General features: G+C 41.6%; 46 protein-coding genes, 2 pseudogenes and 1 riboswitch (1 of these 49 cut by a window edge). Of the genes and pseudogenes, 42 read left to right on the top strand and 6 right to left on the bottom strand.

The window, feature by feature from the left end:
* The 3 genes and pseudogenes from ODU50_RS05830 to ODU50_RS05820 form a co-directional block, all read left to right on the top strand.
* Positions 1–88 (top strand): annotated as a pseudogene (locus ODU50_RS05830) (IS200/IS605 family transposase); the annotation flags it as partial.
* Between the two features lie 210 nt (positions 89–298).
* A complete protein-coding gene (locus ODU50_RS05825; protein WP_024385011.1) occupies positions 299–682 on the top strand; it encodes a VOC family protein in 384 nt (127 codons plus the stop codon).
* 292 nt (positions 683–974) lie between these two features.
* A complete protein-coding gene (locus ODU50_RS05820) occupies positions 975–2372 on the top strand; it encodes a polysaccharide deacetylase family protein (RefSeq protein WP_398581355.1) in 1398 nt (465 codons plus the stop codon).
* Positions 2373–2438: 66 nt separating this feature from the next.
* Here the strand turns inward: ODU50_RS05820 and ODU50_RS05815 are convergent, their stop codons facing one another.
* Positions 2439–3521, bottom strand: a complete 1083-nt coding sequence (locus ODU50_RS05815; protein ID WP_105153327.1) for a DEAD/DEAH box helicase — start codon at positions 3519–3521, stop codon at positions 2439–2441.
* Positions 3511–4497: a Gfo/Idh/MocA family protein gene (locus ODU50_RS05810; RefSeq protein WP_105153326.1), complete on the bottom strand. Its 987-nt coding sequence runs from the start codon at positions 4495–4497 to the stop codon at positions 3511–3513. Before ODU50_RS05810 ends, ODU50_RS05815 begins: the two co-directional genes overlap by 11 nt.
* A gap of 82 nt (positions 4498–4579) precedes the next feature.
* On the opposite strand from ODU50_RS05810, the gene udk reads away from it, so the two are divergent.
* The 6 genes from udk (at position 4580) to ODU50_RS05780 (ending at position 8721) form a co-directional block, all read left to right on the top strand.
* Positions 4580–5209, top strand: a complete 630-nt coding sequence (gene udk, locus ODU50_RS05805) for a uridine kinase (RefSeq protein ID WP_002936217.1) — start codon at positions 4580–4582, stop codon at positions 5207–5209.
* Position 5210: 1 nt separating this feature from the next.
* Positions 5211–5750 (top strand): PadR family transcriptional regulator, encoded by a 540-nt coding sequence (locus ODU50_RS05800; RefSeq protein WP_105153325.1) that lies wholly within the window; start codon positions 5211–5213, stop codon positions 5748–5750.
* 87 nt (positions 5751–5837) lie between these two features.
* Positions 5838–6107, top strand: a complete 270-nt coding sequence (locus tag ODU50_RS05795) for a DUF1294 domain-containing protein (protein WP_002940218.1) — start codon at positions 5838–5840, stop codon at positions 6105–6107.
* A 63-nt stretch (positions 6108–6170) separates the two neighbouring features.
* Positions 6171–6668, top strand: a complete 498-nt coding sequence (locus ODU50_RS05790) for a GAF domain-containing protein (protein ID WP_105153324.1) — start codon at positions 6171–6173, stop codon at positions 6666–6668.
* Positions 6668–8335 carry a DNA polymerase III subunit gamma/tau gene (gene dnaX, locus ODU50_RS05785; protein WP_044758507.1) on the top strand — a complete coding sequence of 556 codons (1668 nt, stop codon included), beginning with the start codon at positions 6668–6670 and terminating at the stop codon, positions 8333–8335. Before ODU50_RS05790 ends, dnaX begins: the two co-directional genes overlap by 1 nt.
* A 197-nt stretch (positions 8336–8532) precedes the next feature.
* Positions 8533–8721 carry a DUF3272 domain-containing protein gene (locus tag ODU50_RS05780; protein WP_002936839.1) on the top strand — a complete coding sequence of 63 codons (189 nt, stop codon included), beginning with the start codon at positions 8533–8535 and terminating at the stop codon, positions 8719–8721.
* Here ODU50_RS05780 and birA read toward each other — a convergent pair.
* Positions 8687–9643: a bifunctional biotin--[acetyl-CoA-carboxylase] ligase/biotin operon repressor BirA gene (gene birA, locus ODU50_RS05775; protein WP_002936838.1), complete on the bottom strand. Its 957-nt coding sequence runs from the start codon at positions 9641–9643 to the stop codon at positions 8687–8689. The two genes, ODU50_RS05780 and birA, sit on opposite strands and share 35 nt — an antisense overlap.
* Positions 9644–9707: 64 nt before the next feature.
* Between birA and ODU50_RS05770 the strand changes: the two genes are divergently transcribed.
* The 10 genes and pseudogenes from ODU50_RS05770 (at position 9708) to ODU50_RS05725 (ending at position 18646) form a co-directional block, all read left to right on the top strand.
* Complete coding sequence (locus tag ODU50_RS05770) at positions 9708–10742, top strand: M42 family metallopeptidase (protein WP_044672042.1); 1035 nt, start codon at positions 9708–9710, stop codon at positions 10740–10742.
* 1 nt (position 10743) lies between these two features.
* A complete protein-coding gene (locus ODU50_RS05765) occupies positions 10744–11481 on the top strand; it encodes a hypothetical protein (RefSeq protein WP_044672040.1) in 738 nt (245 codons plus the stop codon).
* Positions 11482–11499: 18 nt separating this feature from the next.
* On the top strand, positions 11500–11967 hold the full coding sequence (locus ODU50_RS05760) for a cytidine/deoxycytidylate deaminase family protein (RefSeq protein ID WP_044672038.1): 468 nt from the start codon (positions 11500–11502) through the stop codon (positions 11965–11967).
* 149 nt (positions 11968–12116) lie between these two features.
* A complete protein-coding gene (locus ODU50_RS05755; RefSeq protein WP_044672035.1) occupies positions 12117–12959 on the top strand; it encodes a carbon-nitrogen hydrolase family protein in 843 nt (280 codons plus the stop codon).
* 350 nt (positions 12960–13309) lie between these two features.
* Complete coding sequence (gene metK, locus ODU50_RS05750) at positions 13310–14500, top strand: methionine adenosyltransferase (RefSeq protein WP_044672032.1); 1191 nt, start codon at positions 13310–13312, stop codon at positions 14498–14500.
* A gap of 67 nt (positions 14501–14567) precedes the next feature.
* Positions 14568–14735 (top strand): annotated as a pseudogene (locus tag ODU50_RS05745) (flavodoxin family protein); the annotation flags it as partial.
* A 150-nt stretch (positions 14736–14885) separates the two neighbouring features.
* Positions 14886–16145 carry a UDP-N-acetylglucosamine 1-carboxyvinyltransferase gene (locus tag ODU50_RS05740; protein WP_012775282.1) on the top strand — a complete coding sequence of 420 codons (1260 nt, stop codon included), beginning with the start codon at positions 14886–14888 and terminating at the stop codon, positions 16143–16145.
* A gap of 94 nt (positions 16146–16239) precedes the next feature.
* Positions 16240–16812 (top strand): GNAT family N-acetyltransferase, encoded by a 573-nt coding sequence (locus ODU50_RS05735; RefSeq protein WP_105153322.1) that lies wholly within the window; start codon positions 16240–16242, stop codon positions 16810–16812.
* Positions 16809–17669 carry a methionyl aminopeptidase gene (locus ODU50_RS05730; protein ID WP_105153321.1) on the top strand — a complete coding sequence of 287 codons (861 nt, stop codon included), beginning with the start codon at positions 16809–16811 and terminating at the stop codon, positions 17667–17669. Before ODU50_RS05735 ends, ODU50_RS05730 begins: the two co-directional genes overlap by 4 nt.
* Before the next feature lie 47 nt (positions 17670–17716).
* A complete protein-coding gene (locus ODU50_RS05725; protein ID WP_013730481.1) occupies positions 17717–18646 on the top strand; it encodes a YihY/virulence factor BrkB family protein in 930 nt (309 codons plus the stop codon).
* A 162-nt stretch (positions 18647–18808) separates the two neighbouring features.
* On the opposite strand, the gene ODU50_RS05720 is transcribed toward ODU50_RS05725, so the two are convergent.
* Positions 18809–19246, bottom strand: coding sequence for a GtrA family protein (locus tag ODU50_RS05720; RefSeq protein ID WP_398581354.1), 438 nt, complete (start codon positions 19244–19246; stop codon positions 18809–18811).
* A 28-nt stretch (positions 19247–19274) separates the two neighbouring features.
* A riboswitch (PreQ1 riboswitch) is annotated at positions 19275–19377 on the top strand.
* Here ODU50_RS05720 and ODU50_RS05715 point away from each other — a divergent pair.
* The 6 genes from ODU50_RS05715 (at position 19375) to ODU50_RS05690 (ending at position 24600) form a co-directional block, all read left to right on the top strand.
* Positions 19375–19890 (top strand): QueT transporter family protein, encoded by a 516-nt coding sequence (locus ODU50_RS05715; RefSeq protein ID WP_012027540.1) that lies wholly within the window; start codon positions 19375–19377, stop codon positions 19888–19890. (Overlaps the previous riboswitch by 3 nt.)
* A 115-nt stretch (positions 19891–20005) precedes the next feature.
* A complete protein-coding gene (locus tag ODU50_RS05710) occupies positions 20006–20848 on the top strand; it encodes an aldo/keto reductase (RefSeq protein ID WP_105184170.1) in 843 nt (280 codons plus the stop codon).
* 81 nt (positions 20849–20929) lie between these two features.
* Complete coding sequence (locus ODU50_RS05705; protein ID WP_257384427.1) at positions 20930–23086, top strand: Tex family protein; 2157 nt, start codon at positions 20930–20932, stop codon at positions 23084–23086.
* Positions 23073–23507 (top strand): SprT family protein, encoded by a 435-nt coding sequence (locus tag ODU50_RS05700; protein ID WP_398581353.1) that lies wholly within the window; start codon positions 23073–23075, stop codon positions 23505–23507. Before ODU50_RS05705 ends, ODU50_RS05700 begins: the two co-directional genes overlap by 14 nt.
* A gap of 69 nt (positions 23508–23576) precedes the next feature.
* Positions 23577–24338 carry a hypothetical protein gene (locus ODU50_RS05695; protein ID WP_015647182.1) on the top strand — a complete coding sequence of 254 codons (762 nt, stop codon included), beginning with the start codon at positions 23577–23579 and terminating at the stop codon, positions 24336–24338.
* Positions 24328–24600, top strand: a complete 273-nt coding sequence (locus tag ODU50_RS05690; RefSeq protein WP_002936774.1) for a PspC domain-containing protein — start codon at positions 24328–24330, stop codon at positions 24598–24600. Before ODU50_RS05695 ends, ODU50_RS05690 begins: the two co-directional genes overlap by 11 nt.
* Before the next feature lie 147 nt (positions 24601–24747).
* Here the strand turns inward: ODU50_RS05690 and manA are convergent, their stop codons facing one another.
* Positions 24748–25692, bottom strand: coding sequence for a mannose-6-phosphate isomerase, class I (gene manA, locus ODU50_RS05685; RefSeq protein ID WP_321166578.1), 945 nt, complete (start codon positions 25690–25692; stop codon positions 24748–24750).
* 214 nt (positions 25693–25906) lie between these two features.
* Here manA and hprK point away from each other — a divergent pair, with 214 nt between their 5' ends.
* The 12 genes from hprK (at position 25907) to ODU50_RS05625 (ending at position 45814) form a co-directional block, all read left to right on the top strand.
* Positions 25907–26839, top strand: coding sequence for an HPr(Ser) kinase/phosphatase (gene hprK, locus ODU50_RS05680; protein WP_002936769.1), 933 nt, complete (start codon positions 25907–25909; stop codon positions 26837–26839).
* A gap of 1 nt (position 26840) precedes the next feature.
* A complete protein-coding gene (lgt, locus tag ODU50_RS05675) occupies positions 26841–27617 on the top strand; it encodes a prolipoprotein diacylglyceryl transferase (RefSeq protein WP_023371045.1) in 777 nt (258 codons plus the stop codon).
* A gap of 13 nt (positions 27618–27630) precedes the next feature.
* Positions 27631–28041 (top strand): DUF948 domain-containing protein, encoded by a 411-nt coding sequence (locus ODU50_RS05670; RefSeq protein WP_024376744.1) that lies wholly within the window; start codon positions 27631–27633, stop codon positions 28039–28041.
* On the top strand, positions 28025–28561 hold the full coding sequence (locus tag ODU50_RS05665; RefSeq protein WP_105153316.1) for a YtxH domain-containing protein: 537 nt from the start codon (positions 28025–28027) through the stop codon (positions 28559–28561). Before ODU50_RS05670 ends, ODU50_RS05665 begins: the two co-directional genes overlap by 17 nt.
* Before the next feature lie 466 nt (positions 28562–29027).
* The gene (locus ODU50_RS05660; protein WP_002936751.1) at positions 29028–29477 is read left to right on the top strand and encodes a MarR family winged helix-turn-helix transcriptional regulator; all 450 of its coding nucleotides are present in this window, start codon (positions 29028–29030) and stop codon (positions 29475–29477) included.
* Positions 29470–30201: an ABC transporter ATP-binding protein gene (locus tag ODU50_RS05655; protein WP_002936747.1), complete on the top strand. Its 732-nt coding sequence runs from the start codon at positions 29470–29472 to the stop codon at positions 30199–30201. The genes ODU50_RS05660 and ODU50_RS05655 overlap by 8 nt, the downstream gene beginning before the upstream one ends.
* Positions 30201–31712 carry an ABC transporter permease/substrate-binding protein gene (locus ODU50_RS05650; protein WP_105153315.1) on the top strand — a complete coding sequence of 504 codons (1512 nt, stop codon included), beginning with the start codon at positions 30201–30203 and terminating at the stop codon, positions 31710–31712. Before ODU50_RS05655 ends, ODU50_RS05650 begins: the two co-directional genes overlap by 1 nt.
* A gap of 9 nt (positions 31713–31721) precedes the next feature.
* The gene (locus tag ODU50_RS05645) at positions 31722–32483 is read left to right on the top strand and encodes a nuclear transport factor 2 family protein (RefSeq protein ID WP_105153314.1); all 762 of its coding nucleotides are present in this window, start codon (positions 31722–31724) and stop codon (positions 32481–32483) included.
* A 421-nt stretch (positions 32484–32904) separates the two neighbouring features.
* Positions 32905–33768 (top strand): IS982 family transposase, encoded by an 864-nt coding sequence (locus ODU50_RS05640; protein WP_105153313.1) that lies wholly within the window; start codon positions 32905–32907, stop codon positions 33766–33768.
* A 475-nt stretch (positions 33769–34243) separates the two neighbouring features.
* Complete coding sequence (locus tag ODU50_RS05635; RefSeq protein ID WP_203181274.1) at positions 34244–40720, top strand: YPDG domain-containing protein; 6477 nt, start codon at positions 34244–34246, stop codon at positions 40718–40720.
* Positions 40721–41292: 572 nt separating this feature from the next.
* Positions 41293–44055, top strand: a complete 2763-nt coding sequence (locus ODU50_RS05630; RefSeq protein ID WP_105153311.1) for a G5 domain-containing protein — start codon at positions 41293–41295, stop codon at positions 44053–44055.
* Between the two features lie 634 nt (positions 44056–44689).
* Entirely contained in the window at positions 44690–45814 is a 1125-nt protein-coding gene (locus ODU50_RS05625; RefSeq protein ID WP_105148148.1) for an aminotransferase, read from the top strand.
* Positions 45815–45828: 14 nt separating this feature from the next.
* Here ODU50_RS05625 and ODU50_RS05620 read toward each other — a convergent pair whose 3' ends face one another.
* Positions 45829–47010, bottom strand: coding sequence for a DUF2974 domain-containing protein (locus tag ODU50_RS05620; protein ID WP_105159243.1), 1182 nt, complete (start codon positions 47008–47010; stop codon positions 45829–45831).
* A 169-nt stretch (positions 47011–47179) separates the two neighbouring features.
* On the opposite strand from ODU50_RS05620, the gene ODU50_RS05615 reads away from it, so the two are divergent.
* The 5 genes from ODU50_RS05615 to ODU50_RS05595 form a co-directional block, all read left to right on the top strand.
* The gene (locus tag ODU50_RS05615) at positions 47180–47863 is read left to right on the top strand and encodes a response regulator transcription factor (protein ID WP_002936735.1); all 684 of its coding nucleotides are present in this window, start codon (positions 47180–47182) and stop codon (positions 47861–47863) included.
* Complete coding sequence (locus tag ODU50_RS05610) at positions 47856–48848, top strand: HAMP domain-containing sensor histidine kinase (protein ID WP_053867381.1); 993 nt, start codon at positions 47856–47858, stop codon at positions 48846–48848. The genes ODU50_RS05615 and ODU50_RS05610 overlap by 8 nt, the downstream gene beginning before the upstream one ends.
* Positions 48849–48943: 95 nt before the next feature.
* Positions 48944–49702: an ABC transporter ATP-binding protein gene (locus ODU50_RS05605; protein ID WP_105105153.1), complete on the top strand. Its 759-nt coding sequence runs from the start codon at positions 48944–48946 to the stop codon at positions 49700–49702.
* A gap of 1 nt (position 49703) precedes the next feature.
* Positions 49704–51704, top strand: coding sequence for an ABC transporter permease (locus ODU50_RS05600; protein ID WP_105152894.1), 2001 nt, complete (start codon positions 49704–49706; stop codon positions 51702–51704).
* Between the two features lie 177 nt (positions 51705–51881).
* Positions 51882–51998: the beginning of a PadR family transcriptional regulator gene (locus ODU50_RS05595; RefSeq protein ID WP_024418782.1), read on the top strand. Its footprint extends 201 nt past the window's final position; 117 of the gene's 318 nt are visible here — the first part of the coding sequence; the start codon lies at positions 51882–51884; its stop codon lies off the right edge, out of view.

Genomic DNA, 51998 nt, shown 5'->3' with positions numbered 1-51998 from the left:
TATTCAAGAGCAGGAAAAGCATGATATAGCACTTGATAAATTGAGTGTAAAAGAGTATGAAGATCCCTTTAGGGATAATGGCAAGTAGTACGAATGCCTCTTTAAGAGGCTAGTGACGAGTCAAAAGCAGTGAGGCTTGAACAAAGTGAAAGCCAGCGTCTTTAGGCGCTGGCTGGTGATGTGGGCTTACAGCCCTTGTTCAAACCACCCGTTTGACGGGTGGTCATGATTTTGAATATCGGATTTTTCATAGAGAGTATGGTATACTGGTGGTATTAAAAGGTAGGAGGAGTTTATTATGGCAAGTAAAAAAATGCTACATGCATGTTTGCGTGTTGAGAACTTAGAAGCATCTCAAAAATTTTATGAAGAAGCATTTGGATTTAAGGAAACCCGTCGCAAGGATTATCCAGAGCACAAGTTTACCTTGGTTTACTTAGCACTTGAAGGGGATGACTTTGAGATTGAATTGACCTACAATTATGATCATGGTCCCTATATCGTAGGGGATGGCTTCTCGCATCTAGCTCTTTCTTCGGATGACTTAGAAGGGGACAATGCGAAACACAAAGCATTGGGCTATCCAACGACAGATATAAAAGGCTTGCCAGGAAGTCCAGGTCGTTATTATTTTGTGACAGATCCAGATGGCTACCGTGTGGAAGTCATTCGTGCAGATTAATTTAGAAAAGATTGCCTAGGCAGTCTTTTTCTTTTTAGAAAAAAATCAGAAAATGGCAGAAGGGAGGGCATTAGGAAGTAAATCAATTATTTATACTCAATGAAAATCAAAAGTAGCCTAGGAAACGAAGCCGAAGATAGAACTGGAGTTCATCAAGGCAAGTTGACAACGGATAATTTTGATTTTCGAAGAGTATTACCTAATCTTTTTATGAGTTTTTATAGAACTGTCTTGACAAGAGCCTTTAAATGATTTAGCATAGTTTATATATGTTTTGAATGGGAGGTTGGATATGAAAAAAGTTAGTTTTTGGTTGGGAATCAACATCGCCTTGCTCGGCATAATGGTAAGTTTGGCTTTATGGTTATTTGCAGGACTTCAAGAAAGACAAGTTAGTCAGTTTATCGAGGAAAAACAACAAACCATCCTCGCTAAAGGCAAGGGCAAAATTCAAGAGGGAAATATTGATACGACCCATGTTGTGGCTGCCTTACCTACAGATGATGCAGGTCAAGTCTTAGGACCTGTAGAAAGTCGAATGATTTCGTATGTTCAAAGACGCTTTGGTCATAAAAAACCAGCAGGAAAAATTCAAAAACTGGTCTTTGTTTCATCAATAGAGGGAAAAACAAATTTTAAAAATGTAACAGCTCGTGAAATTCAAGCGGAGCACTATAAAGTAGACAACTTGCAAATTAAAAAGCAGGATAAACTCCCGTCTGAGCGTGTGTTGTTGACGCAGGACAATGAATTGTTTACCCTGGAAGATTTATTACCTAATTTATCCTCTGCAGCAAGTATTATTGTTGGTCATCTAAGAGAAGCCCTACTTGCTCAAGGAATGAAAGAGACTGATGTAGAAGCGATTGTCAAAAAATTTGAAACACTAGACTTAAATGCTATTTCTTTTAGTTATGGAGACAGCCAATTAACCTTACAATTACCAGATGGTTACGGCATCAACCAGTTGGTTCTACCAATTTCAGATTTGTACCCAGTAGTGAAGAGTGATTATCTAGTAGATGCTGATAAGGTTGGTTATGATGAGTATATGGTTGCACAAGTTGTGGATAAGAAACATTTGAGACAGGTTGCTCTAACCTTTGATGATGGACCAAATCCGAACACGACACCGGTAGTTTTAGATTTACTGAAAAAATATAATGCCAAAGCAACTTTCTTTGTTGTTGGTAAGGCTGTAGCTGGGAATGAAGCTATTCTCCGTAGAATGGTAGCAGAAGGGCACGTCATCGCCAACCATACGTGGAATCATCCCAATCTAGTCACTATTTCTGGGGAGCAAGTACAGAGAGAAATTCAAGATACACAGGCAGCTATTACTGAAGCTGCAGGTATTGTACCAACAATGGTTCGCCCTCCTTATGGTTCTGTTAACCAGGCCGTTGTCAATCAGATGGGACTTCCATCGATTTATTGGTCGGTCGATTCTAAAGATTGGAAGAGTCGCGATCCACAAGCCATTTTGAAAGAAATAAAAGAACAGACTTGTCCAGGAAGTATTATCCTAATGCATGATATTCATCAGTCAACAGTTGATAGCCTCGAGTCTGTATTGCAATATTTAACAGGTGAGGGCTACAATATGGTTACTGTAACAGACTTACTCGCCAGTCCTCTCAATCCTCAATTAATCTATTATTCACAAGAATTATCTGGTCCAGCCCAGTAAGAATGATAAAAGGCTTAGAATCATGTTAGTAGAAACACTGGTTCTAAGCCTTTTGTATATTGTTCATTATATTTTGTAGAGCTCTTGATTCTTGAGAATGACTTCTTGGACGGAGGCATACTTTTTCAATTGTTTTAGTTCGCTAGGACTAGATACTAGAGTGATGACAAGACCTTCCTTGCCCATGCGTCCAGTACGTCCAGAACGATGAGTGTAGGCTTCTTGGTCAAAAGGAACTTCAAAGTTGAGGACACATTCTAAGTTGTCAATATCAATACCACGTGCGACCATATCTGTAGCAAGTAGAAGATTGAGTTCGTGATTCTTGAAACGTTCGATGATGACTTTGCGGAATTTTACGTTGACATCAGAAGCTAATGAAGCTGCATTCACACCATTATAGAGTAGTTTATCTTCGCTTGCACCAAGGTCTGATAGGCTGTTAAAAAATGCAAGAGCACGAAAATCAGGGATATTGGCAAACTTACGTAGAGTTTCCAAACGTTCACGCTTATCTACCATCATATAGCAATGCTGGATATTATCCAATTTCTGCTCAGATAAATCAATGCTTTCAATGTCTTCAGCAATTTTTTGACGGTCAAATTTAGCTGTTGCACTCATGTAGATCAACTGGTGGTCACGAGGTACATAGTTGATAATCTTTTCAACAAACTGATATTGAGAATCGGAGAACAGCTGATCAAACTCATCTAGGACGATGGTGTTGATATTCATCATCTTGATTTTTTTCAATTTAATCAACTCGAAAATACGACCAGGTGTTCCAATCAGGATTTCTGGTCCTTTTTTTAGTCGCTCAATCTGGCGTTTTTGACTGGAACCAGATAAGAATAGTTGGGCAGTCAGCCCAATTGTCTCCGACCAAGTCTTACAAACATCAAATATTTGGCCGGCCAGCTCTGTATTTGGTGCGAGGATGAGCAATTGTTGGGCTTTTTTAGGAGTTAGGGCTAATAGGCCAGGCCAGAGGTAGGCAAGGGTTTTTCCTGTGCCTGTTGGGCTGATAGCTAGAAGGGACTTGCCGTTTGCAATAGGCTCAAAGGCCTGGACTTGGATAGGAGTAAAGTCCTCAAAGCCAAGTAGGGTAAGCTGGTCCGTCCAGCTGGAGGGAAATTTAGATTTCATTGTTATCCGCCTTAAAGATTATTCCTGCGTCTTGACGCATGGTGTAAAGTGTTTGATGGACGCTTTCTGCCACAGTCAACCACTGGTCCACAAGCTTGCGGTTTTGTTGCTTGATTGCCTGTGCAATTTCTAGCGCTTCTTCGAGCATAGGGTGCTGGGCCGCTTGGATTGGTAAAACAATTTGCTCTCCGTCATGTTTTGTGAAAATAGCAGAGCTAATATGCTGACATGCGTTGAGTGTTAGTGTTCCATCATTTGTATAGATTTCGCTTGCTAGATTGCTCGTAATATTTTTTCCTGCCTGAATGTGGACGATATAGTTGTCATAAATGAGTTGTCCCGAACCATTTAAGTCAATACTAGAAGGTAGCTGTTGTGCTACATAGCGGGCCGTTCTGGGAGTTCCCAAAATACCGATAGCGGCGTAGAGCGTATAGACACCTAGATCCATGAGAGCACCACCGGAAAAATCAGTTGAAAAGATATTTGGTATTTGCCCAGCCAACAATTCAGGCATCTTAGAAGAATACTTGGCATACCCAAATGAACCACCCAAAATCGTTTTATCCATCAAAAATTCACGGATAATGGTTTGAGCCTGTTCGTGATAGTTTCGAGCAGCCTCAAAGAGGAAAACATTATTTTCTTGGGCAACGCGACGCAATTGTCCTAATTCCTGAGGTGTAGAAACCATGGGTTTCTCAACAATAGCATGTTTACCAGCAGCTAGAACCGCTTTTGCCTGTTCAAAGTGCAAGGCATTTGGACTGGCAATATAGACAACATCAATGGGAGCAGAAAGAAATTTTACCCATTCTGTGTATAAATCGACTCCTTCATACTGCTCTGAAAAGGCAGCAGCAGTTTCTAGTTTACGGGAGAAAACAGCCTGTAGCTGATAATGTCCACTTAAATGGGCCGCCTCTATAAAACGATGAGAGATGTCTGAGGTGCCAACAATACCAAAATTAAGCATAAATTCTCATTTCTTTTGTGTTATCCTTTTCATTATACCATGTTTCATGGTAAAATAGTATTGAAAATAGAAGGAGATGATGATGACTCAGAAACCCATTATTATTGGCGTAACCGGCGGATCTGGGGGTGGCAAGACAAGTGTGTCACGTGCCATTCTGGATAATTTCCCAAATGCTCGTATATCTATGATTGAACACGATTCTTATTATAAGAATCAGTCCCACCTGACCTTTGAAGAACGGATACTGACCAATTATGACCATCCACTGGCTTTTGATACGGATTTGATGATTTACCATATCAGTGAGCTATTAGCAGGACGTTCAGTGGATATTCCGATTTATGATTACACTCAGCACACACGTTCAGAGAAGACCTATCGTCAGGAACCACAAGATGTATTTATTGTGGAAGGTATTTTAGTATTGGAAGACAAACGGTTGCGGGATTTAATGGATATTAAGATATTCGTCGATACTGATGACGATATTCGTATCATTCGCCGCATTAAGAGAGACATGGAAGAGCGTGGCCGTAGCTTAGATAGTATCATTGAGCAGTACACCTCGGTGGTGAAACCAATGTATCACCAGTTTATCGAGCCAACCAAGCGCTATGCAGATATCGTCATTCCTGAAGGCGTCAGCAACGTTGTAGCCATCGACTTGATTAACACCAAGGTGGAGAGTATATTAAGAGAGCGTGGTTAAGATGCCGAAGCAAAGAATATTACCTCATATCATATTAGGGATTATGGGTGCTAGCGGTCAGATGGTAACTGGCAAACAGATTACCGACTATGTTCAACGTGATTTAGGCGAATTTTGGCAGGTTGCCCATAGCCAAGTCTATCCAGAATTAAAACGTATGACCAAGGAAGAATTGATTACTTGTCATGCAGTACCTGGAAATGAAAAGGAAAAGCAGTATGCGATGACGGCTACTGGTCGTCAGATTTTAGACGAATGGCTATCCATTCCAAATGAAGAAACGCCTCAGCAAAAAGACTTGTTTTCAATCAAGATGTTTTTTATCCGTGAAAAGGATGACCCACGGATTCCTGGTTTGTTGCAGAGTCAAATTGAACTAGTCACCAAGCACTTAAAACACCTAGACAGTCGTAAAGTTGAGCTGTTCTCAACCAAGGAAAGTATCCAAGACAATTATGGACACTATTTGATTTTGGCACGGGCTATTGAACGCAACCGTGCCCAGCTCAAATGGTTAGAGGATACACTGGCAGAAATGTAACGATTCGGATTTCCGAATCGTTTTTCCTTGTGTCCTGTTTTGGATTATGTTAGAGTAAGAAGAAATGTGACTTAATTGGAGGAATGTATGTCAATCAAACAGATGGTTAGTATGGCGCTAGTAGTTTGGAATTTAGTTGTCTTCATTACCTATGGTATGGATAAAGGAAAGGCAAGAAAGAACGCCTATCGGATTTCAGAAAAGACCTTATTACTCATGTCCTATTTTGGTGGCGGGCTGGGTGCCTGGGCAGGTGGAACCCATTTTCGGCATAAGACACAGAAAAAGTATTTTCAACTAGCCTGGGCTATAGGGGTATTGATTGATGCAGTGATTATGTACTGGATGTGGAAATAGGCGCAAGCCTTTTCTTTATCGCTCGGACTATAAAAGTCGGCTTAACTATGCTATAATGTTCCTATGACAAAACAAGAAAAAATTTCAAATTATCAACTATTATTGGCTCAATTGGAAGCTCTTCTTGATGGTGAAACCAATGCTTTAGCCAATCTATCAAATGCTTCTGCTTTGCTCAATCAAGCTCTACCAAACTCTGTCTTTACAGGATTTTACTTATATGATGGTCAAGAATTGATTTTGGGGCCTTTTCAGGGTGGCGTTTCCTGTGTTCATATTGCACTTGGAAAGGGTGTCTGCGGTGAGGCTGCAGCTAAGCGCCAGACTATTCTCGTAGACGATGTTCGTCTACATGATAACTATATTTCCTGCGATGCGACAGCCCTATCAGAAATCGTTGTGCCAATGGTGAAAAACGACCAGTTGCTGGGCGTTTTGGACTTGGATTCGAGATTGGTAGCTGATTATGATACGATTGACCAAGACTATCTAGAAAAGTTCGTTGCTCTCTTGGTTGAGAAGACGGACTGGAATTTGGCTATGTTTGGAGAAAAACGCTAATGTACCAAGCTTTATATAGGAAGTACCGAAGCCAGACCTTTGGGGAGATGGTGGGGCAGGAGGTGGTTGCGACCACACTCAAACAGGCCATTGAACAGGGGAAAATCAGTCATGCCTATCTCTTTTCAGGTCCTCGTGGTACGGGTAAGACATCGGCAGCTAAGATTTTTGCCAAGGCCATGAACTGTCCTAATCAGGTTGGAGGCGAGCCTTGTAACGATTGTTATATCTGTCAGGCTATTACGGAAGGTAGCCTGGAAGATGTGATTGAGATTGATGCTGCTTCCAACAATGGTGTGGATGAGATTCGTGATATTCGTGATAAATCGACCTATGCACCTAGTCTTGCGACCTATAAGGTCTATATCATCGACGAGGTCCACATGCTGTCTACTGGTGCCTTCAACGCCCTCTTGAAGACCTTGGAAGAGCCGACTGAAAATGTGGTCTTTATTCTAGCAACGACGGAATTGCACAAAATTCCTGCCACCATTCTGTCAAGGGTGCAACGATTTGAATTTAAGTCCATCAAGGTGACGGACATTCAGGAGCACTTGGCTGCAATTTTGACCAAGGAAGGGCTAATCTTTGACGAGCAGGCTCTGACGATCATTGCGCGTCGGGCAGAAGGGGGGATGCGGGATGCCCTATCTATTTTGGATCAGGCTCTCAGTCTTAGTCAGGACCAGCAAGTGACCTTGGAAATTGCTGAGGAAATTACTGGTTCTATCAGCTTGCGTGCCTTGGATGACTATGTGGCAAGTCTGCGTCAAGGGGATAGTGTCACAGCTCTCCAGCATCTACAAACCTTGTTTGACCAAGGAAAGAGTATGAGCCGTTTTGCGACAGATCTTTTGCACTATTTGAGAGATGTCCTTATCGTGCAGACGGGTGGTGAGGATACGCATTTAACAACAGGTTTTTCAGAAAATATAGCTCTTGAGCAGGCACGGATTTTTACCATGATTGAGATGGTGACCAGGGGTTTGGCGGACATCAAGTCCAGTCCTCAACCGAAGATTTACGCTGAAATGATGACCATTCGTTTGGCTGAAGATAGTTCTCCTTCGGGGGCAATGGCGGAGCTGCCAGCTGATTTACTGGGGCAACTAGCCAGTCTGCAACAACAAGTTGCGGATTTACAGAAACAACTAGGTCAATTATCTAGTCAACCAAGTGCTGCTAAGCCAGTTTCACGCAAGCCGCAGGCTCCGAAGAAGTACCGATTGGATACCAGCAAGGTTCATGCTATTTTGCAGGAAGCTATGGAAAATCCAACCTTGGCGCGTGAAAATTTGACTCGCTTGCAGAATGCTTGGGGAGAAATTATTGAGAGTTTATCAGGAGCAGATCGTGCCTTGCTTGTTGGTTCTCAACCAGTCGCTGCAAATGAAAATCACGCGATTCTAGCCTTTGATTCTCCGCTTAATGCTGAACAGACTATGAAGCGTGACAATCTCAATACCATGTTTGGAAATATTCTCAGCAAGGCTGCTGGTTTTTCGCCACAGATTTTAGCCATTGCTCAGGAAGATTGGGTCAGTATTCGTGCTGAATTTTCGGCTAAGGCAAAAGGGCAAAAAACACAAGAAAGAGAAAAAGAAGAAAGCCCTGTTCCAGAAGAATTTGGCTTTCTAGCGGACTCAGTAGAGATTTTGAATGATTAGAAAATATCAGTCCTAAGACTGATGAATAGTTTTGATAGATATTTTATACTATATTCAATCCTAAATATTTTTCATATCTCCTTAAGAAACACTGACTGATTTAGTTGGTGTTTTCTTGTTTAGAAAAGAATCGAAACCTATCAAGAAAGCATATAAAAATTCAGCCAGTTGACTGAATTTTTGGTATAATCTATTTTATGAAACTTCCACAATTTCTTTTTTTAGCCATTACAACTATTTTAGCTGTTTATTTTATGAATGCATCGATTTTGACAGGAGATTTCTTGATTGCAGGTATCTACGCCTTTATCGCCTATCGGAATCTTCATTTTGCTTACAAGGTGACTAAATTTATTCGTTTGGTGGAGAAGCAGACCAAGAAGTAAGGCTGATTTCTCCGCTGGAGATAATTTTTGCTTTGCCGTTATCTAACTGGATAACCAGGTTTCCTGTATCAGTAACAGCGATGGCAGTCCCCTTAAATTCAACTTGATTTTCTACAAAGCTCACTTGTTGGCCAACGACAAGTGATTTTTCTTTGTAAAGGGCAATTAGTTCCTTCTCATCGGTTTCTAAGAAGGCTTTCCAGATGGCAGTAATGAGTTGGTTGCGGGTAAATGGTGGTTGTTCCTCGAAAAGATTTCCGGCAGATTGTTGTAATTCCTTAGGGAAATCGTCTATGCGGACATTGATGCCGACACCGATAATGACATCGGTTACCCGTTGGTTTTCCATAGAAGAGATAGCCTCAGTGAGGATACCAGCGACCTTTTTGTGTCCGAGATAGATGTCATTGACCCACTTGATTTGGACGTCCAAGTCGCAAAGAGATTGAATGGCCTTCACAACAGCTGCTGCAGCTAAAATGGTGTAGGGCTTAAATTCTAGAAATGGAACATTGGGAGAGAGACGAAGCGACATATAAATGCCACCTGACTTGGAGGCATAAAAGGGTCTCCCAAATCGTCCCTTGGCTTTATTCTGATAGGGAGCTAGATACAGGGCAGGACTAGTATGACCTGATTCAATACCTTGTTTGGCATCTAGCTGGGTGGAGTCGCTATCCATATTCAGATGGACAGGTAGTTGAAGCTCCTGGGAGATTAATTCGGGTAGGAGTAAATCGCCTTCGGCTAATCTATAGCCACGATTACGGGCAGCCTCAATAGTTAAACCATGCGTTTCTAACTGGCGAATGGCCTTCCAAATGGATGTCCGTGAAATGCCCAATTCCTGTGCCAAATCTTCTCCGCTGACATAATCCTCTCTCTCTTTTAAAAGGAGATATATTTTCTGATAGGTTTTCATACCTTCATTATAGCAAAAAATTCACCTAAAACGTGATATAATAGTTTCAAATAAGGAGGTTTTCATGAAGACACTTGATTACATTGTTAAATTGACCAACACTCCGTCGCCAACTGGTTTTACGACGGATATTATGAATTACATCAAGGTAGAGGTTGAAAGTTTCGGCTATGCTGCTAGTAAGACCGCTAAAGGTGGTGTTTTGGTGACAGTTCCGGGGGAAAATGACCAGGAACATCGCATGGTGACTGCTCACCTGGACACACTGGGGGCCATGGTGCGTGCAGTGAAGCCAGATGGCCGACTCAAAATGGATTTGGTGGGAGGATTTGGATACCCTTCTATTGAGGGAGAAAACTGCTTAATTCATTGTGCCAAGAATGGCAAGACCTTTACAGGCACCATTCTCATGCACCAGACCTCTGTCCATGTCTACCGAGATGCCAGCACCGCTGAGCGCAATCAGACCAATATGGAAATTCGTTTGGACGAAAAAGTGACCAATGCGGACGAGACGCGGGCCTTGGGTATTGAAGTCGGAGATTTTATATCATTTGATCCTCGGACTGTTGTGACTGAAACTGGCTTTATCAAGAGTCGTCACTTGGATGATAAGGTATCCGCAGCTATCTTGCTTCATCTTTTGAAAGTCTATAAGGAAGAGGGAGCGACCTTGCCTTATACGACACATTTCTATTTTTCAAACAATGAAGAAATCGGCTACGGTGCTAACTCCAGCATTCCTGCTCAGGTGGTTGAATATTTGGCAGTCGATATGGGGGCAATGGGAGATGATCAGCAGACGGATGAGTACACGGTTTCTATCTGTGTCAAGGACGGTTCAGGTCCCTACCATTATGAACTCCGTCAGCACTTGATAGCCTTGGCTGAAAGAGATGGAATTCCTTACAAGCTGGATATTTATCCTTACTATGGTTCCGATGCTTCGGCAGCTATGCGAGCAGGTGCAGATGTTAAGCATGCACTGCTTGGTGCTGGAATCGAGTCCAGCCATTCCTATGAACGGACGCATTTGGATTCTGTAGTTGCGACTGAGCGGATGGTAGATGCCTATTTGAAATCAGCAATGGTAGATTAAGATGAATGAAACCCGTTTTTTAGAGTTATTCAATGACTTGGATAAGGTCTTGCGCAAGGTGTGCGGTGTTGCGGATGGGGAATATGCAGATGTAGGCTCTATGTTGACCAAGGCAAAGGAATTGACGCGACATAATCCCGTTGAGGCGAACTGGGATAAACTCTATGTAGCTCGTCAGTTGCGTAATCTCATGGTTCATGAGAAACGAACAGGTTTGAAGGAAGTAGCCCAACCTTCGCAGGAATTAATCACTGTTTTGGAAAAAGTGATAGCCCAGTACCAAGAACCGGTTACCATTGCTGACTATTTGCAAAAGACCCAGAAAATTAAGCCGGTTATTTTTGAGGCCAAGGACAAATTGATAAAGGCTTTAGAAATTGTGGAGCAAGAGCATTTTTCTAAGTTTCCTATTTTTTCTGACAAGGTTTATCAAGGCCTGGTTTCTGACAAGGGATTGACAAATTGGTTGGCCAAGGCAAGCAAGGAAACGGGCTCTATACGTGAAAAATTGGTGCAGGCTAGTCTTGAAGACGTACTAGCTTGTGAGGAAGATAGTATTCAGGTAATTGTTCTGCCAATAACAGCTCATCTTTATCAAGTAATTAATCATTTTGAGGGGCGTAAGCGCACAACCATCCTAGTCAGTCGTCAGGCGAGCGGGAAGCTTCATTCGCCAGAGGATCTTGTTGGTATTGTCACAGCCCAGGACTTGGCAGAGCTTTATGGGATGGTGGATTGAGTGGAGAAAGGAGAAGTCATGTCAACAAATCGTTTAGCTTGGGATGAGTATTTTGCGGCTCAGGCGCTTTTGATTGCCAATCGAGCAACCTGTAAAAGAGCCAAGGTCGGTGTGGTTTTGGTTAAGGACAATAAAGTTATCGCAACAGGCTACAATGGTTCTGTTTCAGGAACCGAACATTGTTTGGATCAGGAATGCCTTATGATTGATGGTCATTGCGCTAGAACCCTGCATGCGGAAGTCAATGCCATTTTACAAGGAGCGGAGCGGGGAATTCCAAAAGGTTTTACTGCCTATGTGACCCATTTTCCATGTCTCAACTGCTCCAAGCAATTGTTACAGGTTGGTTGTAAGCGGGTTGTCTATATCAATGAATACCGCATGGATGACTATGCTCAGTACTTGTATAAAGAAAAGGGCTGTGAGTTGGTTCATTTGCCGCTAGAGGTGGTTAAACAGGCTATCGCAGAAGCGGAATTTATTTAGAAGCGATAGACATTTCAGGAGGCGCTGGTGGATAACAAACAACTGACGCTAGAGCAAGAGAAACAGATTTAAAAATCAGTCGTAGGGACGTTTCTTTGCTCTGATTTTCATTAGGGATACTTCATAAGCTAGGAATTTTGGAGAGAAATATGATTTTTAAAGTAGCGATTTTACAGGCTCGTGCAGAAATTTCAAATATCAAAAGAAATATTGATACTATAATCTGCTCTGTGAAGGAAGCAGCAAAAAATGGAGCAGATATTTTGCTACTTCCAGAATGTTTTGTAACAGGTTATGAACTTCCGATGACGTATGAAAAAAGTATATCCTGCGATGACGAAGTGATTATGAAAATATGCGAAGTTGCAAAAGAGTACGATATAGGTGTTGTACTAACATCATTTACAAAAGGAAAAAGACAACCTCAAAATACAGCTTTTGTCATCAATAGGTCCGGCGAAATATTGATGAAATATTCAAAGGTACATACTTGTGATTTTGCTGATGAAAAAGATGTTGAGGCAGGAACTGAATTTAAAGTTTGTGATGTTGATGGCATAAAAATCGGTATAATGATTTGCTATGATAGGGAATATCCTGAGAGTGCAAGAATGCTGATGTTAAAGGGTGCAGAAATTATTCTTGTACCAAATGATTGTGGTTCGATGAGGCCACGTATTCAAGCCTTGTCCACTCGAGCGTATGAGAATATGGTTGGAATAGCTATGGCAAATGCTAATGGGGAAAACGCAGGTTGTTCTTGTGCATACAGTCCTATTTGCTGGGACAAGAACGGAATTTGTCTGGATAATACAATTATGTTAGCAGATGATGTGACAGAAGGATTGTATTATGCAGATTTTAATATGGATGCCATAAGAGAATATAGAAGTAGTGAAATGATGGGGAATACATTCAGAAAGGTAGTCGCATATAAAGAATTATTGGACACTACAGTTTCAGAACCATTTATAAGAGGTGGGCAAGAATAGTTGTCTCCTACAAATCCTAATTTTTACCGGTAAGACAATGAAATAAAAGTAAGCACAAACAGTACGAGTTTATTTACTCTTATCATTGAAACAGCAGATTATTTTCTGCTGTTTTTTAGTAAAAGCGTATGATTTACAAGACGAAAAGCCTCAAATCATGTTATAATGGTTATGTTATTAAGTCCCGAAAAGGTAGTCGTATGCTAGTGATGATATCCTCTGTTGTTGAGGGTTCAATTCTTTGCTCAAGACTTTGTTTCTCGCAAAGCACTAACCTGCGACTAGTTCTTTGTAACCTTAGTAACCCGCTAGGTTTCTAGCATATATTCTATTTTAAGGGGGACATGTTTATGTCAGAACGTAAGTTGTTTACGTCTGAATCTGTTTCGGAGGGTCATCCGGATAAGATTGCAGACCAGATTTCAGATGCTATTTTGGACGCTATTTTAGCAGAGGATCCAGATGCGCACGTAGCGGCAGAGACGGCTGTTTATACAGGTAGTGTTCATGTGTTTGGAGAGATTTCAACCACTGCCTATGTAGATATTAACCGTGTGGTACGTGATACGATTGCGGAGATTGGCTATACAAAAGGTGAGTATGGTTTTTCAGCTGAGTCGGTTGGGGTTCATCCGTCACTTGTAGAGCAATCGCCAGATATTGCCCAAGGCGTCAATGAAGCTTTGGAAACTCGTCAAGATGCTAGTCAAGATCCATTGGATTTGATTGGTGCAGGTGACCAGGGGCTCATGTTTGGTTTTGCAGTAGATGAAACGCCTGAACTCATGCCGTTGCCAATTTCACTTAGCCACAAATTGGTGCGTCGCTTGGCCGAGTTGAGAAAATCTGGTGAAATTGCTTATCTCCGTCCAGATGCTAAGTCACAGGTAACAGTTGAATACGATGAAGACAATCAACCTGTTCGTGTGGATACTGTCGTTATTTCGACCCAGCATGATCCAGAAGTTAGCCAGGAACAAATTCGTCAGGATGTCATTGAACGTGTAATCAAGGAAATCATTCCAGCTCATTATCTGGATGATCAAACCAACTACTTTATCAACCCAACTGGTCGTTTTGTTATTGGTGGACCTCAAGGGGACTCTGGTTTGACAGGTCGTAAGATTATCGTTGATACCTATGGTGGTTATTCTCGTCATGGCGGCGGTGCCTTCTCTGGTAAGGATGCGACCAAAGTGGACCGTTCTGCATCTTATGCGGCACGCTACATCGCAAAAAATATCGTCGCAGCTGGATTGGCTAAAAAGGCGGAAGTTCAATTGGCTTACGCTATCGGTGTTGCTCAACCAGTTTCAGTTCGCATCGATACATTTGGTACAAGTACAGTGGCTGAGAGTAAATTAGAAGCAGCTGTTCGTCAGATTTTCGATTTGCGCCCAGCGGGAATTATTCAAATGTTAGATCTCAAACGTCCGATTTACAAGCAAACTGCAGCCTATGGACACATGGGACGTACCGATATTGATCTCCCATGGGAGAAATTGGACAAGGTGGAAGCCTTGAAAACTGCGGTTTTGTAATGAAATAGTTAGAAGTTTATGAAAGCGTTAATTGTCTTTGCACATCCTAGAAAAGAAAGTTTTACACATTGATCAAGCGATGAAAACCCTGACCTCAGAATGGCTTTTCAACAGCAACGGTGCTCAAGTCATTGACCCTATCTTCTATGGGAGAGTACCTTATTTAACGAGAGAAGAGCTGGAGTTGTATCTCGTGGATGCAAGGGAGCAAATTCAGAGAATTTTTCATAAATGATGAAGAGAGATTCACTAATAGTATATAAATATGAAGGACTGAGCTCATTGGCTCGGTCCTTTTGCATGCTATATAACTAGCTTTTTCCAAGACTTTATGATAGAATGAAACGTATGCCTTTTTAGGCAAATTAAGAAAGTGAATGTTAGTATGAGAAAAATTGTAATTAATGGTGGAAAAACACTGAAAGGGTCGGTTACCGTTAGTGGTGCAAAAAACTCAGTTGTTGCTCTTATTCCGGCCATTATTCTTGCAGACGGGATTGTTACTCTGGACGGAGTACCTGCAATCTCGGATGTAGATAGCTTAGTTGATATTATGGAAACAATGGGCGCGACGGTCAAGCGTGATGGTGAAACCTTGGAGATTGACCCTCGTGGTGTAAAAGACATGCCTATGCCATTTGGCAAAATTAATAGCTTGCGTGCATCCTACTATTTTTACGGTTCCCTCCTTGGTCGCTTTGGTCAAGCTGTTGTTGGCTTGCCAGGTGGTTGTGATTTGGGACCGCGTCCGATTGATTTGCACTTGAAAGCATTCGCGGCAATGGGAGCTGAGACAACCTATGAAGGTGACTATATGCGCTTGGCAACTAATGGTCAGCGTATTCAAGGGGCACATATCTTCATGGATGTTGTCAGCGTCGGTGCGACAATTAATACTATCTTAGCAGCTGTCAAAGCAGAAGGCCGTACAGTTATTGAAAATGCGGCGCGTGAACCTGAAATTATTGATGTGGCAACTTTGCTTAATAATATGGGGGCACGTATCCGTGGTGCGGGTACAGATATTATCACCATTGAAGGCGTAGATAGTCTAAAAGGAACACGTCATCAGGTGATTCCAGACCGTATTGAAGCAGGGACTTATATTGCCCTTGCTGCTGCTGTTGGTGAAGGTATTCGTATCGATAATGTCCTTTATGAACACTTAGAGAGTTACATCGCTAAGTTGGAAGAAATGGGTGTTCGCATGACCATTTCTGAAGATAGTATTTTTGTTGAAAAGCAAGAGAAATTGAAAGCGGTAAGTGTGAAAACTTCACCTTATCCAGGTTTTGCGACAGACTTGCAGCAACCCATTACACCTTTACTGCTTAAGGCAGAAGGGACTGGTACGATTGTTGATACGATTTATGAAAAACGTGTTGGTCATGTGCAGGAGCTTGCAAATCTTGGAGCAAAAATCTCTACTCGTAACAACCATATTGCCTTTGAAGGTCCAAATCAACTGACTGGTACATCTGTTAAAGCTACTGATTTGCGTGCGGGAGCCGCAATGGTTATTGCTGGTTTAATGGCTCAAGGGCGTACAGAAATTACAAACATTGAGTTTATTCTACGTGGTTACTCAAATATTATTGATAAGCTGACAGAATTAGGTGCAGATATTCAGTTGATTGAGGACTAGAGAGTCTAATTGAGAACTACTTTCTCAAAACGTAAACGATTTAAAAACGAAACAATCTGGGGCTGGGAGTAATTCTCAGCCCCTTGGGTACACTATGACACTTTGGACAAGACTAGCGAAGTTTGCTTACTTTGAAACGGACCGTTTGTATTTACGACCATTTTCTTTTGAAGATGGAGAAAGTTTCTATGAAATTGTATCAAATCCCGAAAATCTTCCTTTTATCTTTCCAGCTTTGGAGGACAGAAATATTGCTTTTTCGACAATGGTTGAAAAATTTATGCGTTCACCATTGGGAAACTGGGCCTTAGTTGATAAGTATTCGGAGAGGATGATTGGTGCGCTTTGCTTTGAAAAGGTAGATGGACGTCAACTTTCTGCGGAGCTCAGCTATTTCCTAAAAAAAGACTACTGGAGAAGAGGCTTAATGACGGAAGCAGTGCGGACTTTAGTCTATCTATCTTTTTATGAGTTTGGTCTGAGGGAGCTGGTTATTGTCACTCATGAGGAAAATGTGGCCAGTCAGATGGTGGCGAAAAAAGCTGGTTTGGTACAGGTTGCGCAGTATCGCGGAAGTGACCGCTATAGTCATAAAACAAGAAATTATCTAAAATTTAGCTTGAAGAGGGCTGAATTTAGTTTAGAAATGTATGAGGAGAATCAATGATTACCATTAAATCACAACGAGAAATTGATGCAATGAACCGTGCTGGAGATGTTCTGGCTGGTATTCATATTGGTTTGCGAGAGATTATCAAGCCAGGCGTGGACATGTGGGAAGTAGAGGAATATGTCCGTAAAACGTGTAAGGAAAAGAATGTTTTGCCACTCCAAATTGGTGTTGATGGAGAATTGATGGATTATCCTTATGCGACTTGTTGTGGATTGAATGACGAGGTCGCTCATGCCTTTCCGCGTCATTACAAACTTAAAGAAGGTGATTTACTGAAGGTCGATATGGTTTTGAGCGAGCCTTTGGATAAAGCGGTAGTTGATGTTTCTAAGCTCAACTTTAATGATGTCAAGGCTATGAAGAAAATCACCCAGACCTATCGTGGTGGTTGTGCGGATTCCTGCTGGGCTTATGCGGTTGGTCAGGTCTCTGAGGAGGTTCAAAACTTGATGGATGTGACTAAGGAATGTTTGTATCGCGGTATCGAGCAAGCAGTTGTTGGTAATCGTATCGGTGATATTGGTGCAACCATTCAAGAATATGCAGAAGGTTTGGGCTACGGTGTTGTTCGTGACTTGGTGGGTCACGGCGTTGGACCAACCTTCCACGAAGAGCCGATGGTTCCCCACTATGGAACTAAAGGTCGTGGTCTTCGCTTGCGTGAAGGTATGGTTTTGACTATCGAGCCTATGATTAATACAGGGACTTGGGAAATTGATACAGATATGAAGACTGGTTGGGCTCATAAGACACTTGATGGTGGTTTGTCTTGTCAATACGAACACCAATTTGTCATCACCAAAGATGGACCGGTTATTTTGACCAGTCAAGGTGAAGAAGGGACCTATTAATTCTCGGTGTGGTCGTGAATAATAGATGAATGAGGAAGGAGGAGAGAATGAAGAAAACCAAAATAGTTGAAGGTTTGAAAACGTTCTGCTCAACCTTCTTTTCTTTTTATCGTTCTGCTGATAGCGATGTAACAAGTGTTGCAGTAGCTTACTATTTGTTAATTTCTATTTTCCCTATTCTTCTAACTCTTGCGAATTTACTGCCATATTATCCATTTGATGTGGATATGATTTTATCGGTTGTAGCTGAATTTGTGCCAGACAAGCTCTATCCTTCGGTTTCATCTTTTATCACTTCTGTATTAACAAAGCCGTCGTCATCGTGGTTAGGGATTTCAATTCTGACAACTCTTTGGACCCTGTCACGTAGTATGACTATTTTGCAGAAGGCCTTTAATAAGGCTTATGGTATCAATGAACACCGTGATTTTATTATTGGGCACTTGATTGGCATATTTTTAGGAATTGGTCTGCAGGTAATTATCCTCTTAAGTATCACGCTTTTGACTTTCGGGCAGGCAGTTTTTTCTTATATTAATAAGCTGGTTCCTATTGAAGACGCCTGGCTGAAGGGACTTCTTAGTCAAACACAGTTAGTAGGTTTAATGGCTCTGTTTGCCGCCTTGGTTATGCTTTATTTCTTTTTGCCAAATGTTCGGATAAAAAAAGTTCGATATGTTTTTCCAGGAACGTTGTTTGTTCTGTTGACGATGACTTCTATTGGAAAGTTATTTTCGATTTATGTTGATAATTATGCTAATAAGTTGCTGGATTTTAGAATAGTAACAGCTGTCGTCTTTCTTGTTTTTATGCTTTGGTTTATTTTTATGGCTCAGGTACTCATCATTGGTGCAATGATTAATGCTACGGTTCAAAGTATGCAGGTAGAAGAGTTTCATGCCAGAGATGGGGATATTGTTTCTATCTTGAATAGGCTCAAGGCAAGATTTACAGCGATAGATAAAGAATGGGAGTGAGAAAGAACTCTATTTTTCAAAAAAATGAGTTCGTCTTCTCACCCCCGCACAGTTGATTAGGTCAGATTTGGAGTGTGAAACGCGAACAAATCTGCCAATCAACCACTGCGCTGAGATGTTGACACGAACTCTGAGAAATGAGGTTGGTCTTTTTGCCCAACCTCATTTCTTATCTTTAAATACAAATAATTTACTTAAAACGTAGTTTAGGACAATAACTAAGACTTGCGAGAAAAGTGTCGCAATGGCATTGACCAGGTTGATGTTGTTATGTACAAATTGTCCAATCAATTGTGGATAGGCAGCTACGAGTATATAGGCTAAAGCCATATCCAAAACAAGAGTGACAATTCGAGCGGTAGTGAATTTGATGAGGCGTTGGAACCAGCCTTCCTTTACTTGCTGAAATACAAAGCGATCATTTGTCCAAAAGGCAAAGAGGATAGCTACTGTATTGGCTAAAAGAGTTACTAGCAGAATGGATGGGATGAACAGAAAGAGTCCCATACGGGTAATCATATAAACAAGGGTTGCTACAACACCTGCAATCAAATAGAGAATAACTTCGTTATTGATGAGTTGATAAAATAGTTTTTTCATAGGACTAGTCTATCATTTTTAGCAAAAATATGCTATACTAATCAACGTTGTTGACAAATTCAATGACCCTTGGGGCTTGCTCACTTTACCCAAGCATATTTTAAGCTTTTTCGCTAAAGGAGAATTTTATGAATACATCTAAATGGACTGCCAGAGATATGGCAGAAATTGCTCTTGTTGCGGCGATTTATGTCGCTCTTACCTTGACACCGCCATTGAATGCTATTTCCTTCGGGGCTGTTCAGTTTCGTTTGTCTGAAATGCTCAATTTCTTGGCTTTTTATAATCGTAAGTATATTATCGCTGTGACCATTGGTTGCATGATTTCCAACTTGATTGGTTTTGGTGTGATTGACCTCTTTGTGGGTGGATTCTCGACATTAATTTTCGTTACGTTGGGAGTTATCCTGTTTGAAAAATACAAGAAGGACTATCTATTCGGTGGATTATTTAACAAGGCTTTCTTTTATTTCTCATTCTTTTTTGCGGCAACTATGTTTACCATTGCTTTAGAATTAAAAGTCTTATACGATTTACCATTCTTTCTAACTTGGTTGACAACAGCAGCAGGAGAATTGCTTTCTCTATTAGTTGGAGCTGTTGTTATCGATAAACTATCCAAGAAAATAAATTTTGAAAAGTAAGTATACAATAAATGTGAGCAGACACTTTCGGGTGTCTTTTATTTTTAGGTCGCATTATTTTGTATTGATTGACAATTTAGTTTATACTGGGGATAGAAGAAATAGGAGGTCTTTTATGACAAGATATACGTTTTCAAATGGTGTAACTGTTCCTAAAATTGGTTTTGGAACTTGGCAGATACCTGATGGTGAAGTAGCGTACGGTGCGGTTTCTTATGCATTGGAAGCTGGTTATCGCCATATTGATACTGCTCAAATTTATGGCAATGAAGCTAGTGTTGGTCGGGCTATAGCTGATAGTGGTCTAGCTCGTGAGGACATTTTTTTAACAACTAAGGTTTGGAATGATAAGATTGGCTATGAAGATACCCTTGCTTCAGTAGAAGAATCCATGCAAAAACTTCAGGTGGATTATCTGGATTTGTTACTGATTCATTGGCCAAATCCAAAGGCTAGTCGTGAGACGATTGGATGGAAAAAACGGAATGCCCAGGTTTGGAAGGCATTAGAAGAGCTCTATCGTGCTGGAAAAGTGAAAGTAATTGGAGTTTCTAACTTTATGGAACACCATCTAGAAGCTTTGCTGGAAACGGCTGAGATTATCCCGATGGCTAATCAGATTATGTTAGCTCCAGGAACTCCTCAGTCAGAATTAGTGGCTTACTGCAAAGCCAAAGGTATTCTCTTGGAGGCCTATAGCCCATTTGGTACAGGGACACTTTTCCAAAGCCAAGAAGCAGCCGATTTGGCTAAAGAAGCAGGCTGTAGTGTTGCTCAATTAGCACTGGCTTGGTCTTTAGATAAAGGCTTTCTCCCTCTCCCAAAATCAACTAGTCCAGAAAATATTAAGGCGAATTTGGAAATTGATGGCTTGGCTATTAGTCCGACAGCAGTTGCAAAGTTGGATAAACTAGAAGGAGTGAAAGGTCGACTTGACCCGGATCAGGCTGAATTTTAATTAGCTATTGAGAGCATGTAGTTTATCTACGTGCTTTTTCTATTGAGTCACTTGTACCGCTTTCATGCTATAATAGTAGCTATGGAAGAAAAATATTTGAAAATTGCTCAGGAATTGGGCGTTAGTTTAAAACAGATTGATACTGTCCTGTCTTTGACGGCTGAAGGAAACACTATTCCCTTTATCGCTCGTTATCGGAAGGATGTGACGGGGAACCTGGACGAGGTGGTCATCAAGTCCATCATCGATCGGGATAAGGCTTTGACTGCTCTTGCTGACCGTAAGGCTACCGTTCTTGCCAAGATTGAAGAACAAGGTAAATTGACAGACCAGCTCCGTCAGGCTATCGAGGAAGCGGAAAAGTTGGCAGATGTGGAGGAACTCTACCTGCCTTATAAGGAAAAACGTCGGACCAAGGCAACGGTGGCGCGTGAGGCTGGGCTGTTCCCGCTGGCTCGTCTAATTTTGCAGAATGTGGCTGACTTGGAAGAACAGGCTGCTGCTTTTATCTGCGAGGGTTTTGACACTGCCCAGGCTTGTTTGGCTGGGGCTGTGGATATTTTGGTCGAAGCTATCTCAGAAGACAATAAACTTCGGGCCTGGGTCTACCATGAAGTACAGACTAATTCAAGCCTTACTTCAGAGCTAAAAGATCAAGAAGCAGATGAGAAAGAAGTCTTTCAGATTTATTATGACTTTTCTGAGAAAGTGGCAAAAATGCAGGGTTATAAGACTTTGGCTATTAACCGCGGTGAGAAACTAGGCGTTCTCAAGGTTTCTTTTGAACACAATGTGGATAAAATGATCCGTTTCTTCGAACTGCGTTTTCCGCAGTCTAATAGCTACATTAAGGATGTCATTCAGCAGGCCATCAAGAAGAAAATTTTGCCTGCTATGGAGCGTCGTATTCGAACAGAATTGACGGAAGAAGCAGAAGAAGGAGCTATCCAGCTCTTCTCTAAAAACCTACGAAATCTGCTCCTTGTATCTCCCCTCAAAGGCAAGGTTGTTCTTGGTTTTGACCCTGCCTTTCGGACAGGTGCTAAGCTGGCAGTTGTAGACCAGACGGGAAAACTCTTGACAACCCAGGTCATCTATCCTGTGGAGCCGGCTGGTCAGCGCCAAATTGCTCAGGCCAAGAAAGACTTGGCAGACTTGATTGGGCAATACCAAGTGGAAATCATTGCTATCGGAAATGGAACGGCCAGCCGTGAATCGGAGGCTTTCGTCGCTGATTTGCTCAAGGATTTCCCAGAAGTTTCTTACGTCATCGTCAATGAAAGCGGAGCTTCTGTCTACTCAGCTTCTGAACTAGCACGACATGAGTTCCCAGACCTCCCTGTGGAAAAACGCTCTGCCATTTCCATTGCCCGCCGTCTGCAAGACCCTCTGGCTGAGCTGGTGAAAATCGATCCCAAGTCGATCGGTGTCGGCCAGTACCAGCACGATGTCAACCAGAAATCTCTGTCTGAAAGTCTGGATTTTGTAGTCGATACGGTGGTCAACCAGGTCGGGGTCAATGTCAATACGGCCAGTCCTGCCCTTTTGGCTCACGTGGCAGGTCTCAACAAGACCATTTCGGAGAATATCGTCAAGTACCGCGAGGAAAATGGAGCCCTGACCTCTCGTCAGCAGCTTAAAAAGGTGCCTCGTCTGGGTGACAAGGCCTTTGAGCAGGCAGCCGGTTTCTTGCGCATCCCAGATGCGACTAACTTTTTGGACAATACTGGCGTGCACCCTGAGTCTTACAAGGCTGTGGAAAAACTGTTAGAACTTCTAGCTATTGACCACTTAGATGAGGCTGCGCAGGAAAAATTGAAGCAGGTGGCTATCGCAGATACGGCAGAAAAAATCGGTGTCGGTCAGGAAACCTTGAAGGACATCATCGCAGACTTGCTCAAGCCAGGTCGTGATTTACGGGATGACTTTGAAGCACCAGTCCTCCGTCAAGATGTCTTGGATGTTAAGGACTTGGTGGTAGGTCAGGAATTGCAGGGGACAGTCCGCAATATTGTGGACTTTGGAGCCTTTGTGGACATCGGTGTCCATGAAGATGGCTTGATTCACATTTCACGCATGGTCAAACGCAAACGGGATAAGAATGGACGCCAACAAGCCTTACCTCATCCTAGCGAAGTCCTCGCTGTTGGGGAAATCGTTACTGTCTGGGTGGTTGAAGTGGACATCAAACGCAACCGTATCGGCCTTAGCCTTTTGAAACCAAATGGATCTGAATAAGTATGTGCAAGAAGTTTCCTTGCAAGACTTCGGTAAGGAATTTCGGCATCGGGCTGTCTGGAACAGGCGACTGCGGTCAACAGGTGGTCGCTTTTTTCCAAGAGATGGGCATTTGGATTTCAATCCCAAACACTTGGAGGAACAAGGCTTAGAAGTCTTTCGGAAGATTGTCCGCCACGAGCTCTGCCATTACCATCTCTACTTTGAGAAGAAAGGCTATCGGCACGGAGACAGGGACTTCAAGGAACTGTTAGCTGCGGTGGACGGCCTGCGCTATGCTCCCAAACTGGAACAAGCTGCCAAGCCAAGCTTGCTGTATACCTGTCAGTCCTGTGGACAAGTCTACCAGCGCAAGCGCCGCATTGACCTAAAAAAATACCGATGTGGGAAGTGTAGGGGAAAACTTACTCTGAAAGAATAGAGAATCAGTCTTCGGGCTGATTTTTTTGTGGAGAAATGTGATATACTAGAGTAGAATTGAGGTGAGTCTATGACGCAAAAGAGAGAAGAACGCTTAATTGAGTTATATGAAAAAGGTGTCTTGACCAAGGAAGAGGCGCGTGCCTGTTTTAAGGAAATGAATCAAGAACCAGACTTTCTTTTTGTGGAAGAAAAAGTAAAATTGAATTTTACCTTGCCAAGTTTTAAGGTCTTTGCTTCCTCCAAATTGAAACAATCCTATAGTTTTGAAGGGATTGAATCACTCTTTTTAAAATTATCTGAGGGACGTCTAACTTTGGCTAAGTCTAAAAATAATCAGATTAGTGTGGAGATTTGCTACAATCAAGATGCACCAGAAGATAAGCTTCCTCGTCTTTATGTTGAAAAAAAGGGGCTTTATTTTCACAGTAGCTTGGCCTGTCGTTTGACAATCAACTTGCCTCAGGAATGGATGTCGGTGCTGGATTTGGAACTTGGTCAGGCAGATGCTCGCTTGGATTACTTACCATTTGAAGATATTTCTATCCGCAGTTCAAGGGATAAAAAACAACAGGATATTCGCTTGACGACTTGCGGTGGTTATCCCCAACACTTGTATGTGCAACTAGCTCAGGCTCCCTTGACTTTACACACTGGCAAAGGCCAGGGAATTCGGGGGCAGATTGAGTCGCAATCCGGTCATGTCTTGGTTAACCGGAAAAAGAAAAATAGTCCCTATCAGTTTGAAAAATCTGGCAATGATTTACTTTTCTTGAAGGTACAAACAGGTCAAGGGGGCTTTTACGTGAAAGGAATAAAAGATGTCAATTGAATTGTATAAAGTAAGGCAGGGGAAGATAGTATCTGGGGTTCTTGCCGGCATAGCGCATAAATTGGGCTGGGAATCCTGGGTAACACGCGCGATATTTATTGCAGGTCTCCTCTTAGGCAAATCCTTCCTCCTTCTGATTGCTCTCTATATTGCAGCAGCTTATTTTTTACCTTATAAGGAAGATAGGGACGCGGAACGCTATGGAACAGGTCCACGTAAGATAAAAGAAGCGGAAAAGATAAATAAGTCTTGGTTTGAATAATACAAAAAAACTTGAGTTTAAAGGCTCAAGTTTTTTGTATGCTTATACTCAATGAAAATCAAAAGTAGCCTAGGAAACGAAGTCGAAGATAGAACTTGAGTTCATCAAGGCAAGTTGACAACGGATAATTTTGATTTTCGAAGAGTATTAGTTTGTGTGGCTTGCGATGATGTTCATTTGTCCTGTAAATGTCCAGTCTATCACATCGGCTGGTAAGATAAAGTGGCTTCCTTTTTGAAGTGGGTAGCTGGTTTCACCGACTTGGATGGCACCTTCCCCTTCAATGACACTGACAAGCAGGTAAGGAACTGTCTGTTCCATTTTAATTTCTTGTTGGATATTCCATTTATATACGGTAAAGAAGGGATTGGCAACCAGAAGTGTCGAGTCAAGATTGCCCGCTTTGAGGTGGGCAGGTGTGGAGTTAGCAACAGGTCCGATGGTCAGTACATCAATCGATTTCTCAATGTGAAGTTCACGGAGGTTGCCTGCATCGTCACGGCGGTCAAAGTCATAGACACGGTAGGTTGTATCACTAGATTGTTGGGTTTCTAAAATCAGGATTCCCTTACCGATGGCGTGCATGGTGCCGCTTGGTACAAAGAAGAAATCACCCTTTTTGACGGGGACATGGGTCAACAGCTTGTCCCAATCTCCAGCTTCGATTTGCTGACGGAGTTCTTCTTTGGATTGGGCATTGTGACCATAAATGATCTCAGCGCCTTCCTCGGCTTCCAAAATGTACCAACATTCTGTCTTGCCCAGTTCTCCTTCGTGAGCCAAGCCATAGCTATCATCGGGATGGACTTGGACGCTAAGCCAATCGTCTGCATCAAGGATTTTTGTTAATAATGGAAAGACATCATCTGTTGGATTGCCAAATAAATGTTTTTCATTCTTATAGAGGTCATCCAGTCCTCTTCCTTTATATTGACCGTTTGAGACAGTAGTTACGCCATTTGGATGGGCAGAGATTGCCCAACATTCCCCAGTCTTTTCACTAAGAATGTCGTAGTGGTAGTTGGTCCTTAGGCGATTGCCCCCCCAAATTTTTTCGTGCATAACAGGTGTGAGAAACAAGGGTTCCATGATTTTCTCCTTATTAGTAAGTATTAATCTATATAAAGTATAACAGATTTGTTAAAAATATGTAGCGTAGGAAGAGAAGTGCATTTAATCTGTGGAAGTTTTGCTAATTTTGTGAGAAAAAGAAAGAAACTCATTCTTTTTACCAAATCAGCCTCTTGTTTTTCCCCCAACCCCTAGCTTATGGTATAATATAATAAAACTGAAAGTGAGGGAAGAAATGACCGTTTATGTGAAAGATTTGGTCGATAATCTGCGGATTGAATGTGCTTACAGTACGGAAGAGCTCCTGCAAAAGCAAATTACGACGGCAGATATTACCCGACCAGGATTGGAAATGACTGGCTATTTTGATTACTATGCTCCAGAGCGCATCCAGTTGATAGGGATGAAGGAATGGTCTTATTTGATGGCCATGACTGCCCATAACCGATATCAGGTTCTTTCTCAGATGTTCCAGCCAGAAACCCCTGTTGTCATAGTGGCACGTGGCTTGGAAATCCCTGAGGAGATGTACAAGGCTGCAAAAGAAAAACAAATTGCTATCTGCCGAAGCAAGACAGCAACCAGTCGTCTATCGGGAGAATTGTCTTCTTACTTGGATAGTCGCCTGGCTCAGCGGACGAGTGTACACGGTGTCTTGATGGACATTTACGGTATGGGTGTGCTTATCCAGGGTGATTCTGGTATCGGTAAGAGTGAGACTGGTCTTGAGTTGGTTAAACGAGGACACCGATTGGTGGCTGATGACCGTGTTGATGTCTATGCAAAAGACGATGTGACTCTCTGGGGTGAACCTGCGGAAATTCTGCGCCACTTATTAGAGATTCGAGGAGTTGGCATTATCGATATTATGAGTCTATATGGTGCTAGTGCCGTAAAAGATTCATCAGAAGTGCAGTTGGCTGTCTACTTAGAAAATTTTGAAACAGGTAAGGTATTTGACCGTTTGGGAAATTCTGGCGATAGTATCGAAATAGCAGGAATTGCTATTCCACAAATACGTATTCCTGTAAAAACCGGTCGAAATATTTCTGTTGTAATTGAAGCAGCAGCCATGAACTACCGTGCCAAACAGATGGGGTTTGATGCAACGAAAATCTTCGAAGAACGCTTGTCTAATTTAATTGAGCACAATAGAGAAGAGGTTTAATATGGATCCTATTGCGATTAAATTAGGTCCCTTAGAAATTCGTTGGTATGCAATCTGTATTTTGCTTGGTCTGATTCTAGGTGTTTATTTGGCGACAAAAGAGGGACCACGAAAGAAAATCCGTCAGGATGATATTTTAGATTTTATTCTAATCGCATTTCCGCTTTCTATCCTGGGGGCACGGATTTACTATGTAGCCTTTTCATGGAGCGAATACAAGGATAACATTTTATCTATCTTCGCTATCTGGAACGGTGGTATTGCCATCTATGGTGGTTTGATTACAGGTGCGATTGTCCTTTATTTCTTTACCCAGTATCGCTTTATTAATACCCTGGATTTTTTGGATATTGTAGCGCCATCGGTCATGATTGCTCAGGCAATCGGTCGTTGGGGAAATTTCTTTAACCAAGAGGCCTATGGTAAGGCAGTAGAAAGTTTGAACTACCTGCCAGCCTTTATCCGAGACCAGATGTATATTGATGGTGCCTACCGTCAACCAACCTTCTTGTTTGAGTCTCTCTGGAATTTGCTAGGCTTTGGCTTGGTTTGTGTGTTACGTAGACGGCCAAAATTCCTTAAACAGGGAGAAATAACAGCTTTCTACCTAGTCTGGTATGGTTGTGGTCGCCTTTTGATAGAAGGCTTGCGGACGGACAGCCTCATGTTCTTGGGAATACGTGTTTCACAATGGCTATCTGGGGTGTTAATCCTCGTTGGTATTATCATGGTTGTGTTGCGGAGAAGAAAGTCTTCTATTTCATTCTATCAACCCTAAAGGAGAAGATATGATTATTGAAATTTCTGTCTTGATTATTGCCTTGTCCATCGCGGCGGTGGCAGTATATATTGTTTTGTTGTTGAAAAAATTGGGTACGGTGACAGATGAAGCCCAGCAAACGCTTAAGGTCTTGACCAGCGATGTCAATGTGACTCTCTATCAGACCAACGAGCTTTTGGCTAAAACCAATGTCTTAGTCGAAGATGTAAATGGTAAGGTTTCGACCCTTGATCCTCTTTTTGTAGCGGTAGCTGACTTGTCAACTTCTGTATCTGATTTGAATGCTTCAGCGCGTGATTTGACAGTCAAAGCTAAGTCTGCTGGAGCAAGTACTGTAAAAGCCGGCGGAGCTCTTTCAGCTCTGTCAACTCTCTCATCTCTCTTAGGTAAGAAAGGAGAAAAAAATGGTAAAAAAATCTAGTAGCGTGTGGACTAGCCTTTTGTTAGGGGCAGCAGGCGGAGCTGCTGCAGCTGCTTTTCTAGCAAGTAAAACTGGTAAAACAGTCAAAGAAAAAGTTGTAAACTTTGCTAATGACTATAAGGAAAACCATGAAGAAATCAATGCTGATTTTGTCAATAAGGCACAAGACCTAGGCAAACAAGCGACTGAACGATTTACCGAAGTAAAAACTCAACTTGAAACGGGTGAATTGACAGTAGAAGATTTGGTCAAGTCTGGTAAGGAAAAATCCTTGGAAACCTTTGAGCAAATCAAGGAAAAAATTGCGGAACAAAACTTGTCAACGGCTGACATTTTGGAAGCTATCAAGGCAAAAACTGCTAAAGCTCCGACAGTGGATTTGACAGAAGAAGATATTGAGGATGCTGTAGTTGTGTCTGAAGATATTGAAATTGATATCGAAGATGTTCAAACTGAAGTGGTATCAGAAACTGTTTCAGAAGTAGCAAGTGAAACTGCCTCAGAAGCAGTTGAAGGATAAAATGAAACTAGCTTAGAAGATTCTAGGCTAGTTTTGTTATCTGATTATCATTTGTTTTGTGTAAATTAATACTCAATGAAAATCAAAAGTAGCCTAGGAAACGAAGCCGAAGATAGAACTCTGTTACTTTCTTATTTCAAGGTAACAGGCTGAAAACCTCCACTGGAGCTTTTCACTCATCAAGGCAAGTTGACAACGGTTATTTTTGGTTTTCGAAGAGTATAAAAGCAGATAATATCAGGGATTTAATATGTTTGAGTGGATGAAGACGGGAATCTATAATAAGGTAGTTGATATTTCAAAATAGTCAAAATGATTGACTATTTTTCTTTTTTTGGTAAAATAGTAAAAAATATTGACTAACATGATTACAGGAGGAAGTCGTTGTGAAAATTGTTGTTGTTTTGAACACTAGTAGACCAGAGGATTTTAGTAAGGTAGTTGTGCTCACTGAGGAGGGGGAAGGATGATGGAAGTTGAGAAAAGGAGTAAGGATTATGCTCGTATGTTTGACCAGCAAGTCGGTCTTTATGAAGACTATGCTCGTGGACATGGACTCAATGCAAAATGCTTATCCATTCTCATGTGGATTTATTATAATCCCGGAGGTGTGACGCAAAACTGGGTCAGTAAGAAGACCTATTCAAGCAAACAAGTTGTCAATGCTACTGTAAAGAAATTTTTGGATGGAGGCCTGGTAGTTTTAGAGGAGAATCCAGCAGATAAGCGACATAAGAAAATTAAATTGACAGAGGAGGGGCAACAATTTGCTAGTCGCATTTTAGATCCCTTAGAGGAGGCGGAAAATAAGGCGCTGTCTCAACTCAGTCAGGAGGAACAGGAGCTTATGCTAGGATTAATTCAGCGCTACAGTCAGAGTCTCATGGCTATTTTAAAAGGAGAAGATGATGATTGATTATCAAAATGTATCTCTGACCTGTAAGGTTAGTGGACCAATCTTGAAAAATTTGACCTTTGATATTCAAGAAGGGGAGTTCTTTGTCTTGATTGGACCGAGTGGTAGCGGAAAGACAACTACGTTGAAATTGATTAACCGTCTAATTGAGCAGACCGAGGGAGAGGTTTTTTTTCAAGGTAAGCGACTTAAGGATTTCGACCTGCGTGACTTACGTTTGGAAACAGGTTATGTCCTTCAGCAGATAGCCCTTTTTCCAAATATGACGGTAGCTGAAAACATTGCTCTTATTCCTGAAATGAAAGGTTTGGGCAAGGAAGAAACCTTGACGAGGACGAGAGAGCTCTTGACCAAGGTTGGCTTGGAGCCAGACAGCTATCTGGATCGTTTGCCCAAGGACTTGTCTGGAGGAGAAAAGCAGCGGATTGGGATTTTGCGGGCCATCATTGCCAATCCGAAAGTGTTACTCATGGACGAACCTTTCTCAGCTCTGGATCCAATCAGTAAGGCTCAGTTGCAGGACTTGATTAAGGAATTACATGAGGAATTCAAGATGACAACGGTTTTCGTTACCCATGATATGGATGAGGCAGTTAAATTGGCGGATCGCATCTGTCTCATGCAAGATGGACAAGTTGTGCAATTAGGAAGTCCTGATGAATTGAGGAATCATCCTGCCAATGATTTTGTCAAGGAATTTATCAGAGCTCGAGGAGGTATGTAATGAACCTATTTGAAACCTTTATAGAACGCAAGGACGAGTGGGGAATCGCTCTTTTTGAACACCTTCGCATCTCCCTTCTAGCTTTGATTATTGCGATTGCCATTGCAGTACCTTTGGGACTGATTCTATCTAGTAAAAAACGCTTGACCGAGTGGAGTCTGCAAATAACAGGTATCTTCCAAACTATTCCATCCCTTGCTTTGCTTGGTCTTTTCATTCCTTTTATGGGAATCGGAACCTTGCCAGCAGTAGTAGCACTTGTTATTTATGCTATCTTTCCTATCTTGCAGGGGACATTGACAGGACTTGGAGAAATCGACCCTTCTCTGGAAGAAGCAGCAACCGCTTTTGGTATGAATAAATGGGAGAAGTTGAAAAAATTTAAGTTAGCTCTTGCCATGCCTATTTTGATGTCAGGGATTCGGACGGCTTCCATTATGATTATCGGAACGGCGACTCTGGCAGCCTTGGTGGGGGCTGGGGGCCTGGGCTCCTTTATTCTACTTGGAATTGACCGCAATGATTCAGCCCTGATTTTGATTGGTGCGGTATCGTCGGCTGTCCTTGCAGTACTTTTTGGTTATGGCATTCGTCTGTTGCAGGACAAGAAACCCAAGACAATTTTATTAGCTCTATTGGTGACTTTATTTACTGTTGGAGCTAGTTATGTTCCCATGCTTAACTTTTCCACAAAACAGTTGGTCATTGCAGGGAAGCTTGGTGCAGAACCTGAAATTCTCATCAATATGTATAAGTTGTTGATTGAGGACCGGACAGACATCAAGGTGGAGATAAAACCTAATTTCGGAAAGACTAGCTTCCTTTATGAGGCACTCAAATCAGGTTCTATTGATATTTATCCTGAGTACACAGGGACCATTACAAGTACTCTTTTGAAAAATTCATCAATGGATTTATCTACTAATTCTGATGAGGTTTACACTTATGCTAAAGAGGCGATTTTGGAGCAGGATGGCTTGGTTTACCTAGCACCAATGGCTTTCCAGAATACCTATGCTTTGGCTGTAACGGAAGATTATGCTCAGAAAAATGGGATTGAAAAGATTTCGGATTTGGCAAAAGTGCAGCAGACAGCTGTTGCAGGCTTCTCATTAGAGTTTAACGATCGCGAAGATGGTAATATCGGTCTAAAAAATCTATACAATCTCCAACTCAATGTCAAGACCATGGAGCCAGCCCTTCGTTATGAAGCTATTAAGAGTGGTAATGTGCAGATTATCGAAGCATATTCTACAGACAGCAAGGTAGTCACTTACAAATTGAAAATCCTAGAAGACGACAAACGGCTCTTCCCACCCTACCAGGCCGCTCCGCTATTGTCCAAAGAAACCCTAGAGAAATACCCTGAGTTGGAGCAAGCCCTAGGGGTCTTGGCAGGCAACATCTCGACCGAGGAAATGACGCGGATGAACTATGCGGTCGATGTGGAAGGCAAGTCGGCAGAGCAAGTGGCGAGGGAATATTTAGAACAAGAAGGATTGTTAAAATAAGAGAAAATCATGTCAAATCAACTAGAAAATGCTAAAAATCTTTACCTTCGTGGCATTCGCGACGGGGAAATCAAGGAAGTGCATGAAAACTATATGGGAGTCAGCTATACCCAGCACAGTACGGGTGTGCCTGATGAGAAAGAGGGCTTTACGGCTTTCTTTGAGGACTTTTTCAAACGCAATCCCAAGCGGGAAATCAATATCGTCCGTGCCATTGAGGACGGGAATTTCGTCTTTGTCCATGTCCACCAGAAACTCAATGACGGTGAGGCTGAGTGGGTGACGGCGGACATCTTCCGTTCAGATGAAAACGGCCGTATCGTCGAGCATTGGGATGTCATTGATGCCTATCCAAAAACCATTGGCCAAACAGACCCGATTTACGCAGACTTTGAGCTGACTGACCTAGATAAGACTGAGGACAACAAGAAAATCGTCCGTCGTTTCTTGGTTGATGTCCTTCAAAATGGGGAAATCGAGAAATTTGACGACTATGTGGCAGCTGATCTTATTCAGCACAACCAGGAAATCGCTCAAGGCGGTGCAGCTTATAAGGATTATCTGGTCGATAAGGCTGTCGACTACGATTTTGTCTTCAAGGTGATGGGACAGGGCGATTATGTGGTGGCTTACTCGAAAGTTTGGATTGCAGGTCAGGACTACGCCCACTTTGACATCTACCGCCTCAAAGATGGAAAAATTGTAGAGCACTGGGACAACAAGGAAGTCATGCCAGACAAAAAAGACTTGACGAATTTAGGGAAGTTTTAATCCATTAAATGATGAAAGTAGGCATATGCTTTTGTTAATGCCATTAAGTTAACTGGTAGTTGGAAATACTTTGTTTGTAACAGTCATAGAGGCCAGATTTGGAGTGTAAAACACAAACCGTGGAAATGTGCTCTGCAAATCCTATTTAATCTTTGAGGCTGCGCAAAAAGTCTTAAAATATAGAAAGTAGCTTAGAATTACGTCGTCAAAAACGTTGATTTTAAGCTATTTTTGCTTGTTCAAATTTTAATTGAAGCGAAACGAGTGTAGCTTCCGTCAAACAGTCTGTGGGGGAGCGTTGAAAGTTTGAAATAAAGCAAACATAGTGTATCTACCCGTGGTGCTAGTTCATTTCAAAATACAATAAAAAGCCCAAATGGACTATACTGTAAGTGACGAAACATACAGGAGGTTAGTCCAAATGAGCCACTTACAGTATACCGCTAAATCTCATCATTTGCAATGGAATGTACGCCAATTATCACAAATTTGTCATCACTTCTACCACAACTATTGCCCGGATTCCTTCAAATATCGGCGAAATGTTGGCTTAGTTAAAGTTTCAGATGAATCACTCCTTGTCTTGCTTTTGATACAAGCAGAACTAGGCATAACATCACAACGCCATTTCTACACCATCTGCCACCTCTTCCCTTGCGGTCAGTTACTAGAAAGAAGTCGTTTCAATCGTCGGTCAAAACAATTGATTTGGCTCGTCCAATTAATCCGAAAAGCTATGAGTGAAATGCTTCCATCTGATAAACTAGCCATTATAGATAGTTTTCCTTTGCCACTTTGCCAACCTGTTCGCAATCACAGAGCAACCATTTTTAATGGATTAGCCGATATTGGCTACAACGCCTCTAAACATCTTTGGTTCTACGGCTTCAAGGTTCATATGCTGGTGACCTTATCTGGTTTTATTCTGAACTATGTTGTCACACCTGCCTCTGTCCATGATATCAAGGTGGTTTATGAGCTATTAGAGGGGTGTAAGCAATCGGTTATCCTAGGTGATTTAGGCTACCTGAGCAGTGAACTCAAGAAGGACTTAGAACAACAAGGTTACCATCTATGGACGCCATTTCGACAAAACATGACAGGGGCTGAAGAACATAACAATTGGAAAGTAATGACCATGAGACGAACTATTGAAACACGTTTTTCTGAACTGTGTCGTCTCTTTGACATCGAACATACATTAACTAGAGGGATAGCCGGACTACAGTTGCAAATTGAACAAATTATTCTAGCTCATAATTTACGCTATTTTGAAATGAACTAGCACCACGGGTTGTATCTATAAAATGAATCCCTTTTTACACGTAATGCTATGTGCAAATCAAAGGGGAATTTGAAAAATTCTAGAAAAAATTTAAAAATATACATTTAGAAATATATTAAATTTTATATTTGTTAAGTTCAGAGTGCTTATTCTATAAGGCTTCTAAAGAATGGCTTTTGGGTGAAATAATAGTATTAGTCTTCAAACAAATAAAAATACAGATAAAACAGGGAAAATATTCACTTTAAAAGCAAGTTTATTTCTTGAAAAAACGCATAAAACCTTGACAAATTTGAAGATAGGGTGATAAAATAAACAAGCTAGTAGTGAATGGCATTTAATAATTATAGTTTTAAGTTATCTTTTTATAAATTTATAAAACTGTCCTAAAAGTGAGGCAAACTGTAGAAATAGTTTGAAGTATCAATGTCAGTTGCTCTGGTTATGTTTTTTAATAAAGAAGGAGATCGTTAACATGGAACGAAAACGACCGAAAAAATTTGATTGGTACAATGCCAAGCAACGTTTTTCAATTCGTAAGTATCATTGTGGAGCCGCAAGTGTATTACTTGGGGTATCGCTTGCTTTGTCAGGAGGTATGGAAGTTTCAGCATTGACGATGGATACAGCGCCATCAAATTCTGTTGCTGAGACAATAAGTTTATCTACTGATAAAACGGAGGCATCCACTGATGCAATAACATCAACAGATACGACTGCAACAGATGCTGTGTCCTCTAAGGATGTGGTAGAGCGTGCAACAAAAATTGACTATACAGTTGAATATCAAGATGAAACTGGTACTGCTGTAGCTACAGTAGCCAAATCAGTTTCCTTGACTACAAAAGACTCTATTGCGATTGCAATTGTGACTGAGACAGCTGAGCTACCGGAAGGGTATCAACTAGCAGCCAATGAAGTGGCAACGATTAATTCTGGAGTAGTAGAAGGAGGAAGTACAAAAATTGTTTTCAAAGTTGTGAAGCAAGCAGCGGAGACAGCAAGCGTAACAACCTCAACTTTACCAATTGATACTGCAATCTCAACGTCATCAGCTGTACCAGCTGAATTTAAAGCAAGGGTAGCTACAGAGCCAGCAACTATTGAAGACGTAAAACATCTTTTAGACCAAGTATCATCTGAAGCGGCAGTTCTTGCCTCACAGGGTGAGAGATTGGTTGCAACAACTGAATCTAATAATTCATTGCTAAAAACTGCAGTGACAAATGCTCGTTTGGTAGCTAATCAGTCAGAAGTATTACTGGCAAATTCAGCTGCAACGGTTGAACAGTTGTATACACAGATTAATTCGGTTCGTACAAACGTAGAAGCACTAGCTGTGGAATTGCGCAAATTTAGTCCAGATGGTGTCATCACGGCTCAATTAGGTGCAACAGCCCTTGCGGACCCTGTGGAAGTTTTAAATCGTCCATCTGATTGGAAATATGGTATCAAGTCAGTTACGTCTCAATATATTGGTAAAGACTCAGAAGGCTTAGATATGGTCAAATGGGTGATTACCCATGATTCCAAATCTAAGTGGCATTGGCAGTATATGGTAATTGCTACTAGTGATAAGTTTAACAATACTGCTGGTGGGGGTGATATTAAAATCACTTCTGGTTCACCAGACTTGACGGTGTATAATTACCAAGACAGACTCGGTTATATCAACTTTGAGGGGGAATTGAGTAACTATTTTGGGTCCAGAGGCAATGATGCTTTTGCACCGAATGAAAAACCCTCTAAGGGATCGGGTGCTAACCGCGTAATTCTCTATGATGAATCATGGAGAGATGTAGGGGCGGCTGATTATGTTATTGAAGTTATTACCCACGGACCAAATCACACCCTATATGTACGCTCTGCCGCTTCTCGTACCTACCTAGATACGGAGAATGATTTACGTTCTTCAGCCTCACCCACTAACCCTGATTGGGATGATACTCTAACCCGTTTAACTCAAGAGCAACGTTATGGAGATAGAAAAATCATCACTGATGACGGTTTCTTGAAGGGTGCTGGTCCGATAGAAGAAAATACACCATCGACAGCTACCAACAAGCACGACATCTTTATCTTCAATAAGACACCAATTAAGACAGTTGATAGCTCTAATAAGCCAGATGGTTTGGACAAGGTAAAAATCGCTGACTTAGTAGATCCAGAAGGCATTAAGTCTGTCGAAGTTAACCAACCAAGTTCATTAGGTTATTCAGTAGACAAAGACGGAAACGCATACGGTACTGCTTCTGTAGACAAACTTGGTTATTATTCTCGCGGACTGAAAGTGACAGATAATAAGGACAATGTAACCGATGTTCTTTCCAACAATAAATACATGACCTATGTTTTGGATACTGCCGTTAAAGGTACTGTAATCAAAGAAGACTGGGAAGGTGTCACTGAAAGCGATATTCTAAGCCAAGTAGAGATCAATACAGGTGGTGTAGCTAATGTAGCAGAAGGCAAGGGTTACCGTAAAGTTCTCTTGAAGAATGAGAATGAAGACTTGTCTAAACTTAAAGCCGGTACTTATGTATTTACAGTCAGGGTTGTTACAGATTCTAGTGTTTATAAAGATGAGGATGTCACTGTCATTGTGAAAGCCACTGTAAGTACAGTTGAAATTACTGACTTTAAAGAAGGTGACAGAAGTGTTGAGCTTGTTCCAAAATCTGACGTTGACCAAATCTTTGTCGGAGTTCAAGGGAAATCTGTTAAATTAGTGAAAAAGCCAGATGGAACTTATGTGGCGGAGGAAAATGCGGCGAATGTCACTGTATCAACTAATCCAAAAACAGGAAATATCACTCTAACCTTACCAGATGGAAAAACTTTTGCGGCAAGAGATCGTGTTGTTACTCGTGCTGAAAAGCAAGATCCTACCGAGCTAGATGGCTATGTTAGATCTCCAGAAGTAGAGAAATTTGCGACTGCCTTGAGCGATGTTGTAAAAGCAAAGCCAAACTATCCAGTCACAAATGTCGTTCCAGGTACTCCAGCTATCTCAACACCTACATTTACAGATGCAAGCGGTCGACCAGTAGCAGCTCCAAAGAATGCAACTTATGAAATTCCATCAGATTTCGAAGTTCCAGAAGGATATACTGCAAAAATCAACCCAACGACGGGTGTTGTAACAGTTACAGTTGCTAATGGCACGACAGTTGAAAGCATTGAAGTACCAGTTAAGGTGACTTATGAAGATAAGACTGTGGAGAATGCGAAAGCTAAGTTCCAATTAGACACAGATGGTGACGGTATGCCAGATGTGACCGATAAGGATGATGATAATGATGGTATTCCGGATACAGAGGATAAAAATCCTAAGAAAGCAACGAATACAGTTATTACAGCAGATGATGCTACAGTAACCGAAGGTCAACCAGTTAAACCAATCCCAGTGACTGTAACATCTGATAATCCAAAGGCAACAGTTAAAGTAACAGGCTTGCCAGATGGTCTCACATTTGATCCAAATAAAGGAGAAGTCACAGGAACTCCTAAGAAGATTACAAATTGGGGCAAAGATGAAGAGAAACGTGATTTCACTGTAACAGTTGAAGCTAAGGATGATAAAGGTAATCCGATTGTCGACAAAGACAATAAACCAGTAATCAAAACCATTACAATCACTGTTCAACGCGATACAGATGGCGATGGTATGCCAGATGTGACCGATAAGGATGATGATAACGACGGTATTTCAGATGAAGTCGAAAAAGAAAAAGGTACTGATCCAAAAGTACCGAACGCTGGTGTGACAGTAACACCTAAAGATGTTCTTGAAGGTCAACCAGTTCCAGATGGTACTCAAGTTGTCAAACCAGAATCACCTAAGACAGTAATCACACCATCTGCTCCGGTCAACGGTGTATCAGTAGATGGCAATGGTAATCTTGTAGGTACACCAAAAGTGGACGATTGGGGCAAAGACGAAGAAGAACGTGAAATCACTATCCCAGTCACTGTTACAACAGATGGCGAATCTAAAGTAGTTAATGTACCAGTCACCATCCAACGCGATACAGATGGCGATGGTATGCCAGATGTGACTGATACTGATGATGATAACGATGGCATCTCAGATGAAGTCGAAAAAGAAAAAGATACCGATCCAAAAGTACCGAATGTGGGCATAGCAGTAACGCCTAAAGATGTTCTTGAAGGCAAACCAGTTCCGGATGGCACCCAAGTTGTCAAACCAGAATCACCTAAGACAGTAATTACTCCATCTGCCCCGGTCAATGGCGTATCAGTAGATGGCAATGGTAATCTTGTAGGTACACCAAAAGTAGACGATTGGGGTAAAGATGAAGAAGAACGTAAGATCACTATCCCAGTTACTGTTACAACAGATGGCGAGTCTAAAGTAATTGATGTTCCAGTTACAATCCAACGTGATACAGATGGCGATGGTATGCCAGACGTAACCGATAAAGATGATGATAATGATGGTATTCTAGATACAGAAGATCCAGCTCCAAAGGATCCAACAAAACCTAATACAGGTGTAACCGTAACGTCTAAAGATGTTCTTGAAGGCAAACCGGTTCCAGATGGTACCCAAGTTGTCAAACCAGAATCACCTAAGACGGCAATCACACCATCTGCTCCAGTCAACGGCGTATCAGTAGATGGCAATGGTAACCTTGTAGGCACACCAAAAGTAGACGATTGGGGCAAAGACGAAGAAGAACGTGAAATCATTATCCCAGTCACTGTTACAACAGATGGCGAATCTAAAGTAGTTAATGTACCAGTCACCATTCAACGCGATACAGATGGCGATGGTATGCCAGATGTGACTGATACTGACGATGACAACGATGGTATCTCAGATGAAGTCGAAAAAGAAAAAGGTACTGATCCAAAAGTTCCGAATGTGGGCATATCAGTAACACCTAAAGATGTTCTTGAAGGCAAACCAGTTCCGGATGGCACTCAAGTTGTTAAACCAGAATCACCTAAGACAGTAATCACTCCATCTACTCCAGTCAATGGTGTATCAGTAGATGGCAATGGTAACCTTGTAGGTACACCAAAAGTAGACGATTGGGGCAAAGATGAAGAAGAACGTAAGATTACTATCCCAGTCACTGTTACAACGGATGGCGAGTCTAAAGTAATCGACGTTCCAGTTACAATCCAACGCGACACAGATGGTGACGGTATGCCAGATGTGACTGATACTGACGATGACAACGATGGTATCTCAGATGAAGTCGAAAAAGAAAAAGGTACTGATCCAAAAGTACCGAACGTTGGTGTGACAGTAACGCCTAAAGATGTTCTTGAAGGTCAACCAGTTCCAGATGGCACCCAAGTTGTCAAACCAGAATCACCTAAGACAGTAATCACTCCATCTGCTCCAGTCAACGGCGTATCAGTAGATGGCAATGGTAACCTCGTAGGCACACCAAAAGTAGACGATTGGGGCAAAGATGAAGAAGAACGTGAAATCACTATCCCAGTCACTGTTACAACAGATGGCGAATCTAAAGTAATCGACGTACCAGTAACGATTCAACGCGACACAGATGGCGACGGTATGCCAGATGTGACTGATACTGATGATGACAACGATGGCATCTCAGATGAAGTCGAAAAAGAAAAAGGTACCGATCCAAAAGTACCGAACACTGGCGTGACAGTAACACCTAAAGATGTTCTTGAAGGTCAACCAGTTCCGGATGGCACTCAAGTTGTCAAACCAGAATCACCTAAGACAGTAATCACTCCATCTACTCCAGTCAATGGTGTATCAGTAGATGGCAATGGTAACCTCGTAGGCACACCAAAAGTAGACGATTGGGGCAAAGATGAAGAAGAACGTGAAATCACCGTTCCAGTCACTGTTACAACGGATGGCGAGTCTAAAGTAATCGACGTACCAGTTACGATCCAACGCGACACAGATGGCGATGGTATGCCAGATGTGACTGATACTGATGATGACAACGACGGTATTACTGATGAAGTAGAGAAGGAAAGCGGCACCGATCCTAAGTCTCCTAATACAGGTGTAACAGTAACACCTAAAGATGTTCTTGAAGGTCAACCAGTTCCAGATGGCACTCAAGTTGTCAAACCAGAATCACCTAAGACGGCAATCACTCCATCTGCTCCAGTCAACGGCGTATCAGTAGATGGCAATGGTAACCTTGTAGGTACACCAAAAGTGGACGATTGGGGCAAAGACGAAGAAGAACGTGAAATCACTATCCCAGTCACTGTTACCACAGATGGCGAATCTAAAGTAATTGACGTTCCAGTTACAATCCAACGCGATACAGATGGCGATGGTATGCCAGATGTGACTGATACTGATGATGACAACGATGGCATCTCAGATGAAGTCGAAAAAGAAAAAGGTACTGATCCTAAGTCTCCTAATACAGGTGTAACTGTAACGCCTAAAGATGTTCTTGAAGGTCAACCAGTTCCGGATGGCACCCAAGTTGTCAAACCGGAATCACCTAAGACAGTAATCACTCCATCTGCTCCGGTCAATGGCGTATCAGTAGATGGCAATGGTAACCTTGTAGGCACACCAAAAGTGGACGATTGGGGCAAAGACGAAGAAGAACGTAAGATCACTATTCCAGTTACTGTTACAACAGATGGCGAATCTAAAGTAATTGACGTTCCAGTTACAATCCAACGCGACACAGATGGCGACGGTATGCCAGATGTGACTGATACTGACGATGACAACGATGGCATCTCAGATGAAGTCGAAAAAGAAAAAGGTACTGATCCAAAAGTTCCGAACGCTGGTGTGACAGTAACACCTAAATCGACCGAAACTAAGTCAATGAAATCTACGACAGCTCAACTACCAAATACAGGTGAAACAAGCACTGTTGCAGTTTCAGCTCTTGGTGTAGGCATGTTGATTGCAACACTTGCCCTTGCAGGTAAGCGTCGTAAAAAAGGTGAAGAATAATTAGGTTTAAGAACCCATAATCTCCACTTTTAAATATACAAAACAACCTCCGAGATTTATTCTTGGAGGTGGTTTGTTGTACGAATAATCACCCAAATAACGAGGTATCTATCCAATCACTCCCTTCTCCAGTATACTGTTAGAAAAAACAAAACTGGAGGGTGTTTTGATGTCACCCCCTCTTCTGCGGAGATTGAAAGAGTTGGCTTGAATGAACAAGAATTTTTGCCATTATATAAACGTTTTTGATAATAAAAAATAACTTAGTTAAATGGTGAAAAAGATGTTGGATAGGTAGCTTGTTGAGGAGAAATAACCTCATTTTTACTGTAAAATAAGACTCAATTCCTTGGGGGTGAGATGCTATTCTTAGAAAATTGTAAATATCATAAAAACACTCTGAAGAAATTATAGACCTATATAATAAATACATGTATTTTTTGTTGGAATGGCACGCTTGATTTGTGATAATGTTAGCTTTTCATAAAGTGCTGTGATATAATCAGTTGTGTATTGATAACTTATCTTGTGCAGTTGCGACTTAGCATAAGAGGAATTAATGAGGAAAAAAAGTGAAAAAAAATAAAATTAAATTATATTCAGCGCTCATATTAACAAGTCTTGTGACAGTAGACATTAGTAGTGGTTGGAACATTAGTGCTGAAATTATAAAACAAGTACTTACCTTGGAAAATGCAATAAAGATTTCAGAAGGGAAAATCACATTAGAAAATCGTCAAGTAGACTCTCTTTTACTTGGTAGTGATATTCTGCCAGATAATGATAATGATGGTGATGGTTTAGCAAATAAAGAAGAAATCTATACCTATGAGAAAGACAAAACTACTTATTTCGGTTATTATAGTCATCCATTTCTTAAAGACAGTGATGGTGATGGTTTTTCAGATGGCACGGAGCGGACGGTTACTGATTCCCATCCTCAATTGACAGATCCCTTGAAATGGGATGTTACGTCTAGAGAGATGGCCATGTTTATGGAATTGGCTTATAGAGACGATGATTATATAAGAAAGGTACTAGATCCACTACAGCCACTTGATACTCTTTATGATGGTAGACAAGAGTATGCTATGATGCATAAGGAACTCTCTCCATACTGGCGAATGGTAAGAACTTTCCATGAAAATAATGGATTTGATGCAGTTTTGTTCGAGACGACTTCTAATTATCCATTTATTAATGCTGGTGAAGTGCAAGTCCTTGCAATTAGGGGGACAAAAGGAACTTCCGATGTGGATGATGATCTTAGTATTTTCTTTGCAACAAATCCCAAACAGGCAAATAGTATTGAAAGATTGATGGATCAGCTTCAGCAGTCCACACAAATTAATAATTTGTATTTGACAGGACATTCTTTAGGTGGTTATCTTGCGCAACGTGGCTTTATTTATGCTAATCAAAAGAACTATGATTGGGCAAAAAAATCCTACACATTTAATGCTCCGAAAATAAAAGGCCTTGTTAGCAATCTCAATGGTATTGCTGCAATAGGAGACCAGCTGACAAATGAAGGAAAATCGATTCATTATGCAACAGATAATGATACTTTAATTACTAATGGTGTTGGGCATTTTTCTGGCACAAAATTTGTTGGTAAATCCGTGGCGGGGCACGGTTCTAGATCTTTCTTAGAACCGTTAATGAATGGGCAATATGACTTTACAACGGGGGACAAGAAAAGCATTAATGAGACAGGTTACATTGATCCCAAATTAGCTAATTTATATTATTTTACATTGCCAGAAGCAAATGTCTATGAACCAATTTTTTCTGATGAAGAAATTTTTGAGGGAGAAGAAGTAGATTTTAATGATAATCTTACCAATTCTAAGGACCTCCCTAATACTATAACTATACAAGATATTACTCCAAAAGGCACTGTTAATACGAATAAAGAGGGAGATTATCTTGCAACTGTACAAGTTTTGTATTCTGACAATAGCTATGATGTACTGCAAATTCCTGTAAAAGTGCATAAGAAAGACTATCCTACCTCTCTAAGTGTAGCCCTTCCTGAAGCTGTCATTACGGAGAAAGAAATCCCTTTTGATACCCTTTATCAAGACGATCCCACACTTCCAGTTGGTCAAGAGTTTGAGCAAGTTGCCGGTGTAACAGGAAAAACCAATGTGATTAGTATTGGAGACCAGACTACAGAGGTCGTTACCACTGCCAAAGTAGATCGCATTGTTAGAGTTGGTACGAAGTTAGCAGCTGCTCAGAGTGCAGACCTTGCCGAAGCTGTTATCACGGAGAAAGAAATCCCTTTTGATACCCTTTATCAAGACGACCCTACTCTTCCAGTTGGTCAAGAGTTTGAGCAAGTTGCCGGTGTAACAGGAAAAATCAATGTGATTAGTATTGGAGACCAGACGACAGAGGTCGTTACCACTGCCAAAGTAGATCGCATTGTTAGAGTTGGTACGAAGTTAGCAGCTACTCAGAGTGCAAACCTTGCCGAAGCTGTTATCACGGAGAAAGAAATCCCTTTTGATACTCTTTATCAAGACGACCCTACTCTTCCAGTTGGTCAAGAGTTTGAGCAAGTTGCCGGTGTAACAGGAAAAACCAATGTGATTAGTATTGGAGACCAGACGACAGAGGTCATTACCACTGCCAAAGTAGATCGCATTGTTAGAGTTGGTACGAAGTTAGCAGCTGCTCAGAGTGCAGACCTTGCCGAAGCTGTTATCACGGAGAAAGAAATCCCTTTTGATACCCTTTATCAAGACGATCCCACACTTCCAGTTGGTCAAGAGTCTGAGCAAGTTGCCGGTGTAACAGGAAAAATCAATGTGATTAGTATTGGAGACCAGACGACAGAGGTCGTTACCACTGCCAAAGTAGATCGCATTGTTAGAGTTGGTACGAAGTTGGCAGCTGCTCAGAGTGCAGACCTTGCCGAAGCTGTTATCACGGAGAAAGAAATCCCTTTTGATACCCTTTATCAAGACGACCTTACTCTTCCAGTTGGTCAAGAGTCTGAGCAAGTTGCCGGTGTAACAGGAAAAACTAATGTGATTAGTATTGGAGCCCAGACGATAGATGATGTTCGAGAGGTTGCTGCTGGTTCATTAGACTTGGTTTCTACATCTGACTTAGGGGAATCTCGGGAGTACACTGCTAAAAATAAGGTAATTAATGGTACAAATACAGATGATGTTCCAAAACCTAAGAGACTTCCTCAAACCGGAGAAAATAAAGGGAGCTTACAGACTTTTTTCGCAGTAGTTGGTATCGCAATGATTAGTGTTTTGGTTTATGTTAAGAATCAAAAAAATCTGATTTTCTCGAAATTAAAACAAAAGATGTAGAACACTGTAAATCCTTTTTGTATCAGCAAGTCGTGCTAATACTAAAGATCTAATGATTCAGTCAACTGAAATGGATTAAAGATTATTTGTTAGGTAGGAAAAGTTCCAGAATTAAATCGTAATTTTGGGACTTTTTTTCAATATACTCCATTATTGGGCGGTACAGATTATCCGTTGTCAACTTGCATTGATGAACCCTGGTCCTATCTTTAATTTTGTTTTTAAGGCTACTTTTGATGTTTATTGAGTAGAATATGAGAGTGTGGCAATCATATATTCCTTTTTGGTACGTCGGGGATGAAGTGAAAGTTCTTTGTGGCATCTGCTATTGGTATTGGTGAACCCAAAATAGACTTTTAAGCCTGACTACTGTGAGGCGGCGGATTAAAACGACTCCCTAACTGTTTCAATCAGGCAAGGCGTGTTCAAACAATCCACTGGAGTTTTTCACTCGTCGAAGTACTAAAATAGAAACTAAATGATGATACAATCAGTATTCTCTCAAAAAATTAACTTGATTAGCGACAAACTATTTCTTACAGAAAAGTACTTTACTTGGGAATGCTTGTGTATTTATACGATTTTGTGAGAATATGGTACAATAGAAACAGTAAAAAATGAAGTTGGAATAAAAATGAAATTACCACGTTTTGGCGTTGAGGAATGGCTGAATGTCCATGAAAATAGCGCGATTTATGATATAGCTGGGGTGTCCATTTCTTCATTGACTTTGGAGGAATTGTTTGCCTTGTCGGGCACCAATTCTGAGGATTTTTATGAGAAATTGCAGGGCACCAAGCTCAACTATGGCTGGATAGAAGGTTCGCCAGCATTTAAAAAATCAGTTAGTCAACTCTATACAGGCGTCAAGCCAGAACAAATTCTCCAGACCAACGGGGCAACAGGGGCCAACTTGTTAGTTCTTTATAGTTTGATTGAACCAGGAGACCATGTCATTTCCCTTTATCCGACCTACCAACAACTCTACGATATTCCAAAGTCCTTGGGAGCAGAAGTGGATTTGTGGCAGATTGAGGAGGAAAATGGCTGGTTGCCAGACTTGGAAAAACTACGTCAGCTCATTCGTCCTAACACTAAGATGATTTGCATCAACAATGCCAATAATCCAACTGGTGCTGTCATGGATAGGGCCTATTTGGAAGAATTGGCGGAAATTGCTGGTGAAGTTGGAGCTTATATTCTATCGGATGAAGTCTATCGTTCCTTTTCTGAGCTGGATGTGCCATCTATTATAGAGGTCTATGATAAAGGAATTGCTGTAAATAGCTTATCCAAGACCTATTCCCTGCCAGGTATTCGTATTGGTTGGGTGGCTGCCAATCTTGAAGTGACAGATATGTTGAGAGATTATCGGGATTACACTATGATTTGTGCAGGTGTCTTTGACGATCTGGTGGCTCAATTAGCTTTGGCCCATTATCAAGAAATTCTAGAACGAAATCAGCGTATTTTAGAAGGAAATCTAGCAATTTTGGACCAATGGATTGAAAATGAACCCCTCGTTTCCTATATCCGTCCAGCAGTTGTTTCGACCAGCTTTGTCAAGATTGCAGTGGATATGCCTATGGAAGATTTTTGCTTGCAGCTTCTGCAGGAATACGGTGTTCTCCTAGTTCCTGGTAATCGATTTGAACGTGACGGCTATGTCCGTCTAGGTTTTGCCTGTGAACAAGAAACTCTAATCAAAGGATTAGAAAAACTATCCCAATTTTTAAGAAGATTTGATAAAGAAAACTAGCTCAGGTGGTTGAGCTAGTTTTCTTTATTTTCAGGTGTAGTTCTTTGGAACAATTTCCGCCAATCTGGTAGAGAGATTTCAGTGCTTGGAATGGAGGTGCTAATATTGTCCCTCCAGATTTGATAACGGGTATCAAAGAGGAGACGAATGAGTTTGTCCACCATTTCGGCTTCTTCTGGAGCTATTTCTTTTCTCAGTCGATCAATTTCTTGTAATTTCTGTAGGGGATTTACCGTGATGTCGCTAAAACGTTCAATTCCTGCTTTGATGAAGATGCCGAAAAACAAATCGAAGAAGTCTCGTAATTCATCGTCTGTTAAACTAGCCGTCCAAGTTTTTAAGGCTTGGTCGGTTTGTAGGCTATCGCTGGTCAGGGCAGGGGCTAGTTTGAAGTCGCTTCCGTCAACCTCCCAAGAAAAACTGATATGTTGTAGAATGCCGAGGGTATTACTCTGAACGATTTGAGCATTTTCTGGTGTTTCTAACATCATACCGACAATTGAATTCTGGGGAATGACAGGGAAAATCCGTTGGTGAATAGCTTGGTAACTAGGTGCTTCCAAGTGTTTTTTGTGTAATCCAGGTGAATCAAAGGGATAGATAGCTAGGATTCTATCCTGTTGGTCTGTAGCTTGCTGGCATGCTGCATAGAGGGCTAAATTTCCGCCTTTCGAATGACCTGCCAGATAAAAATGGCCCATCTGCTGCATCATAAGTTTTTCTAAGTAGCCACTCGCTGCACGTTGGGCAGGAATTTCATCCATATAGGTCATGTGGAAATCTTCCTTCCAACCGATAATGGTGTCGTCTGTTCCTCTGAAGCAAGTCACAATTGTTTTTCGGTCAATGCGATAGCTGATTGCTGAAAACTGCTTTTCCTGTTCCAACTGATAATCGTCAACGAAGCCAAATGCCTTGATAGATTTGAAGCGTTTGGATTTGGCTAGAAGTCCAAGTAAGGCTAGGCGGTTTTTGGTCACCATAGAAAAGGGAGGGAAATTATTTTTGTAGGTCTCTTCAAAGGCCGCTGCCAACCGATCAAGTCGTACACCATTTTCTGTAAAAGAGTAGGGGACCAGATTATCAAAAGGGAGGTAGGAAAGTTCGGTCAGAGCCAGAATATCTAGCTTATTGATAGGTTTATCATAAAAATTATCGTATTGAGTTTCTTCAATATAGGTTAATAAATTCGGCATAGCAGTCCTTTCCTTTTTTATCTAGTATAACGAAATATGTGGGGAATGACAAATCTGCACCACTGATGACCTGGTTTTTTAGTCAACTTCTTGTGTAAATGTATAAAAATACTCAAATTTGTTCCAATGTAAGCTATAATAAATGGTAGGGATATGAAAGGAGATAGTTATGCAGAAAATTCTTCTTATCGAGGACGATAAAACGATTAGCCAACTAGTTGCTAAAAATTTGATAAACTGGGGTTACCAGGTGCAAGAGGTCAAGGATTTTCAGATGGTTTTGGAACAGATGGAAGAGTTTCAGCCCCATTTGATTTTACTGGATATTGGCCTGCCTTTTTTCAATGGCTATTACTGGTGTCAGGAAATTCGCAAGACATCCCGTGTGCCCATTATGTTTCTGTCTTCCCATGATCAGCCCATGGATATTGTCATGGCGATCAATATGGGGGCGGATGACTATGTGACCAAGCCCTTTGAAATGACAGTTCTCCTGGCCAAAATACAGGGGCTTCTCAGAAGAACCTATGACTTTGTTGGTGAACAAAGTTTACTCTGGTTTGAGGAGATTTCTCTAGACCTAAAGACCATGCAGGTGTCCTATGGACAGGTTGTGGAAGAGCTGACGCGAAATGAATTTCAGATTTTACGGGTGCTTTTTGAACATGGCAAGGAAGTGGTCAGCCGTGAGGAGCTGATGAGAGAACTCTGGAACAGTGATATTTTTGTGGATGACAATACTTTGTCGGTTAACATTGCTCGCCTGCGTAAGAAATTGGCAGAACTGGGTCTGCCAGATGTGATTGCGACCAAGAAAGGAGTAGGCTACGGCCTGGTGTGGACACATGAATAAGGATGATTTTGGCTCATTAGTACCAGGATTTTTGACATCATGGCTTGGTCATCGCTTGATTTTTCTGATAGCCTACGCCATTTTTGCTGTGGCTATTCTGGCTTATAGTAGCCTCTTTGACATCAAAAGAAACTTGGTTTTCTACGCCCTCACCCTGCTCACTATCTGCTGGATTCTCGCCCTCCTCTGGGATTTTGTCAGGGAATTTTCCCGCTTTGGAAAAATCTGGCGTGGTCAGAAAGTGGCTACTGGGACAGCCAGTGAGCGTTTGTTGCAGGAAAAAGTGGAATGGCTAGAAGTTCAGAACAAGAAAATCCTAGAAAAACAGAGACAGGAACAGACAGAATTAGACGACTACTACACCCTCTGGGCCCACCAGATGAAAACGCCTATTGCAGCCAGTCAGCTCTTGGTCAAGGAAGTAGATAGTAGTCCAGTCCGTCACCAACTGGAATCAGAACTCTTCAAGATTGAGCAATACACAGGTCTGGTCTTGAACTATCTCCGTCTACAATCCTTCCATGATGATTTGGTTATCGAATCAGTCAATTTGGATGAACTGGTCAGAAATCTAGTAAGAAAGTATTCCCTCTTTTTCATTCAGGTCAATACCAGCCTGGATCTGGGTCAGCTGGATAGGAGCGTAAAGACAGACAAACGCTGGCTGGGCCTCTTAATAGAGCAAATTTTATCTAATGCCCTCAAGTATTGTCAGGAGGGGACCATTTCGATTGTTTTGGATGGGGATGATTTGGTCATTCGCGATACGGGAATTGGGATTGCAGAGAGTGACTTGGAACGGGTCTTTGAGCGTGGTTTCTCAGGTTTCAATGGCCGCAGAACCCAGCAATCTTCGGGTCTGGGGCTCTATCTCTCACGGAAAATTGCTGCGGAGCTGGGCTATTCCCTAAAGCTAAAATCAAAAGTGGGGCGGGGAACAGAGGTGCGAATCGGTATCAAAGAAGTGGAGTTGATTTTTGATTAATCTTACAAAACTGTCACGTAAATGAAAGTTAAGGCTATGGTAGTTTATCTTGGGACCGTGTAGAATGAAGGTAGAAAAAGAAAAGGAGTCAAGTTATGTCAGTTTTAGATGTTCAACACGTTCAAAAGATATACAGTTCTCTCTTTAAGGCGGGACAGGTTGAGGCTTTGAAGGATATTCATTTTACAGTGGAAAAGGGTGAATATGTCGCTATTATGGGTGAGTCTGGTTCTGGAAAATCCACCTTGCTCAATATTTTGGCAACCCTTGATAAGCCAACGCAGGGCAAGGTCTTGCTTAACGGATTGGATACCCAGTCTATCAAGAGCAAGGAAGCGGCAGCCTTTCGTCGGGAAAAATTGGGCTTTGTCTTCCAAGATTTCAATCTCTTGGATACCCTCTCTGTCAAGGACAATGTGCTCTTGCCTCTGGTTTTGTCTCGCTATCCGATTGATGAGATGAACAAGCGACTCATTCATACGCTCAATAGCCTGGGAATTGCGACCTTGCAAGACAAGATGCCCTACGAGATTTCGGGTGGTCAGCAGCAGCGGGTTGCGGTGGCGCGTGCGATTATCACACGACCTGAAATTCTTTTGGCAGATGAGCCGACTGGAGCCCTCGACTCCAAATCAACGGCAACTCTTCTCGATATTTTTGAAAAAATCAACCAAGAAGGGCAAACCATTTTGATGGTAACCCACTCGACAGTAGCAGCTAGTCGTGCCAAACGGGTTCTCTTCATCAAGGATGGCATCCTCTACAATCAAATCTACCGAGGTGAGAGAACCAGTCAGGAAATGTATCAGTTGATTTCAGATACCTTGACACTTATGGCGAATCGAGGTGAGTAGTATGTTTGGACTAACCGTTCGATTGGCTCTGACCAATCTCAAAAAGAACCGTAGGCTCTATTTTCCCTATGCCCTGATGACCATTTTGTCCACAGCCATTGCCTATATTTTTGCCTCGCTTGCCTTTCATCCTGATTTAGGTCAGGTCAAGGGGGCCAATGGAGTGATTCAAGTGCTGGGCTTCGGTATGATTGTGGTCATGCTGGCCGTTGCCATCATGGTCTTCTATGCCAATAGTTTTGTTATGAAGCAGCGGTCAAAAGAGTTCGGTGTCTATAGCATTCTTGGTCTGGAGAAAAAACATCTCTTCTTGATGACTTTTCTAGAAAATCTGGTCTTTTCAGTCGGTACCATTCTAGCTGGCTTGCTCTTGGGACTGGCTCTAGATAAACTCTTCTATGCGCTCTTGCTGAAAGCCATGCAGATGCCTGTGGTCCTGGCTTCAACCTTCCAGTTGAAAAGTCTAGTCACTGTACTTATCTATCTCTTTGGGATTTTTGCCTTGGTCAGCCTTTTTAATATCGGAAAGCTGGGCTTGACTGACTCTCTCAAACTGGTTCAGGGCAAGAAGCGTGGGGATAAGAAAACTGGCTTCCTATGGCTGCAGACCTTCTTAGCCCTTATCTTATTGGTGGCAGGCTATGCCATTGCCCAACTAGTGACCAGTCCTATGCAGGCTATTCCAAGTTTCTTTGGAGCAACTCTTCTGGTTATCTTTGGGACTTACCTGCTCTTCCACGCAGGTGTTATCAGTCTATTAAACTGGCTAAAGAACCGTCAGACTTATTATTATAAGCCAGATAATTTCATTTCTGTATCCAACTTGATTTTCCGTATGCGGAAAAATGCTCTGGGCCTTGCGACCATTACCATCCTCTCCAGTATGTTCTTGGTGACCATGGTTGGAGGACTCAATATTTACATCGGTGGTAAAGATTATATCACCAACCAGAATCCAAATGATTATTCGATTGATGTTGCCTTGAAATCGACTATTTCAAAAACACAGGTAGAGGAATGGGCTGGTGCTATTGCAGAAAAGGCGGGGATTCCTGTGGAAAGTAAGGTAGTCTATCCCTATCAGCAAGCCTATTTTTCTGAGGTGACAAATCAGCAAGTAAGATTTTTGACGGAAAAAGAGTCATGGATGGATTTTTCTAATCAAGTAGGTGTAGGCTATATTTTGGATAGAGCTACATATGAGAAAATGACTAGTCAAAAACTGGAGTTGGCAGCTGACCAGGTGGCCATTTATAGTAAGGGAGTCCAGTATCAAGCTGGTCAAACCCTCACCTTTGATGAAAAGGAGATGGAAGTTGCTCAAGTCTTACCCCAAAATGTGACCCTGGGGCATCTGCCAGACCATGTGACTTTTTATTTTAGTAAGTATTTAGTTATTGTTGTTCAAGACTTGACCGCTTTTGAAAATCAAGCTGAAAATCGCTATTATATGGGTTTTGAAAGCAGTTTGTCAGAAGAAGAGCAGGTAGATAGCCAGGAAGCCTTCTTATTTGGTAGTTTTGAAAGTGAGCTTTGGGAGTCCAATATATTACCGAATGGAACGAACGCCATCAGTCTCGCCTATCGTGCTTATGCGATGCGTGGTTTCTTCAGTTTTGCAGGTTCACTTTTCTTCATCGGCCTCTTGCTATCGCTCATCTTTTTGATGGCGGTGGTGCTGGTGATTTACTTCAAACAGATTTCAGAAGGCTATGAAGATAGAGATCGCTTCGTCATTATGACTAAGGTTGGTCTGGATGAGGATCAGACGAGACAGTCCATTCGCAAGCAATTACTGACCGTCTTTTTCCTACCTATCCTACTTGCCTTTGTCCATCTTGCCTTTGCCTACAAGATGCTATCGTCCATCCTTTTGTCTATCGGCGTGGTTAATGCAGAGCTTATGTTGCAGGTAACAGCAGGTATCTGTGGTGGTTATCTCTTACTTTACCTAGTGGTCTATGCCATCACAACACGATCTTACAAACAGATTATTTCCTAAACTTGGGGTGACCCAAGTTTTTAATTTTTCCACTATTTTGTTTTACATACTAGTTACCTTGTGTTATACTATAGGTACAAATCTAATAGGTAAAACAAACTAGTGATAGAAGACAAAGAAAATCACTTTTATTGTTATCAGACTAGTCGGTATTACAAACTAAGGAGAGGAGAGCTTATGAAAGAAACACAGATGCTGAAAGGTGTCCTAGATGGCTGTGTTTTGCAGATAATTAGCCAAAAGGAAATCTATGGCTATGAGTTGGTTCAGGAATTGAGGAAGCAGGGTTTTGAA

The sequence above is a fragment of the Streptococcus sp. 2020WUSS084 genome (genome assembly GCF_044427445.1).
GTDB lineage: Bacteria > Bacillota > Bacilli > Lactobacillales > Streptococcaceae > Streptococcus > Streptococcus suis.
Note: the sequence above shows the minus strand (reverse complement) of the source record. Positions and strands in the feature narration are given on the sequence as shown.

Excerpts from the sequence above, each read along its gene's own strand:
- ODU50_RS05625 (WP_105148148.1), top strand. The coding sequence starts at position 44,690 with ATGAAATTACCACGTTTTGGCGTTGAGGAATGGCTGAATGTCCATGAA.
- ODU50_RS05820 (WP_398581355.1), top strand. The coding sequence starts at position 975 with ATGAAAAAAGTTAGTTTTTGGTTGGGAATCAACATCGCCTTGCTCGGC.
- ODU50_RS05720 (WP_398581354.1), bottom strand. The coding sequence starts at position 19,246 with ATGAAAAAACTATTTTATCAACTCATCAATAACGAAGTTATTCTCTAT.
- ODU50_RS05760 (WP_044672038.1), top strand. The coding sequence starts at position 11,500 with ATGTCAACAAATCGTTTAGCTTGGGATGAGTATTTTGCGGCTCAGGCG.
- ODU50_RS05640 (WP_105153313.1), top strand. The coding sequence starts at position 32,905 with ATGAGCCACTTACAGTATACCGCTAAATCTCATCATTTGCAATGGAAT.
- ODU50_RS05740 (WP_012775282.1), top strand. The coding sequence starts at position 14,886 with ATGAGAAAAATTGTAATTAATGGTGGAAAAACACTGAAAGGGTCGGTT.
- ODU50_RS05780 (WP_002936839.1), top strand. The coding sequence starts at position 8,533 with ATGAAACTTCCACAATTTCTTTTTTTAGCCATTACAACTATTTTAGCT.
- ODU50_RS05620 (WP_105159243.1), bottom strand. The coding sequence starts at position 47,010 with ATGCCGAATTTATTAACCTATATTGAAGAAACTCAATACGATAATTTT.
- metK (WP_044672032.1), top strand. The coding sequence starts at position 13,310 with ATGTCAGAACGTAAGTTGTTTACGTCTGAATCTGTTTCGGAGGGTCAT.
- ODU50_RS05825 (WP_024385011.1), top strand. The coding sequence starts at position 299 with ATGGCAAGTAAAAAAATGCTACATGCATGTTTGCGTGTTGAGAACTTA.
- ODU50_RS05725 (WP_013730481.1), top strand. The coding sequence starts at position 17,717 with ATGAAGAAAACCAAAATAGTTGAAGGTTTGAAAACGTTCTGCTCAACC.
- ODU50_RS05810 (WP_105153326.1), bottom strand. The coding sequence starts at position 4,497 with ATGCTTAATTTTGGTATTGTTGGCACCTCAGACATCTCTCATCGTTTT.
- ODU50_RS05800 (WP_105153325.1), top strand. The coding sequence starts at position 5,211 with ATGCCGAAGCAAAGAATATTACCTCATATCATATTAGGGATTATGGGT.
- ODU50_RS05815 (WP_105153327.1), bottom strand. The coding sequence starts at position 3,521 with ATGAAATCTAAATTTCCCTCCAGCTGGACGGACCAGCTTACCCTACTT.
- hprK (WP_002936769.1), top strand. The coding sequence starts at position 25,907 with ATGACCGTTTATGTGAAAGATTTGGTCGATAATCTGCGGATTGAATGT.
- ODU50_RS05605 (WP_105105153.1), top strand. The coding sequence starts at position 48,944 with ATGTCAGTTTTAGATGTTCAACACGTTCAAAAGATATACAGTTCTCTC.
- udk (WP_002936217.1), top strand. The coding sequence starts at position 4,580 with ATGACTCAGAAACCCATTATTATTGGCGTAACCGGCGGATCTGGGGGT.
- ODU50_RS05710 (WP_105184170.1), top strand. The coding sequence starts at position 20,006 with ATGACAAGATATACGTTTTCAAATGGTGTAACTGTTCCTAAAATTGGT.
- ODU50_RS05765 (WP_044672040.1), top strand. The coding sequence starts at position 10,744 with ATGAATGAAACCCGTTTTTTAGAGTTATTCAATGACTTGGATAAGGTC.
- ODU50_RS05700 (WP_398581353.1), top strand. The coding sequence starts at position 23,073 with ATGGATCTGAATAAGTATGTGCAAGAAGTTTCCTTGCAAGACTTCGGT.
- ODU50_RS05665 (WP_105153316.1), top strand. The coding sequence starts at position 28,025 with ATGGTAAAAAAATCTAGTAGCGTGTGGACTAGCCTTTTGTTAGGGGCA.
- ODU50_RS05790 (WP_105153324.1), top strand. The coding sequence starts at position 6,171 with ATGACAAAACAAGAAAAAATTTCAAATTATCAACTATTATTGGCTCAA.
- dnaX (WP_044758507.1), top strand. The coding sequence starts at position 6,668 with ATGTACCAAGCTTTATATAGGAAGTACCGAAGCCAGACCTTTGGGGAG.
- ODU50_RS05705 (WP_257384427.1), top strand. The coding sequence starts at position 20,930 with ATGGAAGAAAAATATTTGAAAATTGCTCAGGAATTGGGCGTTAGTTTA.
- ODU50_RS05755 (WP_044672035.1), top strand. The coding sequence starts at position 12,117 with ATGATTTTTAAAGTAGCGATTTTACAGGCTCGTGCAGAAATTTCAAAT.
- ODU50_RS05795 (WP_002940218.1), top strand. The coding sequence starts at position 5,838 with ATGTCAATCAAACAGATGGTTAGTATGGCGCTAGTAGTTTGGAATTTA.
- lgt (WP_023371045.1), top strand. The coding sequence starts at position 26,841 with ATGGATCCTATTGCGATTAAATTAGGTCCCTTAGAAATTCGTTGGTAT.
- ODU50_RS05650 (WP_105153315.1), top strand. The coding sequence starts at position 30,201 with ATGAACCTATTTGAAACCTTTATAGAACGCAAGGACGAGTGGGGAATC.
- ODU50_RS05715 (WP_012027540.1), top strand. The coding sequence starts at position 19,375 with ATGAATACATCTAAATGGACTGCCAGAGATATGGCAGAAATTGCTCTT.
- ODU50_RS05770 (WP_044672042.1), top strand. The coding sequence starts at position 9,708 with ATGAAGACACTTGATTACATTGTTAAATTGACCAACACTCCGTCGCCA.
- ODU50_RS05730 (WP_105153321.1), top strand. The coding sequence starts at position 16,809 with ATGATTACCATTAAATCACAACGAGAAATTGATGCAATGAACCGTGCT.
- ODU50_RS05610 (WP_053867381.1), top strand. The coding sequence starts at position 47,856 with ATGAATAAGGATGATTTTGGCTCATTAGTACCAGGATTTTTGACATCA.
- ODU50_RS05615 (WP_002936735.1), top strand. The coding sequence starts at position 47,180 with ATGCAGAAAATTCTTCTTATCGAGGACGATAAAACGATTAGCCAACTA.
- ODU50_RS05655 (WP_002936747.1), top strand. The coding sequence starts at position 29,470 with ATGATTGATTATCAAAATGTATCTCTGACCTGTAAGGTTAGTGGACCA.
- birA (WP_002936838.1), bottom strand. The coding sequence starts at position 9,643 with ATGAAAACCTATCAGAAAATATATCTCCTTTTAAAAGAGAGAGAGGAT.
- ODU50_RS05660 (WP_002936751.1), top strand. The coding sequence starts at position 29,028 with ATGATGGAAGTTGAGAAAAGGAGTAAGGATTATGCTCGTATGTTTGAC.
- ODU50_RS05600 (WP_105152894.1), top strand. The coding sequence starts at position 49,704 with ATGTTTGGACTAACCGTTCGATTGGCTCTGACCAATCTCAAAAAGAAC.
- ODU50_RS05695 (WP_015647182.1), top strand. The coding sequence starts at position 23,577 with ATGACGCAAAAGAGAGAAGAACGCTTAATTGAGTTATATGAAAAAGGT.
- ODU50_RS05645 (WP_105153314.1), top strand. The coding sequence starts at position 31,722 with ATGTCAAATCAACTAGAAAATGCTAAAAATCTTTACCTTCGTGGCATT.
- ODU50_RS05735 (WP_105153322.1), top strand. The coding sequence starts at position 16,240 with ATGACACTTTGGACAAGACTAGCGAAGTTTGCTTACTTTGAAACGGAC.
- ODU50_RS05690 (WP_002936774.1), top strand. The coding sequence starts at position 24,328 with ATGTCAATTGAATTGTATAAAGTAAGGCAGGGGAAGATAGTATCTGGG.
- ODU50_RS05635 (WP_203181274.1), top strand. The coding sequence starts at position 34,244 with ATGGAACGAAAACGACCGAAAAAATTTGATTGGTACAATGCCAAGCAA.